This is a genomic window from Serratia sp. ME47, from assembly GCF_903970925.1.
Lineage (GTDB): Bacteria > Pseudomonadota > Gammaproteobacteria > Enterobacterales > Enterobacteriaceae > Serratia > Serratia ureilytica.
The window spans coordinates 57,672-114,655 of record NZ_CAJCKE010000012.1 but is presented as its reverse complement, the minus strand read 5'-3'; the positions used below and the strand labels follow the sequence as shown (position 1 = coordinate 114,655).

Annotated in this window: 51 protein-coding genes (2 of these 51 cut by a window edge); 18 read left to right on the top strand and 33 right to left on the bottom strand. The window is 60.4% G+C overall.

Annotation, left to right across the window (positions count from 1 at the left end; translation table 11 throughout):
* The 4 genes from H7A77_RS13910 to H7A77_RS13895 form a co-directional block, all read right to left on the bottom strand.
* A protein-coding gene (locus H7A77_RS13910; RefSeq protein WP_182074324.1) for a glycoside hydrolase family 1 protein crosses the window boundary here: on the bottom strand, positions 1–58 show its beginning. The gene continues 1,328 nt to the left of window position 1, outside the view; only the first 58 of its 1,386 coding nucleotides appear in the window; the start codon lies at positions 56–58; its stop codon lies off the left edge, out of view.
* A gap of 43 nt (positions 59–101) precedes the next feature.
* Positions 102–1,463 carry a PTS N,N'-diacetylchitobiose transporter subunit IIC gene (chbC, locus tag H7A77_RS13905; RefSeq protein WP_033641899.1) on the bottom strand — a complete coding sequence of 454 codons (1,362 nt, stop codon included), beginning with the start codon at positions 1,461–1,463 and terminating at the stop codon, positions 102–104.
* Between the two features lie 12 nt (positions 1,464–1,475).
* The gene (locus tag H7A77_RS13900) at positions 1,476–1,793 is read right to left on the bottom strand and encodes a PTS sugar transporter subunit IIB (protein ID WP_004932561.1); all 318 of its coding nucleotides are present in this window, start codon (positions 1,791–1,793) and stop codon (positions 1,476–1,478) included.
* A 417-nt stretch (positions 1,794–2,210) separates the two neighbouring features.
* A complete protein-coding gene (locus H7A77_RS13895; protein WP_182074323.1) occupies positions 2,211–3,104 on the bottom strand; it encodes a LysR family transcriptional regulator in 894 nt (297 codons plus the stop codon).
* Positions 3,105–3,210: 106 nt separating this feature from the next.
* On the opposite strand from H7A77_RS13895, the gene H7A77_RS13890 reads away from it, so the two are divergent.
* The 4 genes from H7A77_RS13890 (at position 3,211) to H7A77_RS13875 (ending at position 6,830) form a co-directional block, all read left to right on the top strand.
* Positions 3,211–4,011: an SDR family NAD(P)-dependent oxidoreductase gene (locus H7A77_RS13890; protein ID WP_060659939.1), complete on the top strand. Its 801-nt coding sequence runs from the start codon at positions 3,211–3,213 to the stop codon at positions 4,009–4,011.
* A gap of 12 nt (positions 4,012–4,023) precedes the next feature.
* On the top strand, positions 4,024–4,995 hold the full coding sequence (locus tag H7A77_RS13885; protein WP_033651640.1) for an aldo/keto reductase: 972 nt from the start codon (positions 4,024–4,026) through the stop codon (positions 4,993–4,995).
* A gap of 30 nt (positions 4,996–5,025) precedes the next feature.
* Positions 5,026–6,018, top strand: coding sequence for a hypothetical protein (locus tag H7A77_RS13880; RefSeq protein ID WP_255443874.1), 993 nt, complete (start codon positions 5,026–5,028; stop codon positions 6,016–6,018).
* Positions 6,019–6,212: 194 nt separating this feature from the next.
* Positions 6,213–6,830: a Fic family protein gene (locus H7A77_RS13875; protein ID WP_089191196.1), complete on the top strand. Its 618-nt coding sequence runs from the start codon at positions 6,213–6,215 to the stop codon at positions 6,828–6,830.
* Here H7A77_RS13875 and H7A77_RS13870 read toward each other — a convergent pair.
* Positions 6,827–6,994, bottom strand: coding sequence for a hypothetical protein (locus H7A77_RS13870; RefSeq protein ID WP_162882342.1), 168 nt, complete (start codon positions 6,992–6,994; stop codon positions 6,827–6,829). The two genes, H7A77_RS13875 and H7A77_RS13870, sit on opposite strands and share 4 nt — an antisense overlap.
* A 394-nt stretch (positions 6,995–7,388) precedes the next feature.
* Between H7A77_RS13870 and mutS the strand changes: the two genes are divergently transcribed.
* Positions 7,389–9,944, top strand: coding sequence for a DNA mismatch repair protein MutS (gene mutS / locus H7A77_RS13865; RefSeq protein ID WP_182074322.1), 2,556 nt, complete (start codon positions 7,389–7,391; stop codon positions 9,942–9,944).
* Between the two features lie 79 nt (positions 9,945–10,023).
* Here mutS and rpoS read toward each other — a convergent pair whose 3' ends face one another.
* The 8 genes from rpoS to ftsB form a co-directional block, all read right to left on the bottom strand.
* Positions 10,024–11,022, bottom strand: a complete 999-nt coding sequence (rpoS, locus tag H7A77_RS13860; protein ID WP_019455119.1) for an RNA polymerase sigma factor RpoS — start codon at positions 11,020–11,022, stop codon at positions 10,024–10,026.
* 54 nt (positions 11,023–11,076) lie between these two features.
* Positions 11,077–12,072 carry a murein hydrolase activator NlpD gene (gene nlpD / locus H7A77_RS13855; protein WP_182074321.1) on the bottom strand — a complete coding sequence of 332 codons (996 nt, stop codon included), beginning with the start codon at positions 12,070–12,072 and terminating at the stop codon, positions 11,077–11,079.
* Between the two features lie 325 nt (positions 12,073–12,397).
* Positions 12,398–13,024, bottom strand: coding sequence for a protein-L-isoaspartate(D-aspartate) O-methyltransferase (locus tag H7A77_RS13850; RefSeq protein ID WP_004932585.1), 627 nt, complete (start codon positions 13,022–13,024; stop codon positions 12,398–12,400).
* Positions 13,018–13,779 (bottom strand): 5'/3'-nucleotidase SurE, encoded by a 762-nt coding sequence (gene surE / locus H7A77_RS13845; RefSeq protein WP_182074320.1) that lies wholly within the window; start codon positions 13,777–13,779, stop codon positions 13,018–13,020. Before surE ends, H7A77_RS13850 begins: the two co-directional genes overlap by 7 nt.
* On the bottom strand, positions 13,760–14,806 hold the full coding sequence (truD, locus tag H7A77_RS13840) for a tRNA pseudouridine(13) synthase TruD (protein ID WP_042783705.1): 1,047 nt from the start codon (positions 14,804–14,806) through the stop codon (positions 13,760–13,762). The genes surE and truD overlap by 20 nt, the downstream gene beginning before the upstream one ends.
* Before the next feature lie 4 nt (positions 14,807–14,810).
* Positions 14,811–15,284 carry a 2-C-methyl-D-erythritol 2,4-cyclodiphosphate synthase gene (gene ispF, locus H7A77_RS13835; protein WP_004932594.1) on the bottom strand — a complete coding sequence of 158 codons (474 nt, stop codon included), beginning with the start codon at positions 15,282–15,284 and terminating at the stop codon, positions 14,811–14,813.
* A 10-nt stretch (positions 15,285–15,294) separates the two neighbouring features.
* Positions 15,295–16,002, bottom strand: a complete 708-nt coding sequence (gene ispD / locus H7A77_RS13830; RefSeq protein ID WP_004932598.1) for a 2-C-methyl-D-erythritol 4-phosphate cytidylyltransferase — start codon at positions 16,000–16,002, stop codon at positions 15,295–15,297.
* A 3-nt stretch (positions 16,003–16,005) separates the two neighbouring features.
* Positions 16,006–16,326, bottom strand: coding sequence for a cell division protein FtsB (gene ftsB / locus H7A77_RS13825; protein ID WP_016929043.1), 321 nt, complete (start codon positions 16,324–16,326; stop codon positions 16,006–16,008).
* A 403-nt stretch (positions 16,327–16,729) separates the two neighbouring features.
* Between ftsB and H7A77_RS13820 the strand changes: the two genes are divergently transcribed.
* From H7A77_RS13820 to H7A77_RS13810, 3 genes are all read left to right on the top strand, one after another.
* Entirely contained in the window at positions 16,730–17,500 is a 771-nt protein-coding gene (locus H7A77_RS13820; protein ID WP_047572629.1) for a basic amino acid ABC transporter substrate-binding protein, read from the top strand.
* Between the two features lie 114 nt (positions 17,501–17,614).
* Positions 17,615–18,334 carry an amino acid ABC transporter permease gene (locus H7A77_RS13815; protein ID WP_042706788.1) on the top strand — a complete coding sequence of 240 codons (720 nt, stop codon included), beginning with the start codon at positions 17,615–17,617 and terminating at the stop codon, positions 18,332–18,334.
* Positions 18,318–19,040, top strand: a complete 723-nt coding sequence (locus H7A77_RS13810; protein WP_042783703.1) for an amino acid ABC transporter ATP-binding protein — start codon at positions 18,318–18,320, stop codon at positions 19,038–19,040. Before H7A77_RS13815 ends, H7A77_RS13810 begins: the two co-directional genes overlap by 17 nt.
* Before the next feature lie 52 nt (positions 19,041–19,092).
* Here the strand turns inward: H7A77_RS13810 and H7A77_RS13805 are convergent, their stop codons facing one another.
* The 5 genes from H7A77_RS13805 to cysG all read right to left on the bottom strand — a co-directional run bounded on the left by H7A77_RS13805 (position 19,093) and on the right by cysG (position 23,932).
* Positions 19,093–19,419: a DUF3561 family protein gene (locus tag H7A77_RS13805; RefSeq protein ID WP_033641885.1), complete on the bottom strand. Its 327-nt coding sequence runs from the start codon at positions 19,417–19,419 to the stop codon at positions 19,093–19,095.
* A gap of 84 nt (positions 19,420–19,503) precedes the next feature.
* The gene (cysC, locus tag H7A77_RS13800; protein ID WP_182074319.1) at positions 19,504–20,193 is read right to left on the bottom strand and encodes an adenylyl-sulfate kinase; all 690 of its coding nucleotides are present in this window, start codon (positions 20,191–20,193) and stop codon (positions 19,504–19,506) included.
* Positions 20,132–21,559 carry a sulfate adenylyltransferase subunit CysN gene (cysN, locus tag H7A77_RS13795; protein ID WP_182074318.1) on the bottom strand — a complete coding sequence of 476 codons (1,428 nt, stop codon included), beginning with the start codon at positions 21,557–21,559 and terminating at the stop codon, positions 20,132–20,134. The genes cysC and cysN overlap by 62 nt, the downstream gene beginning before the upstream one ends.
* Before the next feature lie 11 nt (positions 21,560–21,570).
* Positions 21,571–22,479 carry a sulfate adenylyltransferase subunit CysD gene (gene cysD / locus H7A77_RS13790; RefSeq protein WP_033641883.1) on the bottom strand — a complete coding sequence of 303 codons (909 nt, stop codon included), beginning with the start codon at positions 22,477–22,479 and terminating at the stop codon, positions 21,571–21,573.
* Positions 22,480–22,501: 22 nt separating this feature from the next.
* A complete protein-coding gene (cysG, locus tag H7A77_RS13785; RefSeq protein WP_182074317.1) occupies positions 22,502–23,932 on the bottom strand; it encodes a siroheme synthase CysG in 1,431 nt (476 codons plus the stop codon).
* A gap of 261 nt (positions 23,933–24,193) precedes the next feature.
* On the opposite strand from cysG, the gene H7A77_RS13780 reads away from it, so the two are divergent.
* Entirely contained in the window at positions 24,194–25,264 is a 1,071-nt protein-coding gene (locus tag H7A77_RS13780) for an aminopeptidase (RefSeq protein ID WP_117188543.1), read from the top strand.
* A gap of 55 nt (positions 25,265–25,319) precedes the next feature.
* On the opposite strand, the gene H7A77_RS13775 is transcribed toward H7A77_RS13780, so the two are convergent.
* The 3 genes from H7A77_RS13775 to cysJ all read right to left on the bottom strand — a co-directional run bounded on the left by H7A77_RS13775 (position 25,320) and on the right by cysJ (position 29,630).
* The gene (locus H7A77_RS13775) at positions 25,320–26,054 is read right to left on the bottom strand and encodes a phosphoadenylyl-sulfate reductase (protein ID WP_033641881.1); all 735 of its coding nucleotides are present in this window, start codon (positions 26,052–26,054) and stop codon (positions 25,320–25,322) included.
* Positions 26,055–26,115: 61 nt separating this feature from the next.
* Complete coding sequence (cysI, locus tag H7A77_RS13770; RefSeq protein WP_182074316.1) at positions 26,116–27,831, bottom strand: assimilatory sulfite reductase (NADPH) hemoprotein subunit; 1,716 nt, start codon at positions 27,829–27,831, stop codon at positions 26,116–26,118.
* Positions 27,831–29,630 (bottom strand): NADPH-dependent assimilatory sulfite reductase flavoprotein subunit, encoded by a 1,800-nt coding sequence (gene cysJ, locus H7A77_RS13765; RefSeq protein ID WP_147880079.1) that lies wholly within the window; start codon positions 29,628–29,630, stop codon positions 27,831–27,833. Before cysJ ends, cysI begins: the two co-directional genes overlap by 1 nt.
* Before the next feature lie 436 nt (positions 29,631–30,066).
* On the opposite strand from cysJ, the gene queD reads away from it, so the two are divergent.
* Positions 30,067–30,426, top strand: coding sequence for a 6-carboxytetrahydropterin synthase QueD (gene queD / locus H7A77_RS13760; protein ID WP_004932638.1), 360 nt, complete (start codon positions 30,067–30,069; stop codon positions 30,424–30,426).
* 26 nt (positions 30,427–30,452) lie between these two features.
* On the opposite strand, the gene H7A77_RS13755 is transcribed toward queD, so the two are convergent.
* Entirely contained in the window at positions 30,453–30,962 is a 510-nt protein-coding gene (locus tag H7A77_RS13755) for a GNAT family N-acetyltransferase (protein WP_049866645.1), read from the bottom strand.
* A 43-nt stretch (positions 30,963–31,005) separates the two neighbouring features.
* Positions 31,006–31,677, bottom strand: a complete 672-nt coding sequence (queE, locus tag H7A77_RS13750; protein ID WP_033641878.1) for a 7-carboxy-7-deazaguanine synthase QueE — start codon at positions 31,675–31,677, stop codon at positions 31,006–31,008.
* 327 nt (positions 31,678–32,004) lie between these two features.
* Here queE and H7A77_RS13745 point away from each other — a divergent pair, with 327 nt between their 5' ends.
* From H7A77_RS13745 to H7A77_RS13730, 4 genes are all read left to right on the top strand, one after another.
* Positions 32,005–33,345: an aromatic acid/H+ symport family MFS transporter gene (locus H7A77_RS13745; protein ID WP_182074315.1), complete on the top strand. Its 1,341-nt coding sequence runs from the start codon at positions 32,005–32,007 to the stop codon at positions 33,343–33,345.
* Positions 33,346–33,720: 375 nt separating this feature from the next.
* On the top strand, positions 33,721–35,412 hold the full coding sequence (hutU, locus tag H7A77_RS13740; protein WP_025159649.1) for a urocanate hydratase: 1,692 nt from the start codon (positions 33,721–33,723) through the stop codon (positions 35,410–35,412).
* On the top strand, positions 35,409–36,944 hold the full coding sequence (gene hutH, locus H7A77_RS13735; RefSeq protein WP_182074314.1) for a histidine ammonia-lyase: 1,536 nt from the start codon (positions 35,409–35,411) through the stop codon (positions 36,942–36,944). Before hutU ends, hutH begins: the two co-directional genes overlap by 4 nt.
* Positions 36,945–37,046: 102 nt before the next feature.
* Positions 37,047–38,441 carry an amino acid permease gene (locus tag H7A77_RS13730; RefSeq protein ID WP_182074313.1) on the top strand — a complete coding sequence of 465 codons (1,395 nt, stop codon included), beginning with the start codon at positions 37,047–37,049 and terminating at the stop codon, positions 38,439–38,441.
* Positions 38,442–38,556: 115 nt separating this feature from the next.
* Here H7A77_RS13730 and eno read toward each other — a convergent pair whose 3' ends face one another.
* The 6 genes from eno to rlmD form a co-directional block, all read right to left on the bottom strand.
* Positions 38,557–39,852, bottom strand: a complete 1,296-nt coding sequence (eno, locus tag H7A77_RS13725) for a phosphopyruvate hydratase (RefSeq protein WP_004932670.1) — start codon at positions 39,850–39,852, stop codon at positions 38,557–38,559.
* 81 nt (positions 39,853–39,933) lie between these two features.
* Positions 39,934–41,571 (bottom strand): glutamine hydrolyzing CTP synthase, encoded by a 1,638-nt coding sequence (gene pyrG, locus H7A77_RS13720; protein ID WP_004932674.1) that lies wholly within the window; start codon positions 41,569–41,571, stop codon positions 39,934–39,936.
* A gap of 393 nt (positions 41,572–41,964) precedes the next feature.
* A complete protein-coding gene (locus H7A77_RS13715) occupies positions 41,965–42,828 on the bottom strand; it encodes a hypothetical protein (protein ID WP_182074312.1) in 864 nt (287 codons plus the stop codon).
* Positions 42,829–42,898: 70 nt separating this feature from the next.
* Positions 42,899–43,693 (bottom strand): nucleoside triphosphate pyrophosphohydrolase, encoded by a 795-nt coding sequence (gene mazG, locus H7A77_RS13710; RefSeq protein WP_033651657.1) that lies wholly within the window; start codon positions 43,691–43,693, stop codon positions 42,899–42,901.
* Between the two features lie 99 nt (positions 43,694–43,792).
* Positions 43,793–46,024, bottom strand: a complete 2,232-nt coding sequence (gene relA, locus H7A77_RS13705) for a GTP diphosphokinase (RefSeq protein WP_147880083.1) — start codon at positions 46,022–46,024, stop codon at positions 43,793–43,795.
* A 9-nt stretch (positions 46,025–46,033) separates the two neighbouring features.
* On the bottom strand, positions 46,034–47,383 hold the full coding sequence (gene rlmD, locus H7A77_RS13700; protein WP_182074311.1) for a 23S rRNA (uracil(1939)-C(5))-methyltransferase RlmD: 1,350 nt from the start codon (positions 47,381–47,383) through the stop codon (positions 46,034–46,036).
* Between the two features lie 66 nt (positions 47,384–47,449).
* Here rlmD and barA point away from each other — a divergent pair, with 66 nt between their 5' ends.
* The gene (gene barA, locus H7A77_RS13695; RefSeq protein WP_033641870.1) at positions 47,450–50,176 is read left to right on the top strand and encodes a two-component sensor histidine kinase BarA; all 2,727 of its coding nucleotides are present in this window, start codon (positions 47,450–47,452) and stop codon (positions 50,174–50,176) included.
* Between the two features lie 68 nt (positions 50,177–50,244).
* Here barA and degP read toward each other — a convergent pair whose 3' ends face one another.
* Both degP and dgt read right to left on the bottom strand, forming a co-directional pair.
* Positions 50,245–51,687, bottom strand: coding sequence for a serine endoprotease DegP (degP, locus tag H7A77_RS13690; RefSeq protein WP_147838124.1), 1,443 nt, complete (start codon positions 51,685–51,687; stop codon positions 50,245–50,247).
* 181 nt (positions 51,688–51,868) lie between these two features.
* Complete coding sequence (dgt, locus tag H7A77_RS13685) at positions 51,869–53,386, bottom strand: dGTPase (protein WP_072626739.1); 1,518 nt, start codon at positions 53,384–53,386, stop codon at positions 51,869–51,871.
* 129 nt (positions 53,387–53,515) lie between these two features.
* Here dgt and mtnN point away from each other — a divergent pair, with 129 nt between their 5' ends.
* The 3 genes from mtnN to H7A77_RS13670 are packed head-to-tail and all read left to right on the top strand — an operon-like array spanning position 53,516 to position 55,639.
* Positions 53,516–54,217 (top strand): 5'-methylthioadenosine/S-adenosylhomocysteine nucleosidase, encoded by a 702-nt coding sequence (gene mtnN / locus H7A77_RS13680; protein WP_019455094.1) that lies wholly within the window; start codon positions 53,516–53,518, stop codon positions 54,215–54,217.
* A gap of 1 nt (position 54,218) precedes the next feature.
* Complete coding sequence (gene btuF / locus H7A77_RS13675; protein ID WP_046688235.1) at positions 54,219–55,025, top strand: vitamin B12 ABC transporter substrate-binding protein BtuF; 807 nt, start codon at positions 54,219–54,221, stop codon at positions 55,023–55,025.
* Complete coding sequence (locus tag H7A77_RS13670; RefSeq protein ID WP_033641866.1) at positions 55,025–55,639, top strand: TRIC cation channel family protein; 615 nt, start codon at positions 55,025–55,027, stop codon at positions 55,637–55,639. Before btuF ends, H7A77_RS13670 begins: the two co-directional genes overlap by 1 nt.
* 164 nt (positions 55,640–55,803) lie before the next feature.
* On the opposite strand, the gene erpA is transcribed toward H7A77_RS13670, so the two are convergent.
* Entirely contained in the window at positions 55,804–56,148 is a 345-nt protein-coding gene (gene erpA / locus H7A77_RS13665) for an iron-sulfur cluster insertion protein ErpA (RefSeq protein ID WP_033641865.1), read from the bottom strand.
* Positions 56,149–56,237: 89 nt separating this feature from the next.
* On the bottom strand, positions 56,238–56,984 hold the 3' portion of the coding sequence (gene clcA / locus H7A77_RS13660) for a H(+)/Cl(-) exchange transporter ClcA (RefSeq protein WP_033641864.1). The gene runs 693 nt beyond the window's last position; only the last 747 of its 1,440 coding nucleotides appear in the window; the start codon falls outside the window, past its right edge; its stop codon occupies positions 56,238–56,240.

The following is a 56,984-nucleotide window of genomic DNA, read 5'->3' as shown; positions in this document are numbered from 1 at the left end:
ACTGCGGCGCGGAGGTGGCGCTGCCCCACCAAAACCCGTCGGCAAATTGATATTCCATATTCGCGTCCCTCGCGGGGCGGCCGCGCCGCCCCGTTCCACAGTTAGAATTTCAGCGCCTTGGCGATGTCTTCTTCGCTTTCCGTCGCCGCGTCGATCTGGCTTTGCGCCTTGTTGGAAATCGCCACGAACGGCAGATAAATCACGGTGGCGACCGCCAGGTTGAACAAGCTCAGCAACAGGGCCATGATGCTGCCGTTGGTGTTGAAGAACGCTCCCAGGCCGACCGGCATGGTCCAAGGCGCGATGTTGGTGATCGGCGGGATCAGCCCGGAGTAGTAAGCCAGCGAGGTGATAAGGGTCAGCACCGGCTGAACCAGGATGAACGGAATGAACATCACCGGGTTCATGATCACCGGCAAACCGAACAGGATAGGTTCGTTGATCTGGAAAATGCCGGATGGCGTCGCCAGTTTGGCGACCTGGCGGTAATCTTCGCGGCGCGAGGCGATGAAGATGGCGATGATCAGGCCCAGCGTCGAACCGGTGCCGCCGAGGTAAATATAAGAGTCGACGAACGGTTTCGCCCACATGTGGAACTCTTTGCCGGCGGCCACCGCCGCCTCGACCGAACCGTATTTATTGTACAGCTCCACGTTTTCCAGCGCGAAAGGCGTCATGATGCCGCTGTCCAGCGCCGCCAGCGCCATGGAACCGTGTACCCCAAAGAACCACAGCAGCGAAGAGAAAAGCACGTATACCCAGCCCACCACGCTGCCCATCTTGGCCAGCGGCGCCGAAATGCCGTCCATGATGATCTGGTGGAAGTTGGTGCCCCAGTGCGCCAGCGCGAACGCCACCAGCCCCATGATGGAGAGGATGATGAAGCCGGGGATCAGCGCCGAGAAGGAGCGCGACACCGAAGCCGGCACGCTGTCCGGCAGGCTGATCACCCAGTTGCGCCGCACGATGAAGGCAAACATCTCAGCCACCGCCAGCCCGATCACCATACCGGAAATGATGTTGGCGCCGCCCAGCCAATTGGCGCCCACCGCATAGGCCTCGCCGACGTTGAACGGCGTGACGGTCATGAAGGCCGCCACCGCCAGCAGCGCCGAGGCCAGGGGATCGACCTTGCGCTCTTCGGCCAGCGCCATGCTGATAAAGAACGGCGTCATCAGGGACATGATCCCCAACGTACCGTTGTAAACGCTGCCGCCAATACTCTTCAGGCTATTGAGCGTCTCGATGGTGGAGGCGTCCAATCGCACGCCCAGCGAATAGAAGAACGATCCCTCGCCAAAGCTCAGGAACACGTTGTTGATCAACACGAACATCGCCCCGGTCAAGGTCAGCGGCATCAGGCGGATAAAGCCGTTTTTGATGGCGTTGACGTGGGGCTGCTTACCGATTTTTACGGCGAAAGGCAGGATAACCTTCTCGAGCGAGGCAATGAGGGTATTCACGGCGGCCTCCTGTTATTGATTGGCTTTCTTGATGGCGGCCACCGCGGCCTTCAGCACGCCCAGCCCATCGACCTTGCCGTACAGCAGCGGATCGATGACTTCAACAGGTTTATTGGGCAACTGTTTCTGCACTTCCGGCAGGGTGTAGGCGATCTGCGGCCCCAGCAGGATCAGATCCGCTTCAACCCCCTTCTCCGCGGCCAGCGCTTCCGGATAGGCGGCGATGATCACCGGCACTTCATATTTTTCGGCCTGCGCCTTCATTTTTGATACCAACAGGGAAGTGGACATTCCGGCAGAACAAAACAGATAGATTTTTTTCTTTTCCATACCAAGCACCTCAGATAATCAAAAAAACCCGGTGTTATTTGTATGCCAGATGCAATCACGATTGCTTCACGCACATTCCTTATGAAAATTTCCGTCACGTTGCCCTGGTTACAGACAGTATACGGAGCATGAAAAAAGGATCGGTAAGCCAGAAGGAGACAGAACCGTCTCTCATTGACCTGATGGATTGACCCTCTTCACATTTCGCACAAAAAAATAGTGTGACCGGGCTCTCAAACAACCGATAAAAACTCAGAATATTCGTAATAAATAATCAAATAACAATTATAAACAGCAAGTTATGAACTCGCTGGGAATTTAAGGGTTTATTTGCGTCTGAACAAACGGCGAGGGAATAAAAATAGTTCAAGCTTGATTCGCCTGCTGCCATCCGAACGCGATGGCAGGTGAAGAGGATTACGTGGGCAGACGCAGCAACTCAATCACCGTGGCCAACGCCACGGAATGGTTTCTGCGGTTGGGGTAATAGAGGTAAAAACCGGGAAACGGCGCGCACCAATCGGCCAGCACCCGCCGCAGCCGCCCGCTCGCCAGATATTCTTCCACCTCCTGCTCGATGGCGAAAGCGATGCCGACGTTCGCCAGCGCCGCCTGCACCATCATCCTGCCGTCATCGAGTATCAATGGGCTGTTAACCGCCACGGAAAATCGCTGCTCCCCCTGCTGAAAAGCCCATTTGTAGCGCTCGCCTGAAGAAGCTTTGCGCCAACCGATGCAGCGATGCTGCAGTAAATCCTGCGGGTGCGTCGGTTCACCGTGCCGTTGAAAGTAATCCGGCGTGGCGACGATGGCAAAACGCAGATCCGGCGTCAGGCGCACCGCGCGCATATCGTTGTGCAGATCCTCGCCGAGCCGGATGCCGGCGTCAAAGCCCTGCTCGACGATGTTGGCGAACCCCTCGTCCGCCACCACTTCCAGCGTAATGCCGGGATATTCGCTGGCTAGCCGTCCCAGATGCGGCACGATGGCGAGATCGATCGCCGAACGCGGCGCGTTGATACGCACCAGGCCACGTGGCACTTCGCGAAACGCATTCAGGCTCTCCAGCGCGGCGTCGATGTCGGTAAAAGCCGGCACCAGCTGCGCCAGCAGATGCTCTCCGGCCTCCGTCGGCGAGACGTTGCGGGTGGTGCGGTTCAGCAGGCGAATGCCCACCTGCGCTTCAAGTTCGCGCAGGGTGTGGGTCAGCGTCGGCGGCGTCACGCCCAATCGGGCGGCGGCGCGGCGGAAGCTGCGTTCACTGGCGATAGCCACGAAGGCTGCCAGGCCGGACAGTTCGGGTTTCTTCATGCTATTGATATAAATTATCTAATAGTGAGATGAATTTTTAGCGGATAGTTATCCGTCATCTAACAACATAGCATTGCGATCGAACCCATTACCAGGTATCGATGCGATGATTAATGCTACAGCTCCAACCCATGAAACGCCGCGCCGTCTGGCGGGCAAAGTCGTACTGGTGAGCGGCGGCGGCACCGGCATCGGCCGCGCCGCCGCGCTGGCCTATGCCCGCGAAGGCGCCAAGGTGGCGCTGGCCGGCCGGCGCGCGGCGGAGATCGAAGCCACGGCGCGCGATATCGCGCTGGCTGGCGGCGATGCCCTGCCCATCGTGACCGACGTCTCCCAAGAAGACGATATCCGCCGGCTGCTCGCCGCGGTGACCGCCCACTACGGCCGGCTCGACGTCGCTTTCAACAACGCCGGCATCATCGGCAACTTCGCCCCCATCACCGAACAGAGCAGCGAGGATTTTGACCGGGTGATTGCCATTAACCTCAGAGGCGTCTGGCTGGCGATGAAATACGAGATTGAAACCTTCCTGGCTCAGCGGTCGGGCGGCGTGATCATCAACACCTCCTCCTGGCTGACCCACGGCGCGCTGGCCGGCTCATCCAGCTACTCCGCCAGCAAAGGGGCGCTCGATGCGATGATCCGCGCGGTGGCGCTCGAATACAGCGGCCAGGGCATCCGCGTCAACAACATCAACCCCGGCATCATCGACACGCCGATGGCGCGCGGCAGCGTGGCCGACAGCGCGGCGTTCGCGCCCTTTATCGCCCATACGCCCGCCGGCCGCCTGGGCGAATCGGAAGACATCGGCGATGTGGCGCTGTGGTTGGCGACGGACGAGGCCCGCTTCATCACCGGCCAAAGCCTGCTGGTGGACGGCGGTTACACCATCGCCGGCATGCGCTGAGGAGACGATGCCATGAACTACGTTCGGCTTGGCGACAGCGGCCTGAAAGTGTCTCGTCTCTGCCTGGGCTGCATGACCTATGGCGATCCGGCCTGGCGCCCCTGGGTGCTGAAGGAAGATGAAGCGCGCCCCTTTATCCGCGAAGCGCTGGAAGCGGGCATCAATTTTTTCGATACCGCCAACATTTACTCCGGCGGAGAAAGCGAGCGCATTCTCGGCCGCGCCCTGAAGGCGTTCGCCCGCCGCGAAGACGTGGTGATCGCCACCAAGGCCTACTTTCCGATGGACGCGCAGCCGAACAGCCGAGGGCTGTCGCGCAAGCACCTGCTGCACAGCGTCGACGCCTCTTTGCAGCGGTTGGGGACGGATTACCTCGATCTGTTTGTGCTGCACCGCTTCGACACCGAAACGCCGATCGAAGAAACCGCCGACACCCTCGACGGCCTGGTGCGAGCGGGCAAGATCCGCTATCTCGGCGCCTCCTCGCTGCACGCCTGGCGCCTGATGAAAATGCTGGCCTTTCAACGTCAGCACCGCCTGGCGCCGTTTATTTCGCTGCAAAGCCAATACAACCTGGTGACGCGTGAAGATGAAGAGGAGCTGATCCCGCTGTGTCTGGAGGAGGGGCTCAGCCTGACGCCCTGGTCGCCACTGGCCCGCGGCGTGCTGGCCGGTTCCGGCAACGCCGGCACGCTGCGCGCCGCCACCGACGAACAGGCGCCCCGTTGGTACGGCGGCAGAAACGAAGTGGAACGCACCGTCGCGGCGGTAGCGGAGGTGGCGGCCGCGCGCGGCGTTCCACCGGCGCAGATCGCGCTGGCCTGGCTGCTGGCCAAACCCGGCGTGGCGTCGCCGCTGGTGGGCATGTCCAAGCCGCACCATCTGCAGGATGCGCTGGCGGCGCTCAATCTCAGCTTATCGCCGCAAGACGTGGCCGCGCTGGAGGCGCCGATGGCGCACGCTGCCCGCCCCGATCGCTGGTAGCCCCTTTTCCGTCCTTCCAGGAGAGAAGACATGTCATATGCGCTTACCGCGCGAGCAGCGTTGTTCACCCTCGCCGCCGCACTCCCCCTGACCACTCCGGCGCAGGCCGCCGCCAATACCCACTGCGCCGAAAGCAGCATGACGTTGCCGCCCGGCGCGCTTTATCCCAACGGCATCGCCCGCGCGGCGGACGGCACGCTGTATGTCGGCCTGATCACCAGCGGCAACGTGCTTCGCAAGCGGCCGGGTAAAGCGTGGGAAACCTTTTTCCCTGGCGCTGACACGGTGTTCGCCTCAAACGCGCTGCGGCTGGACGAACGGCGCGGGTTGCTGTGGGGCAATTCGCCGGACTTCCTTTCCGGCGGCAAATCGCGCGCCAACCGCATCTATGCGCTGAACGTCGCCGATGGCACGCTCAACCGCAGCCTGGCGCTGCCGACGGGGGAAATGGGCAACGATATCGTGCTCGGCGCAGACGGTACGGTGTACGTGACAGAAACCCGAGGCGGCGGCATCCTGCGCCTGCGGCCGGGCGAAGCGGCATTCAGTACGCTGTTTCAGGATGCGCGGTTGGCGGCTCCGAGCGGGCTGGGCGCCGCCGGGATCGTGCTGCTCGACGATCGGCTGATGGCTGTCGCCAATTTCGGCACCGGTAAGCTTTACACTCTCAGCTATGACGATCCAAAGCCGCAGCTGACGGAAATGCAGCTGCCGCGCCTGATTGAAAACCCGGACGGAATGGGATTGGCGCCAGACGGCGCATTGATCGTGCTGGAGAACGGGATCCAGAGCGGCCAAGGGCGGATCCTGCGGATCGCGTTGCCAAAAGCGACCGGCATGCATCGGATTGAGGTCTTGCGCGAAGGCATGGAGTCGCCGGTCAACCTGACTATCACCCCACAAGGCTGCGCCTTCGTCAGCGAGTCGCGCATCCGCCACCGCCTGCTGCCCGGCCATGAAACCGAAGTGCCCGACAGCTTCCGCATCTATCAACTGCCCTTGCCTCTCACCGCCGCGCAATAACCTCTACGCCGCCTCAGCGGGCGGCCACTCGCGTTGTATCGTTAACATCCAATAAATTGAAACTATTTACTTCGATGTCATTAATCATACTTATGATTAATCCTGACTTAACAACCTGATTTTAATTAAATTGTTCCGCCGCGTATCGCTGATTATACTTGCCTTATCTCCCGCCTCATTTACCGAGCGTAAGCATGAGCCGATACCATGTTTCCAGCAGCGAAGGCCAATATGAGAAAGAATCCGGCGAGCAAGTTCTAGCCAACAAGCTGGGTATTGCCGATAGCAATGAACTCGACGATGCCGAATTGGTATTGCTGGAACAGCTCTACCATTCCGTTTTCGAACAGCATTTTCCGTTAGGGAAAATCACAGTCGAGATGATCAAGGGCTGGCATCGCCGCTGGTTAGGCAATATCTATGCATGGGCTGGACAAGCAAGAACTGTCAATATCAGCAAAGGGGGCTTTATGTTTGCCCCTTCGACGCGATTGCCCAAACTACTGGACGATTTCGAGGTGGAATACCTGGCTCGTTACACACCTTGCTCAGCCATGAGCGAAGAACAGCTGATAGAAGCGATTGCAATAATCCATGTTGAACTGATACTCATACATCCCTTCAGAGAAGGGAATGGCCGTTTGTCACGGCTGTTGGCCGATGTGATGGCGGTTCAGGGCGGGCATAAACCGTTGGATTATCAAAGCTGGGAACAAAACAGAGCCCAATATATCTCAGCGATTCACTCAGGTATGAACATGAACTACGAACCGATGAAACACTGGGTCAGTCAAGCACTAAGAAGGTATTAGGCAAGGCGTAAATGAGCAAATTTTTTACGCGCTTCTTCTAAAGAAGCTTCAACTCTGGCTGAGGGTTGACCTGTTTCAACCGCCGTTGACGTCGCCACGGAACGCGCAATGTCCGTACGGGACGGCTTAGCATAACCCACCTGCACTTTTTTGCTGTTACTCATGACAACCTCTGTTCGCAAATTTGCTGAAGACATTATATCAAGGAATGTACAGGACTTCATTCCCTTGCCTCTCACTCCCGAGCAATAGCTTCACCACCACTCCGGGCGGCCACTTGCGTTGTTGCCCGCAGGCGAACAACAATCTCGCCGCGTTACAAACCCGCCTTGCGCAGCGCTTCCCATTTTTACCTGTGACAGCCGATTGCCCGCTGGGCTAGTATAAGCGTCTGTGCAAACCTCAGGTTTGAGCGCGCCGTTTGGCGTTTTGATGATTTGATTTGCGCCGCCCGCCAAGCGCTGAGTGGGGCGACGCCTGCTGAAACAATGTGATAGCGAATGACGACAATGAAAATCACAGTTCCCTTTACATTCAATGGATTGGAAAAATAATCGCATGAATAGCACCGATAAACTCGATTCGCACACGCCGATGATGCAGCAGTACCTGCGCCTCAAGGCCCAGCATCCTGAAATCCTGCTGTTCTACCGCATGGGCGACTTCTACGAGCTGTTTTACGACGACGCCAAGCGCGCTTCCCAACTGCTGGATATCTCGCTGACCAAACGCGGCGCCTCGGCGGGCGAGCCGATCCCGATGGCCGGCGTACCGCACCACGCGGTGGAGAACTACCTGGCCAAGCTGGTTCAACTCGGCGAATCCGTCGCCATCTGTGAACAGATCGGCGATCCGGCCACCAGTAAAGGGCCGGTCGAGCGCAAAGTGGTACGCATCGTCACCCCCGGCACCATCACCGACGAAGCGCTACTGCAAGAGCGCCAGGACAACCTGCTGGCGGCGATCTGGCAGGATGCGCGCGGCTTCGGTTACGCCACGCTGGACGTGAGCTCCGGCCGCTTCCGCGTCGCTGAACCGCAGGATCTAGAGACCATGGCCGCCGAGCTGCAGCGCACCAATCCGGCCGAGCTGCTCTACCCGGAAACCTTCGAACAAATGGCGCTGATCGAGCAGCGCCACGGCCTGCGCCGCCGTCCGCTGTGGGAATTCGAACTGGAGACCGCACGCCAACAACTCAACCTGCAGTTCGGCACCCGCGATTTGACCGGCTTCGGCGTCGAGCAGGCGCATCAGGCGCTGCGCGCCGCCGGCTGTCTGTTGCAGTACGTGAAAGATACCCAGCGCACTTCGCTGCCGCACATTCGCGGCATCACCATGGAGCGTCAGCAGGACGGCATCATCATGGACGCCGCCACCCGCCGCAACCTGGAGCTGACGCAGAGCCTGTCCGGCGGCAGCGACAACACGCTGGCGGCGATCCTCGATCGCACAGTCACGCCGATGGGCAGCCGCATGCTGAAACGCTGGCTGCACATGCCGACCCGAGACATCAAGGTGCTGACCGCCCGCCAGCAGGCGATCGGCGCATTGCAGGAACGGTTCGCCGATCTGCAGCCTTCGCTGCGCCAGGTGGGCGATCAGGAGCGAATTTTGGCGCGCCTGGCGCTGCGCACCGCGCGGCCACGCGATCTGGCCCGCATGCGTCATGCTTTCCAGCAACTGCCGGACATCCGCGCGGTGCTGCAAGATGTGGATACGCCGCATGTGCAGCAACTGCTATCTCAGGTAGGCCAGTTCGACGAGCTGCGCGAACTGCTGGAACGCGCGATCGTTGAATCGCCGCCGGTGCTGGTGCGCGACGGCGGCGTGATCGCCCCCGGTTACAACAGCGAGCTGGACGAGTGGCGCGCGCTGGCCGACGGCGCCAGCGACTACCTCGATCGGCTGGAGATCCGCGAGCGTGAAAAGCTGGGGCTGGATACGCTCAAAGTCGGCTTCAACGGCGTACACGGCTACTATATTCAGGTGAGCCGCGGCCAGAGCCACCTGGTGCCGATCCACTATGTACGTCGCCAGACGCTGAAAAACGCCGAGCGCTACATCATCCCGGAATTGAAAGAGTACGAAGACAAGGTACTCACCTCCAAGGGCAAAGCGCTGGCGATCGAGAAAAGCCTGTACGACGAGCTGTTCGATCTGCTGCTGCCGCACCTGGCGGAACTGCAGCAAAGCGCCGCCGCGCTGGCCGAGCTGGACGTGCTGGCCAACCTGGCCGAGCGCGCCGACACCCTGAACTACGCCTGCCCGGTCATGAGCGACCAGCCGGGGATCCGCATTACCGAAGGCCGCCACCCGGTGGTGGAACAGGTGCTGAGCGAACCGTTTATCTCCAACCCGCTCTCCCTGTCGCCACAGCGCCGCATGCTGATCATCACCGGCCCGAACATGGGCGGTAAAAGTACCTATATGCGGCAAACGGCGCTGATTGTGCTGATGGCGCACATCGGCAGCTACGTTCCGGCGGCCAAAGCCACCATCGGCCCGGTGGATCGCATCTTCACCCGCGTCGGCGCGGCGGACGATCTGGCTTCCGGCCGTTCCACCTTCATGGTGGAGATGACCGAAACCGCCAATATTCTTCACAACGCCACCGAGCACAGCCTGGTGTTGATGGATGAAATCGGCCGTGGCACCTCCACCTACGACGGCCTGTCGCTGGCCTGGGCCTGCGCCGAGAACCTGGCCAACCGCATCAAAGCGATGACGCTGTTCGCCACCCACTACTTCGAGCTGACGACGCTGCAGGAAAAAATGGAAGGCGTGGTCAATGTGCATCTGGACGCGCTTGAGCACGGCGACACCATCGCTTTTATGCACAGCGTGCAGGACGGTGCCGCCAGCAAAAGCTATGGCCTGGCGGTCGCCGCGCTAGCCGGCGTGCCGCGCGACGTCATCAAGCGCGCCCGCCAAAAGCTGCGCGAGCTGGAATCCATCTCCAGCCACACCGCGTCGGGCAGCGTTGATGCCACCCAGATGACGCTGTTGCAGGAAGAGACTTCGCCGGCAGTAGAAGCCCTGGAGGCGCTGGATCCGGATTCCCTGTCGCCGCGCCAGGCGCTGGAATGGATCTACCGGCTGAAAAATATGGTGTAGTCAGACGTCAAACGCGGGCATAAAAAAACGGTGAGCATCATGCTCACCGTTTTTATTTGATGCGGTTCAACAACCGGCGTTATTCGCGGAACAGTGCCTCAATGCTCAGGCCCTGCATCTGCAGAATCTCACGCAGGCGACGCAGACCTTCAACCTGAATCTGACGGACGCGTTCACGCGTCAGGCCAATCTCCCGGCCCACGTCTTCCAGCGTCGCCGCTTCATAGCCCAGCAGGCCGAAACGACGTGCCAACACTTCACGCTGTTTGGCGTTCAGTTCGAACAGCCATTTGACGATGCTTTGCTTCATATCGTCGTCTTGCGTGGTGTCTTCAGGCCCGTTGTCCTTCTCGTCGGCCAGAATGTCCAGCAGCGCTTTCTCCGAATCCCCGCCCAGCGGCGTATCCACCGAGGTGATGCGCTCATTCAGGCGCAGCATGCGGCTGACGTCATCCACCGGCTTGTCGAGTTGCTCGGCAATCTCTTCAGCGCTCGGTTCATGATCCAGTTTATGGGAAAGCTCGCGCGCGGTGCGCAGATAAACATTCAGTTCTTTGACGATATGGATAGGCAAACGAATGGTGCGGGTTTGGTTCATGATCGCCCGTTCAATCGTCTGACGGATCCACCAGGTTGCGTAAGTGGAGAAACGGAAACCGCGTTCCGGGTCGAATTTTTCCACCGCGCGGATCAGACCGAGGTTACCCTCTTCGATCAGATCCAGCAGCGCCAGACCGCGGTTGCTGTAGCGGCGGGCGATTTTCACCACCAGCCGCAGGTTGCTTTCAATCATGCGACGGCGGGACGGCACGTCACCGCGCAGAGCACGCCGCGCAAAATAGACCTCTTCCTCTGCGGTCAACAGAGGTGAATAACCGATCTCACCCAGATAGAGCTGCGTCGCATCCAATACGCGTTGCGTAACGCCTTGAGACAACAGCTCTTCTTCCGCTAAATCGTTCTCGCTGGCCTCTTCTTCTACCAGCGCTTTTTCATCAAACGACTCAGCCTCAGCTCCATTCTCGTCGAAATCCGCATCATCATGTAACTCGTTAACTTTCAGCGTATTTTGGCTCATATGCTGCTCCTACCCGTGATACCGCGAGCAGAATCTCAGCGTATTCTGCCCAATCTATCGCTGCGGAAGATAACGCAGCGGGTTTACGGATTTCCCCTTGTAACGAATTTCAAAATGCAAACGTACTGAACTGGTACCGGAGCTACCCATGGTGGCTATTTTTTGACCCGCCTTCACTTCTTGTTGTTCCCGGACCAGCATTGTGTCGTTATGAGCGTAGGCGCTCAGGTAATCATCATTATGTTTGATGATGATTAGATTACCGTAACCCCGTAAAGCGTTGCCTGCATACACTACGCGACCATCGGCGGTAGCGAAGATAGGCTGCCCACGGGAACCGGCGATATCGACGCCCTTATTCCCACCTTCTGATGAGGAAAAGTTATCAATAATCTTGCCGTCAGTCGGCCATCTCCAGGTACTGACCGGAGCGCTGTTGCTGACGGTGCTGCTCACTGGTGGAGCGGCTTCCGGTGCGGTAACAGGCGCAGTCGCGGTCCCAACCGCTGCGGCGCCCGCTGCAGGTAACATCTTACCTACATTCTGTTTACCCGAGTTTTCAGAATACGCGTTAGTTGATTGAGAATCAACCGTTGCCGTCTGGATCTGGGCGCTGGAAGGTGGCTTCGGAACACCGCCTTTGGTCGCGTCAGTCGTCGCCAGCATACCGCCGCCGCCATTGGCAGAACCATTACCAAGTTGAATGGTTTGGCCAACATTCAGGCTGTAAGGCTCGGGAATATTGTTGCGCTGCGCCAGGTCGCGGAAATCGTTGCCGGTGATCCAGGCGATGTAAAACAGCGTATCACCGCGCTTGACCGTATAGGTGTCGCCGCCGCTGTAGCTCCCTTTAGGGATAGCGTTATAACTGCGGTTATAGACAATGCGGCCCTCTGGGCTGGCCTGCTGCGCTCCGCCATTATTATTGCCGGATGGAACGGCGCCGCCGCCCACGCTGCTGATAGGGGCTGACGTCGAGGCCGTGTTTGTACAACCCGCCAACCACAAACTTACCATCGTACACACCGCAACCCGGCGTAACGTAATCATTGGGCTTCCCGTGCTCATGCTTCCCCCATGACAGCAATATCAGTGATATATCCAAAATACCCTTTACATCGTAGCCGAGCTTTTGCCACTTCCCAGTTTCTGCGATGTAAAGGCGCCGCCGGCCGATCCCTGAACGCCAGGTCATCTCCCGCCGGAGCATCAAAACGCGCGCCAATGCTAACCACATTGGCGTCACCGCACCATAAGACAACTACGTAGAAAGGCCAATTCTAGTGAAAATTAGCCTGATTGGAACGAGAAAACCTTATCCGCACGTGATGAAAGTGCAACAGATTTTTCAGACGGTCGAAAAATCAGACAATCGCTAGGCCAATTCGCCTTTCACCAGCGGCACAAAGCGCACCGCCTCTACCGCGTCGACCACGAAATCGTTGCCATGGCGCTGAATGCGTTTGAGGGTTTGGGCCTGCTCGCCCACCGGCAACACCAAAATGCCGCCGTCGTCCAACTGCTCAACCAGCGCCTGCGGGATCTCCGGCGGCGCGGCAGTGACGATGATCGCATCGAACGGGCCGCGCGACGCCCAGCCCTGCCAGCCGTCGCCGTGGCGAGTGGAAACATTATGAAGGTCGAGCTGCTTCAGGCGGCGCTTGGCCTGCCACTGCAGCCCCTTGATGCGCTCGACGGAACAAACGTGTTGCACCAGATGCGCCAGGATGGCGGTTTGATAACCGGAACCGGTGCCGATCTCAAGCACCCGTGAAGTAGGCTTCAGATTCAGCAGCTCGGTCATCCGCGCCACCATATAAGGCTGAGAAATAGTCTGGCCGGAACCGATCGGTAATGCAGTGTTTTCGTAGGCTTTATGATCCAGCGCTTCGTCGACAAAACGCTCGCGCGGCACCGCTTCGATCGCTCGCAGCAGCTTTTCGTCCCGGATCCCTTGCTGACGCAGCTGCGTCAGCAATGTTTGCATACGCTTGTTCACCATTCCCCGCTAACCTCTGCCTTGGTTAACCATGTTTTCACGACTTCCTGCGCCGCGTAGGCGGTCAGATCCACCTGTAGCGGCGTGATCGCCACATAGCCTTGTTCCACCGCCGCAAAGTCGGTATCCGGCCCGACATCAAATTTATCACCAGGCGGCCCGATCCAGTAGAGATTTTGTCCACGCGGATCCTGCTGGCAGAAGACCTTATCGGCGGGATGGCGGCTGCCACAGCGAGTGACGCGCAGGCCTTTGATCTCCGCCAGCGGCAAATCCGGCACGTTGATATTCAGGATTTTTCCGGTGCGTAACGGTTCACGCTGCAGCGCACGCAAGATGCGGCAGGTAATGGCCGCTGCAGTCGCGTAGTGTTGGTGACCGTTCAGCGACACCGCCAGCGCGGGCAGCCCCAGGTGCCGGCCCTCCATCGCCGCCGCGACGGTGCCGGAATAGATGACGTCATCACCTAAATTCGGTCCGGCGTTAATGCCGGAGACCACGATATCCGGCGCAGGGCGCATCAATGCGTTGACGCCAAGATAAACGCAGTCGGTCGGCGTCCCCTGCAGCACCGCGATATCGCCGTTGTCCAGCGTCTGCGTGCGCAGCGGCGACTCCAGCGTCAGGGCATTGGAAGAACCGCTGCGGTTACGATCCGGCGCCACGACCTGCACCTCGGCAAACTCCCGCAGCGCCGCCGCCAGCACCTGAATGCCTGGGGCGCTGACGCCGTCATCGTTACTCAGCAATATCCGCATCACTGTTATCCTGCTGCATGATTTCGCGAACCACGCTGGTAGCAAAGCTGCCTGCCGGCAGCCAGAAGCGCAGTTCCACGGTAACGTCATCCCACCAGTTCCACTGCAAATTTTGCGGCTGCAACAGCAGGGCCCGGCGAGCGGGTTCGACACGCTCGCGCTTTAAAAGCGTAAGCAATTCCGGTTGTTCCGCCAAGCATTGTTGTTCAAAAGCCAAGGCTTGGCCGGCGGTACCTGGCTCTCCGTCGCCCGGCAAGGAGGCCGTGATCGCCAGTTCGCCGGCATCCAGCCGCTGTTGCAACGTCTCCAGCTCATCGGCTTTGGCGACGAACCAGCTACCGCGGCCGCTCAACTGCAGGGCATCCCCTTCCAGCACGGTGCGCTGCAGGCCGTCGGCCAGGCGCCGGCCGGCTATCAGATTGAACAGCGCACTGCGGCTGGCGGAAAGGTAGAAGCTGCGCTTGCTGCGCTCTTTAACGCGGATTTCGTCGTTCGCCCAGCGGCGCGCCATCACCAGATTGTTGCCGCCGCGGCCGAAGCGTTGGCTGCCGAAATAGTTTGGCACGCCCTGCGCGGCGATAGCCTGCAGGCGGCGCTCAACGTCCTGACGATCGGAAATCTGGCGCAGCACCAGCGTAAAGTGGTTGCCCTTCAGATTGCCGATGCGCATTTTGCGCAGGTGGCGGGCGAACGAGAGCACCTCGCAGCCTTCCAGCGCAAACTGTGAGAAATCCGGCGTGTCTTTGCCCGGCATATGCAGGCAGAACCACTGTTCGGTCACCGCGTGGCGATCCTTCAAGCCCGCATAGCTGACGGAACGGGCGTGAATACCGGCGAAGCGCGCCAGATAGTCGGCCACGAACTGGGTATTGCAGCCGTTTTTACGGATGTTCACCAGCACATGCTCGCCTTCGCCGTCCGGCGCAAAGCCCAGGTCTTCCACCACCACGAAGTCTTCCGGATTGGCTTTCAACACCCCGGTGCTCTGTGGCCGGCCATGCAGCCAGGTCAGATTCGCCATATCCATGCGGTTATTCCTTGATCAGCAAGGCGACCGCTTCGCAGGCGATGCCCTCGCCGCGCCCGGTGAAGCCAAGCTGCTCGGTGGTCGTGGCCTTCACGTTGACGTCATCCATATGGCACTGCAGATCTTCCGCCAGGAAGACGCGCATCTGCGGGATGTGCGGCGCCATTTTCGGCGCCTGGGCAATAATCGTGATGTCGAGGTTGCCGAGGCGGTACCCTTTGGCGCGGATGCGCTTCCAGGCTTCGCGCAGCAGCTCGCGGCTGTCCGCGCCCTTGAAGGCCGGATCGGTATCGGGGAACAGCTTGCCGATATCGCCCAGCGCCGCCGCGCCCAGCAAGGCGTCGGTCGCGGCGTGCAGCGCAACGTCGCCGTCGGAGTGGGCCAACAAGCCTTTGTCGTAAGGGATGCGAACACCGCCGATCACCAACGGGCCTTCGCCGCCGAATTTATGTACGTCAAAACCGTGACCGATACGCATGGTGCGCTCCTTAATTGTCCAACTGAGTCAAATAGAACGCCGCCAGCGCCAAATCCTCCGGCCGCGTTACTTTAATGTTATCCGCCCGGCCGGCGATCAGCAGCGGATGATAACCGCAATGCTCCAGCGCCGAGGCTTCGTCGGTGACGTTCGCGCCTTCATCCAGCGCGCGCTGCAGGCACTGCTTGAGCAGCGGCAGCGGAAACAGCTGCGGCGTCAGCGCATGCCACAGATCCTGCCGTTCAACGGTGTGGGCGATGGTGTCGCGGCCAGGTTCGGCGCGCTTCATGGTGTCGCGCACCGGCGCGGCGAGAATACCGCCCACCTTGCTGTGTGCGGTGATCGCCAACAGGCGCTCGAGATCGTCGGCGTGCAGGCAGGGGCGCGCAGCGTCGTGCACCAGCACCCAGTCCGCATCACCCGCCAGTTTCAGCCCGGCCATCACCGAATCGGCGCGCTGTTTGCCGCCCTCGGTGACGGTCACCCGCGGATCCTGAGCGATGGGCAGCCGTTCGAACTGACGATCTTCCGGGCCGATCGCCACGATCACCCGTTCAATGCGCGGGTGGCGCAACAGGGCATGGATAGCGTGTTCGACGATGCTGTGCCGGCCGATGGTTAAATATTGCTTCGGGCATTCCGCCTGCATGCGGCTGCCGATACCGGCAGCGGGCAGGACGGCAATCACCGAGGGAAAGGTGCCTGCGGAGTGATTCATGCGTTATTTTTGTGCGTTATTTTGCGAGGAAGACGCCGCGTTGCGTCTGGATTGGTCAGGAACCAGACGATAGAAAGTCTCACCGGGCTTGATCATGCCCAGCTCATTACGCGCTCGCTCTTCGATCGCTTCCTGACCGCCGTTCAAATCATCGATTTCGGCAAACAGCTGATCGTTACGCGCTTTCAACTTCGCGTTGTTGCCCTGTTGGACCGCAACGTCTTCATTGACCCGCACGTAATCGTGAATACCATTTTTGCCCAGCCACAGTGAATACTGTAACCAACCGAGCAATGCCAGCAATAGCAGCGTAAGTTTTCCCATCTCCGCCCCCTGAAAAACCGACCAATCATCCCACAACTTCTCGTTGGACTCCACACTGAGAGCGGCATTTCAACGCCAAATTCAGAATACGGATGAAGGATTCCCGTGTTCAGCGCCTAATTCCGCTGCGAAAGCGGCAAAAAAAGCCGCTTTAGTCCGGCGCGCGCGCCGCGTTTTCCGCTGATACACACACTGCCCTTCCTCCATTATGCAGCAAGAATCACTGCACCATCGCATCCTGACCCGTCGCTTACGCCAAGGCAAAGCAAGAAGTGAATATTTAACACCATAGAAAGAATAATCCTCATGCAGTGGTTGCACTTTCATTCATTGAAGCTTATTTTTATGCACTCATAGTGCATAAATAATTCCAATATATAACCATTCATTATCGGGGATCGCGATGTTAAAACGTTTAGTTCTGATCGGCGCCTGCCTGGCCGCCACCTTCTCCACCGCCGTGTTGGCGGCTGAACCTACCTACGTCGTCGGCTCCGGCGGCACCTATCGGCCGTTCGAGTTTGAAAACAGCCAAAAGCAGCTGGAAGGTTTCGACATCGACATTATCAAAGCGGTAGCCAAGGCCGAAGGTTTCCAGATAAAACTGATCAATACGCCGTGGGAAGGGATCTTCGCCACGCTGAATTCCGGCGATCGCGATATCATCATCTCCGGCATCACCATCACCGATAAACGCAAACAAATGGTTGATTTTTCTGCGCCTTACTTCCCGGCTGAGCAGGCCATCGTGGTGCCGCAAGACTCGAAGGTAGACTCCATTGCCGCGTTGAAAGCGCTGAAGGTCGGCGTGGTGAACTCCAGCACCGGCGACATCGTGGTGTCCGACGCGCTGGGCAAAAACAGCACCGCCATCAAACGCTTCGACAATACCCCGCTGATGCTGCAAGAGCTGTATGAAGACGGCATCGGCGCAGCGGTCGGCGACGTCGGCGTGGCCAAGTTCTATATCAAAACCCACCCTGAGAAAGCCTTCAAGCTGGTGCCCGACGCCAAGTTCGAACGTCAGTATTTCGGCATCGCCGTCGCCAAAGGCAACGATGAGCTGCGCAACAAAATCAACGCCGGCCTGAAGAAAATCATCGCCGACGGCACCTACGCCAAGATCTACCAAGCCTGGTTCGACAGCAACGTACCGACGCTGCCGGCGGAATAATGCCCTGCCGCCGGCGCCCGCAAGGCCGTCGGCGCGCCACCGTTTCAGCATACCAAGAAGGAATACCCTTTGAACTTCCGCTGGGAGATCATCCAGGAATACGCGCCGCTGTTTATGGAAGGCGCCTGGATGACCATCAAATGCACCATTATCTGCGTGCTGCTGGGCACCACCTGGGGATTGATCCTCGGTCTGGGGCGCTTGGCGCAGGCGCCGCACGGCATCTGGAAACCCATCCTGCATTACGGCGTTCAGTGGCCGGTACGCATCTACATCAGCGCCTTTCGCGGCACCCCGCTGTTCGTGCAGATCATGGTGGTGCACTTTGCGCTGGTGCCGCTGTTCATCAACCCGCGCGACGGCCTGCTGGTCACCAGCGGCCTGATGAGCGTCGACTTCGCCCGCGCGCTGCGCGCCGACTACGGCGCCTTTCTCTCCTGCGTGGTGGCGATCACGCTCAACGCCGGCGCCTATGTGTCGGAGATCTTCCGCGCCGGGATCCAATCGATCGACCGCGGCCAGATGGAAGCATCCCGCTCGTTGGGCATGAGCTACGGCAAGACCATGCGACAGGTTATCTTGCCGCAAGCCTTCCGGCGCATGCTGCCGCCGCTGGGCAACAACGCCATCGCCATCGTCAAGGATTCGTCGCTGGCCTCCGCCATCGGCCTGGCGGATCTGGCCTATGCCGCCCGCACCGTCTCCGGCGCCTACGCCACCTATTGGGAGCCCTACCTGACCATTTCGCTGGTCTATTGGGTCATCACCTTCCTGCTCTCGCTGCTGGTGCAACACATGGAAAAGAGGTTCGGTAAAAGTGATTCGCGTACATAACCTGCAAAAACAGTTCGGTGAAAGCCACGTGCTGCGCGGCATTTCCTGCCGGATCGCCGCCAACGAAGTGGTGTGCGTCATCGGCCCCTCCGGCTCCGGTAAAAGCACCTTCCTGCGCTGCATCAACGCGCTGGAAACGCTCTCCGGCGGCGAGATAGAGGTGAATGGCTTCGCCGTCCACGATCAGAAAACCGACCTGAATAAGATGCGTGAAAGCGTGGGCATGGTGTTCCAGCGCTTTAACCTGTTCCCGCACATGACGGTGTTGGAAAACATCATCATGGCGCCGGTAAGCGTGAAAAAACTGCCGCGCGCCGAAGCCATCGCGCAAGCGGAACAGCTGCTGCGCAAGGTCGGCCTGCTCGACAAAATCGACGCCTATCCCAACAGCCTGTCCGGCGGCCAGCAGCAGCGGGTAGCGATCGCCCGCGCGCTGGCGATGGAGCCGAAAATCATGCTGTTCGACGAACCGACCTCCGCGCTCGATCCGGAGCTGGTGGGCGAAGTGTTGGCGGTGATGAAATCGCTGGCCCATGAGGGCATGACCATGGTGGTCGTCACGCATGAGATGGGCTTTGCCCGCGAGGTGGCCGACCGGGTACTGTTTATCGATCAGGGGATCATTCAGGAAGAGGGGCAGCCGCAGCAGATCTTCAGTCACCCGTCCAATCCGCGCACTCAGGCATTTTTGAGCAAAGTTTTGTAACCTTCGGCACGGCTTTGCAATCCTGCGGGCGCCGGCCTCGGCGCCCACTCTCTCACCACCCGGTCAGGAAGCTGAACACCAGCCAGAACAGGCACAGCACAACGGCGCCGGTCAGCAGCAGCGTCAAGATCAAACGGCCGCGCAGCAGCATGCTGAGAGTGATGCCGATCAGCACCGACAGCGGCATTAGCGCCAGGAAGAATGGCCAGGTATAAAGCAGGAAAAACAGCGTATTGGAACCGTAAACCAAAAACGGCAACGCGAACGCCAGCCAGTAGAAAACAAAGCCGCTGACGCCGCCCAGGAAAGAATAAGAAGGCTCCTCTTTCTCCTGTTTTGACTGCTTGGAGTCGATCAAGATAGGCGTGACATTTTGCATAGTGATCCCTGGTTATTCGGCTCGCTCTGCGGCGGCTTAGAGTAAAAAGCGCATGGCGAAAAACGCCACACGCTTTTTTTGAATTCAGGGTTTGATAATAGCCTGACCACGCAACACGTCTAACAATTGCGCAATCAAATTTGTTACCAATTGTTGGCCATCAAGGTGGATTTTCGGCTGCTGCGGCGCCTCGTAAACCGCGTCGATGCCGGTGAAATTGCGCAGCTCGCCAGCGCGCGCTTTCTTATACAATCCCTTCGGATCGCGCGCCTCGCAGATCGCCAACGGCGTATCGACAAACACCTCGATAAAGCGATCGTCGCCGAGCATCTCACGCACCATCTGCCGTTCGGCGCGGTGCGGCGAAATGAATGCGGTCAGCACCACCAGCCCGGCGTCCACCATCAGCTTGGCCACTTCCCCCACCCGGCGAATGTTCTCGCGCCGATCCTCGTCGGAGAAGCCGAGATCGCGGCACAGGCCGTGGCGCACATTATCGCCGTCCAGCAGGTAGGTGCTGACGCCGAGCCCATGCAGCGCCTGCTCCAGCGCGCCGGCGACGGTGGATTTGCCCGAGCCGGACAGCCCGGTAAACCACAGCACCGCGCCGCGATGGCCGTTGCGCGCTTCGCGATCCGCGCGCGTCACCGCGTGCGGATGCCAAACCACATTTTCGTCGTCCGGCCCGGTCGCCCTCAGTTCAACGGCCACCTTATCGGCCACCGAGCAGATCGCGCGCGCCCCAGTGCGGGAAGTGCTTGCGCACCAGCGCATTCAGCTCCAGCTCGAAGGCGCTGAATTCGCCGCGCGCCGCCGATGCGGCCTGCAGCGTTTTACGCACCAGACCGGCGCCAACCGTCACGTTGCTCATGCGATCGATCAAGATCAGCCCGCCGGTGTCGTGATTGCTCTGGTAGCTGTCCAGCACCAGCGGTTCGTCGAAGGTCAGCTCCACCAATCCGATGCCGTTGAGCGGCAACGTGTCGGCCGGATGCTGCGCCAGCGTATTGATCTCCACCTGATGGCGGATGCTCTCCACGCGTGCGCGGGTCTTTTTACCGGCGATCTTGATGTCGTAGCTCTGGCCCGGCACCAGCGGCTGCTCGGCCATCCATACCACGTCTACCAGCGCGCTCTGCGCCGCCTGCAGACTTTCGCCGGCGTCGACCAGCAGATCGCCCCGGCTGATGTCCACTTCATCCTTCAGCACCAGCGTAATCGCTTCGCCCGGCACCGCTTCTTGCAGATCGCCGTCAAAAGTCACGATGCGCGCCACGCTGGACTCCACGCCGGAAGGCAGCACTTTGATGCGTTGCCCCACCCGCACCACGCCGGCGGACAGCGTGCCGGCATAACCGCGAAAATCGAGGTTCGGGCGGTTGACGTACTGCACCGGGAAGCGCAGCGGCTGGTTTTCTCGCTCGCTGACCACGTCAACGCTCTCCAGCACTTCCAGCAGCGTCGGGCCGCTGTACCACGGCATATGGGCGCTTTCGCTCGCCACGTTGTCGCCGTCCAACGCCGACAGCGGCACGAACTTGATGTCCAGATCGCCTGGCAGCTGCTGGGCGAAGGTCAGGTAATCCTGTTTGAACTGCTCGAACACCGCTTCCTGATAGTCCACCAGATCCATTTTGTTTACCGCGACCACCAGATGGCGAATGCCCAGCAAGGTAGCGATAAAGCTGTGGCGGCGAGTCTGATCCAGCACCCCTTTACGCGCGTCGATCAGCAGGATCGCCAGATCGCAGGTAGAGGCACCGGTGGCCATGTTGCGGGTGTACTGCTCATGCCCCGGGGTATCGGCGATGATAAACTTGCGTTTTTCGGTCGAGAAGTAGCGATAGGCCACATCGATGGTGATGCCCTGCTCGCGCTCGGCCTGCAGACCGTCCACCAGCAGCGCCAGATCGAGCTTCTCGCCCTGGGTGCCGATGCGTTTGCTGTCGCTGTGCAGCGTCGACAGCTGATCCTCGTAGATCTGGCGGGTATCGTGCAGCAGGCGACCGATCAGGGTGCTTTTGCCGTCGTCGACGCTGCCGCAGGTCAGAAAGCGCAGCAGGCTCTTGTGCTGCTGCGCGTGCAGATAAGACTCGACGCCGCCCTGGTCAGCGATTTGTTGTGCAATTGCGTTATTCATCCGGCGGCTCCTTAGAAATACCCTTGACGCTTTTTCAGCTCCATCGAGCCGGACTGATCGCGATCGATCATCCGCCCCTGGCGTTCACTGGTGGTGGAGACCAGCATTTCTTCGATGATCTCCGGCAGGGTTTGCGCCTGCGAGTCCACCGCGCCGGTCAGCGGCCAGCACCCCAGGGTGCGGAAACGCACCATGCGCTGGCTGATCACTTCACCCGGCTGCAGATCGATGCGATCGTCGTCCACCATCATCAGCATGCCGTCGCGCTCCACCACCGGGCGCGGTTTCGCCAGATACAGCGGCACGATGTCGATGTTTTCCAGGAAGATATACTGCCAGATATCCAGCTCGGTCCAGTTCGACAGCGGGAAGACGCGGATGCTCTCCCCTTTGTTGATCTGGCCGTTGTAGTTGTGCCACAGCTCCGGCCGCTGGTTTTTCGGATCCCAGCGGTGGAAGCGATCGCGGAACGAATAGATGCGCTCTTTGGCGCGCGATTTCTCCTCGTCGCGCCGCGCACCGCCGAAGGCGGCGTCGAAACCGTACTTGTTCAACGCCTGCTTCAGGCCCTCGGTTTTCATGATGTCGGTATGCTTGGCGCTGCCGTGCACGAACGGGTTGATGCCCATCGCCACCCCTTCAGGGTTTTTATGCACCAGCAGCTCGAAGCCGTACTCCTTCGCGGTGCGATCGCGGAATTCGTACATTTCGCGGAATTTCCAGCCGGTATCGACGTGCAGCAGCGGGAATGGCAGCGTGCCGGGGAAGAACGCCTTACGCGCCAGATGCAGCATCACGGAAGAGTCTTTGCCGATGGAATACAGCATCACCGGGTTGGCGAATTCAGCGGCGACTTCACGGATGATATGGATACTCTCCGCCTCCAATTGCCGCAAATGAGTGAGTCGTTTTTCGTCCATAACAGGTCCTTAAAAGCCTTGCCTATGCCAAATTCACGACGGCCGGGCGCGCGGCCCCTTCCGTCTGCGATTGATGCCCGAACCAGGCGATTTGGTGGTGCAGTTCCACCACTTCGCCGATCACCAGCAGCGCCGGCAACGGCGCCCGTTGGGCCAGATATTCCAGTTGTTCCAGCGTGCCGATCTGCACCTGCTGATCGGCGTGCGTGCCGCGGCTGATCACCGCCACCGGCGTCGCGGCGTCGCGACCGTGGGCGATCAGGCGCTGGCTGATGTCCGCCGCCTTCATGGTGCCCATGTAGATAGCCAGCGTCTGCCGCGCCCGGGCCAGATCGGCCCAGTCCAGGCCATCTCCGTCGGGGCGGCAGTGGCCGGTGATAAAGGTCACGCTCTGCGCGTGGTCGCGGTGCGTCAGCGGAATGCCTGCGTAGGCGGTCGCCCCCGCGGCGGCCGTGACGCCCGGCACCACCTGGAACGGAATGCCGGCGGCGGCGGCCACCTGCAGCTCTTCGCCGCCGCGGCCAAAGATGAACGGATCGCCGCCCTTGAGGCGCACCACGCGTTTGCCCTGCTGCGCCAGCTCCACCAGCAGCCGGTTGGTCTCTTCCTGGATCACCGAGTGCGCGCCGGCGCGCTTGCCCACGCAGATGCGCTCGGCGTCGCGGCGCACCAGATCGAGGATTTCGCCGCTGACCAGATGGTCATACAGCACCACGTCCGCCTGCTGCATCACCTGCAGCCCGCGCAGGGTCAACAGCCCCACGTCGCCCGGCCCGGCGCCCACCAGCGCTATCTCGCCCTGGGCGCCCTCATCGCCTGCGGCGAAGCGGTGTAAATCCTGCTCCAGCTGGCGTTCCGCCTGCGCCGTCTGGCCGTTGGCCACCAGCGTGGCGAAACGGCCGCCGAAGGTGTTTTCCCAGAAACGGCGACGTTCGCCGATCGAAGCCAACCGCTGTTTGACCTGGCCGCGCCAGCGGCCCGCCACCTGCGCCATCTGCCCCAAACTGGCGGGCAGCAACGCCTCCAGCTTTTCGCGCAGCAACCGCGCCAGCACCGGCGCCTGGCCGCTGGACGATACGGCGACCACCAGCGGCGAGCGATCGATGATCGACGGGAAGATGAACGAACAGCGCGGCTGATCGTCCACCACGTTGGCCAGCACCCGGCGTTTATCCGCCTCGGCGAACACCGCGGCGTTCAGCGCATTGTCGTCCGTGGCGGCGATCGCCAGAAACACGTCGTCCAGCTGCTGCGGATCAAAGGTTTTCCCCAGCCAGAGCACCCGCCCTTGCTGACGTTGTTGTTCCAGTTCCGGTGAGAGCGACTGCGCAACTATCCGTATTTCAGCCCCGGCGCGCTGAAGCAGGGAGACTTTGCGCGCCGCCACGTCCCCACCGCCAACGACCAGCACCGGACGTTGTTTCAGGTCGGCGAATATTGGTAGATAGTCCACAACAGCCTTTTCATATAACAGAAAGATAGTGTGACTATACGGGCTGAGATTTAGCCTCTGAAATGACGAAAAGGAATGATTAGTTCCTTTATGGAATATAGGCCGCAGCGCAGGAGGCAAACCATGCTCATCGCGACGGCGATTTGCGCGTTCGCGCGAAAATTAAGAGACAGGGAAATTGTGTAATGCCGCCCGTCGTCTCATACTGGGCGCCGAAGAAAAATGATCGGCAGCGCCGATAGCAAAGAAGGATTTTTCGGTATGTTTTCCCGTTTTTACCTGAAGACCAGCCTGCTGGCCCTCGCACTCGGCGGCGTCTTCAGCGTGTGTGCCGCACAGCCCGTAAAAGACGCGCCAATGGGCCGTTTCGCCGCCGAACAGACCCGCCACATCGCCACTTACTTCCCCGGCCGCATGGCGGGCAGCCCGGCAGAATTGCTCACCGCCGACTATCTCAAGCAGCAGTTCGGCAAGATGGGTTACCAAAGCGATATTCGCAGCGTCAATACGCGCTATCTCTACACCAGCAAAGACGGCAAGAAGAACTGGAATAACGTCACCGCCAGCTCGGTGATCGCCGCCCGCAACGGCAACAGCCCGAAACAGGTCGTGGTCGTCGCCCACTTCGACACCTATACGCCGCAGAGCGACGAGGATCTGGATAACAATCTCGGCGGCCTGACGCTGCAGGGCGTCGACGACAACGCCTCCGGCATCGGCGTAATGCTGGAGCTGGCGGAACGCCTGAAGGATATCCCCACCGCCTACGGCCTGCGCTTCGTCGCCACCAGCGCTGAAGAGATCGGTTCGCTGGGCGCGCAGAACTACCTGCAGCGCATGAGCGCGGAAGAGAAAAGCAACACCGTGCTGGTGATCAACCTCGACAGCCTGATCACCGGCGATCGTCTGTACTTCAACGCCGGGCGCAACACGCCGCCGCAGATAGCGAAGCGCTCCCGCGATCGCGCACTGGATATCGCCCACCGCTACGGCATCGCCGCCGCCACCAACCCAGGCAACGCGCAGCATCCGCAAGGCACCGGCTGCTGTTCCGATCAAGAGGTGTTCGACGCCGCAGGCATCCCGGTATTGTCAGTGGAGGCCACCAACTGGTCGCTGGGCGACAAGGACGGTTACCAGCAGCGCGCCGTCAGCCCGCACTTCCCGCAGGGCATCACCTGGCACCGCCCGCAGTACGACAACCTGCAATATCTGGATCGCTACCTGCCGGGGCGGATCGACAAACGCAGCCGCGACAGCGTGCAGATCCTGCTGCCCTTGATCAAAGAGCTGGCGCAGGCGCACCCGCCGAAAGCGCAGAAGAAAAAGTAGCCCGTAAAAAAACAGGGCCCAGCATTGCTGAGCCCTGTGATGTCATTCGCGTCGTTTAGCCTTCGTGCAGACCGCACTCGCGCTTCAGGCCAAAGAAGCGCGTCTCTTCCTCGCTCATGCCCGGCTCCCACTTTTGGGTGGTGTGGGTATCGCCTACCGACAGGTAGCCCTGCTCCCACAACGGGTGGTAGCTCAGCCCGTGTTCGGTCAAATACTGGTAAATCTTGCGGTTGTCCCAGTCGATGATCGGCAGGATCTTGAACACCCCACGCTGCACCGCCAGCACCGGCAGATTGGCGCGGCTGCCGGACTGTTCGCGCCGCAGGCCGGCGAACCAGCTCTGCGCGCCCAGCGTCTCCAGCGCGCGGTTCATCGGCTCGACCTTGTTGATCTGGTTGTATTTTTCAATGCCTTCCACGCCCTGCTCCCACAGTTTGCCGTAGCGCGCCTCTTGCCAGGCGGGAGACTGTTCGGCGCGGAACACCTGCAGATTCAGCTTCAGCTGGTCGGTCAGTTGATCGATAAAGCGGTAGGTTTCCGGGAACAGGTAACCGGTGTCGGTCAGGATCACCGGGATATCCGGCCGGATGCGCGTCACCAGGTGCAGACATACCGCCGCCTGAATGCCGAAACTGGATGAGAGTACGAACTCGCCGGGCAGATGCTCCAGCGCCCATTCGACGCGCTGTTCGGCGCTGAGGCTCTCCAGCTGGCCGTTGACCACCGCCAATGCCAGCGCCTGCCCGGATTTGGGCAACGCGTTCAGCGCCGCCAGATCGAATTCAGCCATGTTGTCTCTCCTGATACTTGAAATTACCTGTGCGGCCCCTCTGCCCAGGGGCCGCCCGGCCTCACTCCCAGAAATCTCGCGCCGGATCCAGCACCGGTTTGACGATGCCCGCGCGCACGGTGAAGTCGCCGAAACCCTCGCCGGCGTTACGCTCCTTCGCCCAGCGCCCCACCAACAGGTCGATCTCGCTCAGGATCTCGTCTTCGTTGATGTTTTCGCGGTACATGCGCGGAATGCGCGTGCCTTCGCGGTTGCCGCCCAAATGCAGGTTATAGCGGCCGACCGCCTTGCCCACCAGCCCCAGCTCCGCCAGCAGCGCGCGGCCACAGCCGTTCGGGCAGCCGGTGATGCGCAGCACGATATGCTCGTCGTCCACCCCGTGCCGATGCATGATCCCTTCCACCTTGGTGACAAACTGCGGCAGGAAACGCTCGGCCTCCGCCATCGCCAGCGGGCAGGTCGGGAACGACACGCAGGCCATCGAGTTTTTGCGTTGCTCGCTGATCTCGTCGTCGATCAGGCCATGATCGCGCGCCAAGGCTTCGATCTTCGCCTTTTCGCTTTCCGGCACGCCGGCGATGATCACGTTTTGGTTCGCCGTCAGGCGGAAGTCGCCTTTATGGATCTTGGCGATCTCCGCCATACCGGTCTTCAGCGGGCGCCCCGGATAGTCCAGCAGGCGGCCGTTCTCAATAAACAGCGTCAGGTGCCACTGATCGTCGATGCCCTTCACCCAACCGATGCGATCGCCGCGGCCGGTGAATTCATACGGCCGAATCGGCGCGAAGGTGATGCCGGCGCGCTTTTCCACTTCGGCGCGGAAAACGTCCACCCCGACGCGCTCCAGCGTGTATTTGGTTTTGGCGTTCTTGCGATCGGTGCGGTTGCCCCAGTCGCGCTGTGTGGTCACCACCGCTTCAGCCACCGCCAGCGTATGCTCGAGCGGAATGTAGCCGAACTCGCTGGCCTGACGCGCGTAGGTTTTCTTGTTGCCGTGCTCAATGGACAGCCCGCCGCCCACCAGCAGGTTGAAGCCCACCAGCTTGCCGTTTTCGGCGATCGCCACGAAGTTCATGTCGTTGGCGTGCAGATCGACGTCGTTCTGCGGCGGGATCACCACCGTGGTTTTGAATTTGCGCGGCAGGTAGGTCGGCCCCAGAATCGGCTCTTCGTCGGTAGTGGCCACCTTCTCCTGATCCAGCCACACCTCTGCGTAGGCGCGGGTGCGCGGCAGCAGGTGTTCGGAGATCTTCTTCGCCCACTCGTAGGCTTCCTGATGCAGCTCGGACTCCACCGGGTTGGAGGTGCACAGCACATTGCGGTTCACGTCGTTGGCGGTCGCCAGCGCGTCCAGCCCCAGGCGATTCAGCAACTGGTGCACCGGTTTGACGTTGCCTTTCAGGATGCCGTGAAACTGGAACGTCTGGCGGTTGGTGATGCGAATGCTGCCGTACAGCGTGCTCTCCTGCGCGAACTTGTCGATGCCCAGCCACTGCTGCGGGCTGATGACGCCGCCCGGCAGGCGGCAGCGCAGCATCATGGCGTGACGCGGCTCCAGCTTCTGCTCGGCGCGTTCGGCGCGAATGTCACGATCATCCTGCTGGTACATGCCGTGAAAACGGATCAGCAGGAAGTTGTCGCCGTTGAAGCCGCCGGTCAGGCCGTCGTTCAAATCTTCGGCGATGGTGCCGCGCAGGAAGTTGCTCTCCTTCTTCATGCGCTCCGCATCGGCCAGTTTGCCTTCGACCACCAAAGGCCCGGGGTGTTTATCACTCATCAGTAAACATCTCGCTGATAACGGCGCTCAAGGCGCAGCTCACTTAAAAATTCATCCGCCTGCTCGGTATCCATGCCACCGTGCTCGGCCACCAGTTCCAGTAATGTGTGTTCCACGTCTTTCGCCATGCGATTGGCATCGCCGCAGACGTAAATGTGCGCGCCTTCCTGAATCCAGCGCCACACTTCCGCGCCCTGTTCGCGCAGTTTGTCTTGTACGTATATTTTATGTTGCTGGTCGCGGGACCAGGCCAGATCGATGCGGGTCAGCAGGCCGTCTTTCACGTAGCGCTGCCATTCAACCTGGTACAGGAAATCTTCGGTAAAGTGCGGGTTGCCGAAGAACAGCCAGTTTTTGCCGCCGGCGCCGTCGGCGTCGCGCTGCTGCATAAAGGCGCGGAACGGCGCGATGCCGGTGCCCGGGCCGATCATGATCACCGGCGTTTCCGGGTTGGCCGGCAGACGGAAGTTGTCGTTGTGCTCGATAAACACCCGCACGTCGCCGTCCTCCTCCAGGCGGTCCGCCAGGAAACCGGAGGCGCCGCCGCTGCGAGCGCGCCCGTCGATGTCGTAACGCACGACGCCCACGGTGATGTGCACTTCGTTCTCATTTTCCGCCTGTGAAGAGGCGATGGAGTACAGGCGCGGCGTCAGCGGACGCAGCAGCCCGACCAGCTGTTCGGCGCTCAGATCCGCCGGCGCCTGGCGCACCATGTCGACGATCGGCGTGTTGTGCGCATACTGCTGCAGCGCGGCTTTATCCGCCAACAGACCGATCAGCTTTTCGTCGCGCGACAGCGCGGCGTATTTATCGACGATCGGCGTGGTGTTCTGCGTCAGTTCGAAATGGCTGCGCAGCGCCTGCGCCAGCGGCAGGGTTTGCCCTTCCACCTCCACCGGTTCGTCGCCTTTCAGCCACAATAGCTGCACCAATTCGTCCACCAGCGCCGGATCGTTGTCGAACCATACGCCGAGCGCATCGCCAGGCTGGTAGCGCAGGCCCGAATCGCCCAAATCGATCTCAATATGGCGCACGTCTTTATCGGACGCGCGGCCGGTAATTTTCTGCTTGACCGCCAGTTGGGCGGTGAGCGGTTGTTCCTTGCTGTACGGGCTGCTGTCGATCAGGTCGATCGCGCCGCTGGCCAACGCGCCCGGCGCGGCGCTTTCCGCCGGCGCGCGCGCCTTCAGCACCGACACCACCTGTTTGCGCCAGGCGGCGGCCAGTTCCTGATACTCCACGTCGGCATCCACGCGCTCCACCAGGCGCTCGGCGCCCAGTTCGGCCAACTTGGCGTCGAAATCTTTACCGGACTGACAGAAATTCTCATAAGAGGTGTCGCCCAGCCCGAACACCGCAAACGCGGTGTCACTCAGCTTCGGCGCCTTTTTCGAGAACAGGTATTTATGCAGCGCCACCGCTTCTTCCGCCGGCTCGCCTTCCCCTTGCGTGGAGGCGACGATCACCAGCAGGCGCTCTTGCGCTATCTGCTTGAACTTGTAATCGCCGGCGCTGATCAGCGTGGCGTTCAGATTGGCGGCCAGCAAATCGTCGCGCAGCTGCTCCGCCAGGCGGCGCGCATTGCCGGTCTGCGAAGCGGAAATGATGGTGATGCCGGCGGCGGCAGGGGCGGCGGGCGCAATGGCCACGGCTCCTGGCTGTTGATTGACCATGCCCCAAAAATAACCGGACAGCCACGCCAGCTGCGTCGGCGAATAGTCGCCGATCGTCGCCTGCAGGCGTGCCAGCTGTTCGGGCGTCAGCGGGAGCAAAGATGTTGGAGGAGCCTGAGTCGTCATTGCTGTACTTATTTCCTATACTTAGCGCCTTTCCTGCCAGGCGCGCGCCAGTGTCAGTCGCTGTCTCTTCGCTGCGTCGGGCGTGCGGAAAAGATCAGGAGAGTTTGTAAGGTTACCGAGCAGAATAGCAACGATTAAATAAGGGATAGCAATAAATCATAACCAAAATGACTAAGCTGTTTTTCTGGTAAGGGATAACGCTTAAACCGTTAAACAAAGTTTTTTATCCAGATGAAAATAAAGCACTTTTTTTCATCATTTTTTCACCGTTCAACATTTCGGCTCATAACCCCAGCCGATAGGTGCCGCAGACACCAAACAAAAAAAGTGTTAACCGGATGCGTTTGCCGTGGCGGTAGACCATAACGGTATAAATGGCAAGCAGACGCGCTTTCCGGTACTATGCGGCGGTTTTTGAGTCAATGAGGCCGTAATAATGGCAACCACGCTGTTTAAAGATTTTCAGTTTGAAGCCGCACACCGTTTGCCGCATGTGCCGGAGGGCCACAAATGCGGCCGTCTGCATGGGCATTCGTTTATGGTGCGTCTGGAAGTGACCGGTGAAGTGGATCCCCACACCGGTTGGGTGATGGATTTCGCCGAGCTCAAGGCTGTGTTTTCCCCGATCTGGGAGCGGCTGGATCACCATTATCTGAACGATATTCCAGGATTGGAAAATCCCACCAGCGAAGTGCTCGCCGCCTGGATTTGGCAGCAGCTCAAGCCCCAGTTACCGGAACTGACTGCGGTGATGGTGAAAGAGACCTGTACAGCGGGATGCGTATATAAAGGTTGATGCCGTGAGGGTATGTGCAGATACCCTCACACTACCTCGCCTTGCAGATCCAGGCGCCGCGCCGTCCAGGGCCTTTCCGACAGACTCAGCGCCATTCCCCCTCGATAGACAAACGTTTTGCTCTCGCCGTCCTCAATGAACGCCGTCTCGTTTTCCATCGCCCGATAGCCGGCGCCGGTATAGTACTTTTCGCTTACCGCAAACAGTATGGAATACGCGATCCCTTTACTGCGCAAATAGTCATGCGCCTTCACCAGCATGTTTGCGGCCACGCCGCGGCGCCGATGCGTGTGTGCCACGGCCACCAGCCCGATGATGCCGATCACCTCGGCCTCACCGTCAATCAACACCGGCCGCTCATGCACCGCCAGTTGGCCGACGATCGCCTCGCCTTCCGTGGCGGTCACCAGGCAAGCCGGCACCTGCCGCCGATAAAATCCGTCGGTTATCTCGGGGAAAGCGTCGGACAACAACGAACGAATCGACCGCAATTCCGCTTCCGTCACCGCCTCGAATGCACGCGATACAATTTTCACCGTAACTCCCGTCCCGTTCGAAGGCCTGCGGCCAATAAAAAACTCAGGCGATATTCAGATATTTGTGGGTCTGCATCGACAGCCGCCAATTGCGCGCAATGCAGGTTTCGATGCACAGGCGGGTCGCCTCTTCTTTCTGGCTGATCGGCTGCAGCGCGATAATGCGCGCCTTATCGTCCTGCAGCGTCGCCAGCAGCGCATCCAGCGCCTCGATATCGCGCTCGCGCGCCACCGGATGCTTCACCTCGTCGGCGCGCCGCAGCGCCTGATCCAGCACCTTCATGCCGCCGCGCATATTCACCTTGGGCGAAACCGTCACCCAGGTGTTGGCGGAGCAGCGAATTTCGTGGGTGCCGCTGGTTTCAATCTGGCAACGGTAGCCGTGCTGTTCGAACAGCTCGGTCAACGGCGCCAGATCGTAGATGCAGGGTTCACCGCCGGTGATCACCACATGGCGCGCGGTGTAACCTTGTTGGCGCATCACCGCCAACAGCTGCTCGGCGCCGGCATTGCCCCAGGCGTCGCTCTCTTCTGTTTTGACCAGGATCCGTTGCAGGTCGACTTCCCGATGGGCTTCCTTTTCCCAGGTATGTTTGGTGTCGCACCAGCTGCACCCTACCGGGCAGCCCTGCAGGCGGATGAAAATGGCCGGAACGCCGGTGAAAAAGCCTTCGCCCTGCAAGGTTTGGAACATCTCGTTGATCGGGTACTGCATCGGTTTCTCAATCTGGAAAAGTAAAAAGCGATTATCGCAGATTCCGGCCCGGCGACCAAACGGCCAAAATTGTATTAAATTTTATCCTCCGCGCCGCCGTCAGCATATCTCACCGCCAAGGGCGTTCATTTAATTTGTGAACCGGTCTTTGGCCTTTCATCGGCGGTGCAACCTGCTCCACAGAAAACAACACGCAGTTAACAAATAAGATAATTATATTTGACATAAAGCGCCGACGCGCAGATGTATATACAAGCAAACACAAGCCGAGCGCCAGTTTCGGCCACGTTCCATCCATCACGACTACATCTGCGTTTAGAGGGTGCCATGACTCATTCCACCAGCGAGTTAAACATTCAACAGGCCATCGACGACAGCAAGTTTTCGCTGTTTCACTGGACACTGATCATTCTCGGATTTCTGATCCTCGCCATCGACGGTTTCGATACCGCCGCCATGGGCTATATCGCCCCCTCGGTCGCCAAAGACTGGGGCATCGTGAAGCAGGATCTGGGGCCGGTGCTGAGCGCTGCGCTGCTGGGGCTGTCGCTCGGCGCGCTGATCGCCGGGCCGATCTCCGACCGCATCGGCCGCAAGCGCGTGCTGGTGTTTTCCTGCCTGTTCTTCGGCCTGTCGAGCCTGGCCACCGCCTACGCCGGTTCGCTCAACAGCCTGACGCTGTGGCGCTTCCTCACCGGTCTCGGGCTGGGGGCGGCGATGCCCAACGCCATTACCTTGATCTCCGAATACGCGCCGCAGCGCTGCCGTTCGCTGGCGATCAACACCATGTACTGCGGTTTTCCGCTGGGCGCGGCCGGCGGCGGCGCCATTTCATCGTGGCTGATCCCGAACTACGGCTGGCACAGCGTGCTGCTGCTCGGCGCCATCGCGCCGCTGGTATTGACTGTCCTGCTGATCCTGCTGCTGCCGGAGTCGGTTAAATATATGGTTAACCGCGGCCAGGATGCGGCGAAGATCAAGCGCATCGCGCAGCGCTTCGTTAGCCGGAGCCTCGACGGCGTGACGCGTTTTTATCTGTACGAAGAGAAGCTGGCGCAGACCAAGACCAGCGTCGGCCTGCTGTTCAGCCGCCCTTACCTGCTCGGCACGCTGATGCTGTGGCTGACCTACTTTATGGGGCTGGTGATCTACTACGTGTTGCTGAGCTGGATGCCAATCCTGATGCAGGGATTGGGCTATCAGTTGGAGCAATCGGCGATGCTCACCTCGCTGTTCACCTTCGGCGGCACGCTGGGCATCCTGGTGGCCGGCTGGTTGATGGACCGCTGGAATGCGCACAAAGTGGTCTCGAGCGGCTTTGTCGTCACCGCCCTGCTGATCGTGGCGATGGCCACCGAGGATAAACAGATCGTGCTGCTGGGCGCCTTCATCTTCCTGATGGGCGTCACCATGAACGGCGCGCAGTCCGGGCTGCAAACGCTGGCGGCGACCTTCTACCCGACCCACAGCCGCGCCACCGGCATCGCCTGGATGCAGGGCATCGGCCGCTTCGGCGGCGTCGCCGGCACCATGATGGGCGCCCAACTGCTGGCGATGCAGTGGGAAGTGCAGAGCATCCTGATGTTCCTGTGCGTGCCGGCGCTGATCGCCGCCATCGCCACGGTGTGCAAGATGAGCCGCAAGCCGATGCTGCAACCGGCCGCCTGACCTTTGCAAGCCCGCCCACGGCGGGCTTTCTTCCCGCGGTGATAGGGCTTTTTTATCCTCCGCCGTCAACTGTAATCAGACTGTAAAAATATTGTGACTAGCCGCCCAAAAATGAGTCAACTTTAATTCATTTTTGCCGAACAGCTCACTTTTCTCCGGCTTTCCGTACCTGAGACCGGCGATAAAAAATCGCATATCAACCTGATATAAAAAGAAAATAACTTTTTCTTATGCCACTTTTCAGCGGCAACTGGTCAGTGTTGCATATGCTTGTACATACAAGTATATGTTAATAAGCCCTACGCATTGTTATGCCGTGGTACTCATCCCCACCGCGGCATGGAATCTGCACCGATACTGTTTGAGGAAACTGCTGTGACTACAAATAACAAAGTTCGCAATGTCGATGTACGCGCGCCTCGCGGCACACAATTAAACGCAAAAAGCTGGCTGACCGAAGCGCCGTTACGCATGCTGATGAACAACCTCGATCCTGAAGTTGCGGAGAACCCACACGAGCTGGTGGTGTACGGCGGCATCGGCCGCGCCGCGCGCGACTGGGATTGCTACGACAAGATCGTCGAAACCCTGAAAACGCTGGAAGAAGACGAAACCCTGCTGGTGCAGTCCGGCAAACCGGTCGGCGTCTTCAAAACCCACAGCAACGCGCCGCGCGTGCTGATCGCCAACTCCAACCTGGTGCCGCACTGGGCAACCTGGGAACACTTCAACGAGCTGGACGCCAAAGGCCTGGCGATGTACGGCCAGATGACCGCCGGCAGCTGGATCTACATCGGCAGCCAGGGCATCGTTCAGGGCACCTATGAAACCTTCGTCGAAGCGGGCCGCCAGCACTACGACGGCAGCCTGCAGGGGCGCTGGGTGCTGACCGCCGGTCTGGGCGGCATGGGCGGCGCGCAGCCGCTGGCCGCGACGCTGGCGGGCGCCTGCTCGCTGAACATCGAATGTCAGCAGAGCCGCATCGATTTCCGTCTGAAAACCCGCTACGTCGATGAGCAGGCCAAAGATCTGGACGACGCGCTGGCCCGCATCAAGAAATACACCTCAGAAGGCAAAGCCATCTCCATCGCTCTGTGCGGCAACGCGGCGGAAATCCTGCCTGAGCTGGTGCGCCGCGGCGTGCGCCCGGACATGGTCACCGACCAGACCAGCGCCCACGATCCGCTGAACGGCTACCTGCCGAAGGGCTGGAGCTGGGAAGAGTATCGCCAGCGCGCGCAAACCGAGCCAGCCAAAGTGGTCGCCGCCGCCAAGCAATCGATGGCCGATCACGTCAAAGCCATGCTGGCGTTCCAGCAGATGGGCGTGCCGACCTTCGACTACGGCAACAACATTCGCCAGATGGCGAAAGAAACCGGCGTCGACAACGCCTTCGACTTCCCGGGCTTCGTGCCGGCCTACATCCGTCCGCTGTTCTGCCGCGGCATCGGGCCGTTCCGCTGGGCGGCGCTGTCCGGCGATCCGCAGGACATCTACAAAACCGACGCCATGGTGAAAGAGCTGATCCCGGATGACGAGCACCTGCACCGCTGGCTGGACATGGCGCGCGAGCGCATCAGCTTCCAGGGCCTGCCGGCGCGCATCTGCTGGGTTGGCCTCGGCCAGCGCGCCAAGCTGGGCCTGGCGTTCAACGAGATGGTGCGCCGCGGCGAACTGTCCGCTCCGATCGTCATCGGCCGCGACCATCTGGATTCCGGCTCCGTTTCCAGCCCGAACCGTGAAACCGAAGCGATGAAAGACGGCTCCGATGCCGTTTCCGACTGGCCGCTGCTGAACGCGCTGCTGAATACCGCCAGCGGCGCCACCTGGGTTTCCCTGCACCACGGCGGCGGCGTCGGCATGGGCTTCTCCCAACACTCCGGCATGGTGATCGTCTGCGACGGCACCGACGAAGCCGCCGAGCGCATTGCCCGCGTCCTGCACAATGACCCGGCTACCGGGGTCATGCGTCACGCCGACGCCGGTTACGATATCGCTATCGACTGCGCCCGCGAGCAAGGCCTGAACCTGCCGATGGTTGCCGCGACCCAAGGAGAAAAAGCATGAAAGCGCTGACTATTCGCCCAGGCAAACTGACGCTGGCCCAGCTACGCGACGTGTATCAACACCCGGTGACGCTGACGCTGGACGACAACGCCTACGGCCCTATCCAGCAGAGCGTGGCCTGCGTGGAACGCATCGTTGAAGAAAACCGCACCACTTACGGCATCAACACCGGGTTTGGCCTGCTGGCTTCGACCCGCATCGCCCGCGACGATTTGGAAAACCTGCAGCGTTCGATCGTGCTGTCACACGCCGCCGGCGTGGGCGAGCCCACCGACGACAATCTGGTGCGCCTGATCATGGTGCTGAAAATCAACAGCCTGTCTCGCGGCTTCTCCGGCATCCGTCTGGAAGTCATCCAGGCGCTGATCGCGCTGGTCAACGCCGAAGTTTATCCGCATATCCCGCTGAAGGGCTCGGTCGGCGCCTCCGGCGACCTGGCGCCGCTGGCGCACATGAGCCTGGTGCTGCTGGGCGAAGGCCAGGCGCGTCATCAGGGCCAATGGCTGCCGGCGACCGAAGCGCTGGCCAAGGCCGGTCTGAAACCGCTGACGCTGGCGGCGAAAGAGGGCCTGGCGCTGCTGAACGGCACTCAGGTTTCCGCCGCCTTCGCGCTGCGCGGCCTGTTCGACGCGGAAGACCTGTTCGCCGCCGCGACCGTGGCGGGCAGCCTGACGGTGGAAGCGGCGCTGGGCTCCCGCAGCCCGTTCGATGCGCGTATCCATGAGGTGCGCGGCCAGCGCGGCCAGATCGACGCCGCCCTCGCCTACCGCCACCTGCTCGGCGCGCGCAGCGAAGTCTCCGACTCGCACCGCAACTGCGAAAAAGTGCAGGATCCTTACTCCCTGCGCTGCCAGCCGCAGGTGATGGGCGCCTGCCTGACGCAGATCCGCCAGGCCGCCGAGGTGCTGGAAATCGAAGCCAACGCCGTCTCCGATAACCCGCTGGTGTTCGCCGAACAGGGCGACGTGCTGTCCGGCGGCAACTTCCACGCCGAACCGCTAGCGATGGCCGCCGATAACCTGGCGCTGGCGTTTGCCGAAATCGGTTCGCTGTCCGAACGCCGCATCTCGCTGATGATGGACAAACACATGTCGCAACTGCCGCCGTTCCTGGTGGAAAACGGCGGCGTGAACTCCGGCTTCATGATCGCTCAGGTCACCGCCGCGGCGCTGGCCAGCGAAAACAAAGCGCTGGCGCATCCGTCGAGCGTCGACAGCATCCCGACCTCCGCCAACCAGGAAGACCACGTCTCCATGGCGCCGGCCGCCGGTCGCCGCCTGTGGAGCATGGCGGACAACGTGCGCGGCATTCTGGCGGTCGAATGGCTGGCCGCCTGCCAGGGCCTGGATTTCCGCAACGGCCTGAAGACCTCGGAAGGTCTGGAGCAGGCGCGCCGTCTGCTGCGCGAGCATGTCAGTTTCTACGACAAGGATCGTTTCTTCGCCCCCGACATTGAAGCCGCCAGCCAACTCTTGGCGGCCGGTCACCTGACATCGCTGCTGCCTGCGGCGCTGCTGCCTAGCCAGGCATAATCATCACACACTGAATCACGCAGTTTGTTCTGCCCCGCCGGGTGCGTTCCACCCGGTGCGGGCAGCGCGTGCCTGTTCGGCAAACACTTAACGGGAAACAACATGCGTAACGAAACGACACAACTCAGACGCGGACTAAACGCGCGGCATATCCGTTTCATGGCTCTCGGCTCGGCGATCGGCACCGGCCTGTTCTACGGCTCCGCCGGCGCCATCCAACTGGCCGGCCCGGCGGTGCTGCTGGCCTATCTGGTGGGCGGCGCGGCGGTATTCATGGTGATGCGCGCGCTGGGTGAAATGGCGGTGCATCAGCCGGTTTCCGGCTCGTTCGGCCACTACGCCAGCCACTATCTCGGCCCGCTGGCCGGGTTCCTCACCGGCTGGACCTACACCTTCGAAATGGTGATCGTCGCCCTGGCGGACGTCACCGCCTTCGGCATCTATATGGGGCTGTGGTTCCCGGACGTCGCTCAGTGGGTTTGGGTGCTCAGCATCATCCTGTTTATCGGCGCGCTCAACCTGTGCAGTGTCAAGGTCTTCGGCGAGCTGGAGTTCTGGCTGTCGCTGGTCAAGGTCGCCGCCATCGTGGCGATGATCGTCGGCGGTGCAGCGGTAATGCTGTTCGGTTTCGGGCAAACCCAGCACGCCACCGGCATCAGCAACCTGTGGCAACACGGCGGCTTTATGCCTAACGGCATCGGCGGCGTGGTCGCGTCATTGGCGGTGGTGATGTTCGCCTTCGGCGGCATCGAGATCATCGGCATTACCGCCAGCGAGGCGAAAGACCCCGCCAAAGTGCTGCCGAAGGCGATCAACGCCGTGCCGGTGCGCATCCTGCTGTTTTACGTGCTGACGCTGACGGTGCTGATGGCTATCTATCCGTGGAACAGCATCGGCCAGAACGGCAGCCCGTTCGTTGAGATCTTCAGCAACCTCGGCATCAGCTCCGCCGCCAACGTGCTGAACGTGGTAGTGATCACCGCCGCCATTTCGGCCATCAACAGCGATATCTTCGGCGCCGGCCGCATGATGTACGGCATGGCGCAGGACGGCCAGGCGCCGCGCAGCTTCACCAAACTGACCGCCAGCGGCGTGCCATGGATGACGGTGCTGGTGATGTCGGTCGCCCTGCTGTTGGCGGTGGTGCTCAACTACCTGATCCCGGAGAAGGTCTTCATGATCATCGCTTCGATCGCCACCTTCGCCACCGTCTGGGTGTGGCTGATGATCCTGCTGTCGCAGATCGTCATGCGCCGCACGCTGTCGCTGGAAGAAACGCGCCAGTTGAGCTTCCCGGTGCCGTGGTGGCCAGTGGCGCCGGCATTGGCGACCGCCTTTATGGCATTTGTCATCGGCCTGCTCGGCTACTTCGAAGAGAGCCGCATCGCGCTGTACGTCGGGCTGGTGTGGATCGCTTTACTCACCGTGGCTTACTGGCTGTGGGTGCGCAAGAAAGGCGGCGGCTCGCCGGTGAGCGCGGCAACGCAGCAGATGTAACGCTCGCTTCTGATAAAACCCGCTGCGGCGGGTTTTTATTGCGCTTTTGGCCAAACGCCGGCCATAAAAAAACCCGCCGCAGCGGGTTTTTATTTAACAACCGAATCGGTCGAACTTACTGGCCTTTAACTTCTTTCAGGCCGTTGAACGGCGCACGGTCACCCAGCGCTTCTTCGATACGGATCAGTTGGTTGTACTTGGCAACGCGGTCAGAACGGCTCATGGAACCGGTTTTGATCTGGCCAGCTGCAGTACCTACCGCCAGGTCGGCGATGGTTGCGTCTTCGGTTTCACCGGAACGGTGAGAGATCACCGCGGTGTAGCCGGCGTCTTTCGCCATCTTGATAGCCGCCAGCGTTTCGGTCAGAGAACCGATCTGGTTGAATTTGATCAGGATGGAGTTAGCGATGCCTTTCTCGATGCCTTCTTTCAGGATCTTGGTGTTGGTCACGAACAGGTCGTCGCCCACCAGCTGAATTTTGTCGCCCAGCACTTTGGTCTGGTAAGCGAAGCCCGCCCAGTCAGATTCATCCAGGCCGTCTTCGATAGACACGATTGGGTACTGTTTGGTCAGCTCTTCCAGGAAGTGAGTGAACTCTTCGGAAGTGAAGGCTTTGTTGCCTTCGCCGGCCAGCACGTATTTACCGTCTTTGTAGAATTCGGAAGCCGCGCAGTCCATCGCCAGAGTGACGTCTTTGCCCAGCTCGTAGCCCGCCGCTTTTACCGCTTCAGCGATAACCGCCAGCGCTTCGGCGTTGGAGCCCAGGTTTGGCGCATAGCCGCCTTCGTCGCCCACGGCGGTGTTCATGCCTTTGGCTTTCAGAACTTTCGCCAGGTGGTGGAACACTTCGGAACCGATGCGCACCGCTTCTTTCAGGGTCTTCGCGCCAACCGGCTGAATCATGAATTCCTGAATGTCGACGTTGTTGTCAGCGTGCTCGCCGCCGTTGATGATGTTCATCATCGGCAGTGGCATGGAGAATTTGCCTGGGGTGCCGTTCAGTTCAGCGATGTGCTCGTACAGCGGCATGCCTTTAGAGGCTGCGGCCGCTTTCGCTGCTGCCAGGGAAACCGCCAGAATGGCGTTGGCGCCGAAGTTGGATTTGTTTTCGGTGCCGTCCAGCTCGATCATGATCTTGTCGATGTTCGCCTGGTCTTTGGCATCTTTACCCAGTACTGCCTGAGCAATCGGACCGTTTACTGCAGCAACGGCTTTCAGTACGCCTTTACCCAGGAAACGAGACTTGTCACCGTCACGCAGTTCCAGCGCTTCGCGGGAACCGGTAGAAGCACCTGACGGCGCAGCAGCCAGGCCGACGAAACCGCCTTCCAGATGAACTTCGGCTTCAACAGTCGGGTTACCGCGGGAGTCGATGATTTCACGACCGATGACTTTAACGATTTTGGACATTAGGTTTTCCTCAGTACAAGTTAAACTAAAACTCCAGACAAACAGCGCGCGGTTCTCACCGCGCGCCGCCTACCAAATATTTTATTTCACCTGGCGCTTCTGATGCTCGCCTGCGGCTTTCACGAAGCCGGCGAACAGCGGATGCCCATCACGCGGCGTCGATGTAAATTCCGGGTGGAATTGACAGGCCACAAACCACGGGTGATTCGGCAGTTCAATGATCTCGACCAGCTTGTTGTCGGCGGAACGACCGGCGACACGCAGCCCTGCGGCTTCGATCTGCTTCAACAGCATGTTGTTAACTTCGTAACGGTGACGATGACGCTCGACAATGGTCGGTTCGCCGTACAGCTGACGCACCAGGCTGTTGTCGCTCAGGTTGCACTGTTGGCCACCTACGCGCATCGTACCGCCCAAATCGCTTTCTTCGCTGCGCACTTCGACGTTGCCGTCTTCATCGCGCCATTCGGTGATCAACGCCACCACCGGGTACTTACAGTCTGGCATAAACTCGGTGGAGTTGGCGTTCTCCATCCCCGCCACGTTTCGAGCGAACTCCATCAACGCCACCTGCATGCCCAGGCAAATGCCCAGGTAAGGAATGTTGTTCTCGCGCGCATAGCGTGCGGTCATCACTTTGCCTTCCACGCCGCGGTAGCCGAAGCCGCCCGGGATCAGGATCGCGTCCAGCCCTTTCAGCACTTCCACGCCGCGGGTTTCCACGTCCTGCGAGTCGATCAGCTTGATGTTCACGGTCAGACGGTTTTTCAGCCCGCCGTGCTTCAGCGCTTCGATCACCGACTTGTAGGCGTCCGGCAACTCAACGTATTTGCCGACCATACCGATGGTCACTTCGCCGCCCGGATTGGCTTCTTCGTAGATCACCTGTTCCCATTCGGCCAGGTTGGCTTCCGGCGCGTTCAGGCTGAATCGTTTACAAATATAATCGTCCAGCCCCTGAGATTTCAATAGGCCTGGGATTTTATAAATAGAATCAACGTCTTTCAGAGAGATAACTGCTTTTTCCGGCACGTTGCAGAAAAGCGCGATTTTCGCGCGTTCGTTAGCAGGAACCGCGCGGTCGGAACGGCAAATCAGCACATCAGGCTGAATACCGATGGAAAGCAGCTCTTTTACGGAATGCTGGGTCGGCTTGGTTTTCACTTCGCCCGCCGCCGCCATGTACGGCACCAGCGTCAGGTGCATGTACAGGGTGTGCTCGCGGCCCACTTCCACCGCCATCTGACGGATGGCTTCGAGGAACGGCAGCGATTCGATATCGCCGACGGTGCCGCCGATTTCCACCAGCACCACATCGTGGCCTTCGCCGCCTTCGATGATGCGTTCTTTGATCGCGTTGGTGATGTGCGGAATGACCTGCACGGTCGCGCCCAGATAGTCGCCGCGGCGTTCTTTACGCAGCACGTCGGAGTAGATGCGGCCGGTGGTGAAGTTGTTGCGACGCGACATTTTGGTGCGGATGAAGCGCTCGTAGTGACCCAAATCCAGATCGGTTTCTGCGCCGTCTTCGGTGACGAAAACTTCCCCATGCTGAATCGGGCTCATGGTGCCCGGATCCACGTTGATGTACGGGTCCAGTTTCATGATGGTAACGTTGAGGCCACGGGCTTCAAGAATAGCCGCCAGAGAGGCTGCGGCAATGCCTTTACCCAGAGAGGATACGACCCCGCCGGTCACAAAAATATAATTAGTTGTCATGCTGAACCTGAGAGTTTAGGTTTAAAGACGATGGAAGAACCAGGACGGGAAAGTAGTATACCCGAACCTCTCCTGACCTACAAACGATCGTTTTGCTGTCCATCATCTCGGCCGCCCTCCCGTGTTCATCAGGGTTTACTCCGCCGGCGCGCCCAAAACCCTCCAGGAAATACAAAGGGTTAGCGGAGAAAATTTCTTTTTACCGCCCCTCTCGAGCGATAAAACACCTTAGATTTCAGTTTGTTGGCCTTTTGCTGCCGACGGCAGCCCTGCGCCTGTGACCTGACCGTAAGCTTAACCGTTTCAGCTTGAGTGAACCTTGTCGTCGATCAACATTGTAGCGGCGGTTCAGCTTCCCTAAACCCGATTAGCCTGGGAGCGAGGCGCATCGGGTTAACGACTGATGTAGAGCCTGCGCTCAGGCATATCAATAATCACACGATGACCCCGCATAAAGCCCATCCCCAGCAGACCATCAAAACCCAGCGCCTCAGACGTTGGGCCTTCGGTAACGATGGCCAAATCGTTGTGATGCCGGCCCCGGCGATCGGTCAAGGTGAATCTGGTCACTCGGCAATCCAGGTTCTCGGCCTCAGGCTCAATGGAACGACAGCCGGAAAACAAGAGGCCAGCCGGCAAGCCTGCGGCAAACAAAAGAGAATGGCTGGCGCCGGTATCAACAATCAGGCGCAACGGTTTATTGCCAACGAAGGCCGTCACGCTCAGCCCCTCATCGGTCTGTTCGAATGGATATGAAGCCCATATTGCAATGTCTGAAGGCAGATGAGTCAACATTTGCAAGCGGTCGTTTTCGAAATCCATCAGCACCTTTCGATCGCGGAACAACCCAAGCCCCATCACTTCACTTACCGGCAGCTCGTTTCCCAGGCTGAGTCCCCAGGGCTTAAAACTCACCGCTTCGACGTCGTTAAACGGGATATTGCCAATGAACAGCCGACTAATCCGCCAGGCAGGCACCTGATTTTCACCGCCAGAGAGATCTCTCAACCGCCGAGGCGCCAGCCGCACCGCCTTCAGACTCGGTTGCTCTACCAGACGCTCCAGATCGTGTTGATAAAGGTGTATCCCTTCTGAGCTGCCGGTATCCAGCATGAGCGTGTGTAACCGGTTATCGATCTGCACATCGACTAATGGCAGCCTGCGTTCATCATACCGCAACCGCCCAACATCAGCAGGAGGAGACGCCATGCTGAAACCGGGGAAAAAACATGCTAAAAGCATTAGCCTCTTGATCATGACGCCACCTTCCTTTGTCTGCGCGGAACGTCCTTCATGTTCACCCGGCGCCATGAACGCCGGAAGCGCATCAGATTTCAGATTTCTTCACCTGTTGCCAGGCATCTTCCATCTGCTCCAGCGTGGCGTCTTCCAAGCGTAGCCCGCGTTGCTTGACGATCGCCTCCACCTCGCGGAAGCGGCGTTCGAACTTGCGGTTGGCCGCCTGCAATGCGTTCTCGGCCTTGTGGCCCAAATGGCGCGAGAGGTTCACCGTGGCGAACAGCAGATCGCCGATCTCCTCTTCCAGCTTGCTCTCATCGACCACCGCCTGGCGGGCTTCGTGCATCACTTCGTCGATCTCTTCATACACTTTGTCCAGCACCGGGCCCAGCGTGTTCCAGTCGAAGCCGACCGAGGCGCAGCGTTTTTGGATCTTGTGCGCCTTCATCAACGCCGGCAACGCCTGCGGAATGTCGTCCAGCACCGAGTGCAGCGCTTTTTCGGCGCGCTCGCCGGCCTTGAGCTGCTCCCAGCGCGCCGCCACGGCTTCGCTGTCTCCGCCCTCGGCGTCGCCGAAGATGTGCGGATGACGGCGCTCCAGCTTGTCGCTGATGGCAGTACACACCTCATCAAAATCGAACAGCCCCTGTTCCTGCCCCATCTGAGCGTAGAACACTACCTGAAACAGCAAGTCGCCCAGTTCGTCGCGCAGATCGGCGTAGTCCTGCCGTTCGATGGCGTCCAGCACTTCGTAAGTCTCTTCCAGCGTGTAGGGCGCGATGGTGGCGAAGGTTTGCTTACGGTCCCATGAGCAACCGTTCTGCGGGTCGCGCAGCGTTTTCATGATGTTCAGCAGGCGCTGCAACGAAGTGGATTGGGTCATAAAAAATCTCTGAGAAAATGGGGGCGCACGGACATGTCCGCCGGAACTGATGGAGTTCGGGCCGCATCGACCTCGGATGCGGCCCGAAAGGCGCAGGAGTTAGTTGCCGTGCAGACGCTTGGCGTCTATCACGTCCGGCAGCTGGTTCAGCTTCGCCAGCACCCGGCCCAGCACCTGCTGGTTATAAATTTCGATGTCCATATCGATGGTGGCCAACTGCTTCTTGGTATCACTGCGGCTGGCGACGCCCAGCACGTTGACCTTTTCGTTGGCCAGAATGGTGGTGATATCGCGCAGCAGCCCGCTGCGATCGTTGGCCATCACGCGCACCACCAGCGAATAACCGCTGGAGTAGCTTTCGCCCCACACCGCATCGACGATGCGCTCCGGCGCATGCGATTGCAAATCGGCCAGCTGATCGCAGTCCGCACGGTGGATCGAGATGCCGCGCCCCTGGGTGATAAAGCCGACGATGTCGTCGCCCGGGATCGGCTGGCAGCAGCGGGCGATGTGGTGCATCAGGTTGCCCACGCCCTCCACCACCACGCGGCCGTTATCCTTGTTGCGGGCCGGCGGCGGCGCTTTCTGCAGCACCAGCTGGCGCAGCGCCTCGCGATCCTGCTCTTCGGCGCTCGGCTTGTTGAACTTGCCCTGCAGGAAATTCACCATCTGGTTCAGGCGAATGTCCCCGCCGCCGATCGCCGCCAGCACCTCGTCCAGCGAGTTCATGTTGTAGCGCGGGATCAGCAGCTTCTCGGCCTCTTTCAGGCTGATGCCGAGGTGTTCCAGCTCGTTGTCCAACATCTGGCGGCCGGCGAGAATGTTCTTGTCGCGATCCTGCTTGCGGAACCAGTTGTGGATCTTCGAGCGCCCGCGGCTGGTGGTCACGTAGCCCAGGTTCGGGTTCAGCCAGTCGCGGCTCGGGTTCGGCTGTTTCTGGGTGATGATCTCAATCTGATCGCCCATCTTCAGTTGATAGGTAAACGGCACGATGCGGCCGCCGATCTTGGCGCCGATGCAGCGGTGACCAACGTCGCTGTGAATGTGGTAGGCGAAATCGAGCGGCGTGGAGCCGGCCGGCAGATCGACCACGTCGCCTTTCGGGGTAAAGACATAGACCCGATCGTCGAACACCTGGCTGCGCACTTCGTCGAGCATCTCGCCGGAGTCCGCCATCTCTTCCTGCCAGGCGATCAGCTTACGCAGCCAGGCGATGCGCTCTTCATAGCCGGAGCGCACGGTAACCCCCGCGCCCTCTTTGTACTTCCAGTGCGCGGCCACCCCCAGTTCGGCGTCTTCGTGCATTTGCCGGGTGCGGATCTGAATCTCGACGGTTTTGCCGCGCGGCCCCAGCACCACGGTGTGGATCGACTGGTAGCCGTTGGGTTTGGGGTTGGCGACGTAGTCGTCGAACTCATCCGGCAGATGGCGGAAGTGGGTATGCACGATGCCCAATGCCGCATAGCAATCCTGCAGACGCTCCGCCACGATGCGCACCGCGCGCACGTCGAACAGTTCGTCGAACGCCAGGTGCTTTTTCTGCATCTTGCGCCAGATGCTGTAGATGTGTTTCGGCCGGCCGTAGATCTCCACCCGAATGCCTTCTTTGGCCATCTCGGCGCGCAGCCCGGCGACGAAATCGTCGATGAACTGTTCGCGATCGATGCGGCGCTCATGCAGCAGCTTGGCGATGCGCTTGTATTCTTCCGGGTGCAGGTAGCGGAAGCAGAAATCCTCCAGCTCCCACTTCAGCTGGCCGATGCCGAGCCGGTTAGCCAACGGCGCATAGATGTTGGAACACTCTTTCGCCGCCAGCACGCGTTCGTCTTCCGGCGCGTCTTTCACCTCGCGCAGGTGGGCGATGCGCTCCGCCAGCTTGATGACGACGCAGCGGAAATCCTCCACCATCGCCAGCAGCATGCGGCGCACGTTGTCGACCTGTTCGGAGGCCATCGAATCGTTTTGGGTGGCTTTCAGTTGGCGAATGGCGTCCATGTCCCGCACGCCATGCACCAGGGCGACGATACCCTTGCCGAACGTTTCCGTCAGGATCTCTTCCTGCACAATGCCGGCATCCACCAGCGGAAACAGCAGCGCGGCGCGCATGCTGTCGTTGTCCATGCTCAGCGTCGAGAGGATTTCCACCATCTCCAGGCCGCGCCACAACAGCAGCGAGGCGTCGGGATGGTTTTGGGTCTGCTGCTCACAATAACGCCAGGTTGCGGCCAATCGCTCACATGACTGCGGGTTGGGTAGCCCCAAGCCGGCGATCCACTCATCGAGAGCGAACTCACCCGCCGTATTCAGATGTGCACTTCTTACCGCAACCATAACTTCTCCCTACTTTGCAGCGACCTCTGGCGCGCGCTCGTTGATAAACAGCGCCATTGATTCAAGATGCCCCGTGTGCGGAAACATATCCAACATCCGCACGCGCGCAAGACGATAACCGGCGTTCAACAGCACGTTGCTGTCGCGAGCCAGCGTGGTGGGGTTACAGGAAACATACACCACCCGCGCCGGCGCCAGTTTTACAATGTGTGACATCACCCCGGCCGCACCGGCGCGGGCGGGATCCAGCATCACCTTATCAAACCCTTGTGCTGCCCAAGGTTGCCGCTCAACGTCGTCCTCCAGATTCTCATGGAAGAACGACGCATTATTCAGCTTATTCTTATGTGCATTATATTGCCCATTCGCTACCAGCGTGGCAACACCTTCGATGCCCACCACCGCAGCGGCGCGGCGCGCCAGCGGCAGGGTGAAATTCCCCATGCCGCAGAACAGGTCCAGCACCCGATCATTGGGTTGAATGTCGAGCCATTCAAGGGCCTGCGCCACCATTTGTTGGTTTACGGCGTCATTGACCTGAATAAAGTCGCGCGGACTGAAGTCTAAGCGTAGCCCGTCAACCTGATAATACGGCGTTTCACCGCACAGTTTTTCCACCCGATCGCTGTCCGGCGCCAGATAAACGGCGACCTTTTCCCGCTCGCCAAACGCCAACAGCGCCTGGCGATCCGCCTCTTTCAGGGCATCGAGATGGCGCAGCACCAGCAGCGGGCCGTTATCCGCCAGCACCAGCTCCACATGCCCCAGCCGCCGCACCGCCTGCAGCCCGCTCAGGCAGGCGCGCACTGGCGCCAGCAGCTGTTCCAGCTCCGGGCGCAGCACCGGGCAGTGCTCCACCGCCACCAGCTCGCTGGAGGCCGCCTGTCGAAACCCCATCATCAGGCGCTGCAGCTTCGGCTGCCACGCCAGGCTCAGGCGGGCGCGGCGGCGATAGCCGTATTCCGGGCCGGCGAGCACCGGTTCCTGTTGCGGGGTTACTCCGGTTTCGCGGGCGATCATGCGCACCAGCGCCGCCGCCTTGCTCTGCTGTTGCAGCGCCTCATCCGCATGTTGTTGCTGGCAGCCGCCGCACACGCCGAAATGCGGGCAGCGCGGCTCCACCCGCTGCGGGCTGCGGCTCAGCAGGCGCTTGAGCTTGCCTTTGGCGAACTGGCGCTTGTCTTCGGTCAGCTGGATTTCCGCCTGCTCGCCCGGCAATACGCCCGGCACGAACACCGCTTTGCCGTCGTGGCGCGCCACGCCCTGGCCGAAAGGATCGAGATCGCTCACCGTCACGGTGAAGATTTGTGAGCTCTGCCGGGTCGTCACGCGGCGTTTGGGAGAGTAGAATTGCGCCATATTTGTCGATTGTGTGCTGGTTCATTAAGCTAGTGTCAGCTGTCAATTCTCCCACATTGGAATCCCATGACCAAATACAGCCTGCGTGCGCGCATGATGATCCTGATTCTGGCCCCGACCTTGCTGATTGGTTTGCTGCTCAGCACCTTCTTCGTGGTGCACCGCTATAACGAGCTGCAGGAGCAATTGGTCGACGCCGGCGCCAGCATCATCGAGCCGCTGGCGGTAGCCAGCGAGTACGGCATGACGTTCCGCAGCCGCGAATCGGTCAGGCAACTGGTCAGCCTGCTGCACCGCCGCCATTCGGACATCGTGCGCTCGATCACCGTGTTCGATGCGCAGAACAACCTGTTCGTCACCTCCAATTATCACCACAACTTCGCCCAGCTGCAGTTGCCGAAAGGCGTGCCGTTGCCCACCGAACTGATGCTCACCCGGCGCGGCGATTCGCTGATCCTGCGCACGCCGATCCTGTCGGAAAATCAGTATCCGGATGAAACCGCCGACGGCGGCAGCCACCCCGACAACAACCTGGGCTATGTGGCGATCGAGCTGGATCTGCAGTCGGTGCGGCTGCAGCAGTATAAAGAGGTGTTCGTCTCAACCCTGCTGCTGCTGCTGTGCATGTGCATCGCCATCCTGTTCGCTTACCGCCTGATGCGCGACGTGACCGGCCCGATCCGCAACATGGTGAACACCGTCGATCGCATCCGCCGCGGCCAGCTCGACAGCCGCGTGGAGGGCTACATGCTCGGCGAGCTGCACATGCTGAAGAACGGCATCAACTCGATGGCGATGTCGCTCACCGCCTATCACGAAGAGATGCAGCAGAACATCGATCAAGCCACGTCTGACCTGCGTGAAACTCTGGAGCAGATGGAGATCCAGAACGTCGAACTGGATCTGGCGAAAAAACGCGCGCAGGAGGCGGCGCGCATCAAGTCCGAATTCCTGGCCAACATGTCTCACGAGCTGCGTACCCCGCTCAACGGCGTGATCGGTTTTACCCGCCAGATGCTGAAAACCGATCTGAGCGCGACCCAGACCGACTATTTGCAGACCATCGAGCGCTCGGCCAACAACCTGCTGACCATCATCAATGACGTGCTGGACTTCTCCAAGCTGGAGGCCGGCAAACTGGTGCTGGAGCATATTCCGTTCGCCCTGCGCGAAACGCTGGACGAAGTGGTGGTGCTGCTGGCCCCCAGCGCACATGACAAAGGGTTGGAGCTGACGCTGGATGTGCACAACGACGTGCCGGAGCAGGTGATCGGCGACTCGCTGCGCCTGCAGCAAATCATCACCAACCTGCTGGGCAACGCCATCAAGTTCACCGAAACCGGCAATATCGATATTCGCGTCGAGCTGCGCAAACAGCTGGAGCGCCGGGTGGAAGTGGAAGTGCAGATCCACGACACCGGCATCGGCATCTCCGAACGCCAGCAGTCGCAGCTGTTCCAGGCGTTCCGTCAGGCGGACGCCAGCATCTCCCGCCGCCACGGCGGCACCGGGCTGGGGTTGGTGATCACGCAAAAGCTGGTGAAGGAGATGGGCGGCGACATCTGCTTCCACAGCCAGCTGAATCGCGGCTCGACCTTCTGGTTCCACATCACGCTGGATCTGAACGAGGGCATGCTGTCGCTGGCGCCGAACCTGCCGGATCTGAACGGCAAAACGCTCGCCTACATCGAGTCCAACCCGACGGCGGCACAGGCGACGCTCAACATGCTTAGCGTCACGCAGCTGGTGATCACCCACTCGCCGACGCTGGGCCAGCTGCCGTCAGGCCATTACGATTTCCTGCTGGCCGGCGTGCCGATCCCGTTCCGCGACAACATGGCGCAGCATCAGGACAAATTGTTGGCCTCGCTGAAGCTGGCCGATCGGGTCATTCTGGCGCTGCCGTGCCAGGCGCAGATCGACGCCGAGCTGCTTAAGCAACAAGGCGCGCTCGGCTGCCTGATCAAGCCTATCACCAGCACGCGTCTGTTCCCGCTGCTGAGAATGGAAACGCCCGATCGGCTCGCCGCCCCGCCTGAGCGCAAACGTCTGCCGCTGACGGTGATGGCGGTCGACGACAACCCGGCCAACCTGAAGCTGATCGGCACGCTGCTGGGCGAACAGGTGGAAAAAACGCTGCTGTGCGAGAGCGGTGAGGAAGCGCTGGCGCTGGCGCGCAACAACGTGCTGGATCTGATCCTGATGGACATTCAAATGCCGAAGATGGACGGCATTCACGCCAGCGAACTGATCCGCCAACTGCCGCACCACAACTCCACGCCGATCGTCGCCGTCACTGCCCATGCCGCCAGCGGCGAACGCGAGCATCTGCTGCAGGCGGGGATGGACGACTACCTGGCCAAGCCGATCGACGAGAAAATGCTGACCCGCGTGCTGTCGCGCTACCACAGCGGCGACGTGGAAAGCGCCGTCGCCGACGATGCCCCGCTGTCGCTCGACTGGCCGCTGGCGCTGCGCCAGGCGGCCAATAAGCCGGATCTGGCGCGCGATCTGCTGCAAATGCTGCTCGATTTCCTGCCGCAGGTGCGCGAACGGGTGCAGGCGCTGCTCGAGGGGCAACACGACGACGAGATCCTCGACCTGGTCCATAAGCTGCACGGCAGCTGCAGCTACAGCGGCGTGCCGCGCCTCAAGCAGCTGTGTTTCTACCTCGAGCGGCAGCTGCGCCAGGGCATCACCAACGACGAGCTGGAGCCGGAGTGGCTGGAGCTGTTGGATGAGATTGAACTGGTGATCCACGCGGCGCGCGCGCATCTGGCGCAACCGGCCTGAATCCTCATGCCATAATGCAAAAAGGCACGCCGTAGCGTGCCTTTGTTGCTTTTAGCGCCTGACGTTTATCACTGCGCCAGCAGGTACAGCTGGCTATCGCCGCGCTGAATATTCAACGCCAGCACCGACGGTTTGCTGTCGAGGATTTTACGCAGCTCGCCCAGGTTCTGGATCGGCTGTTGGTTCACGCCCAGGATCACGTCGCCCTTTTTCAGGCCGATGCGTGCGGCGGCGCTGCCGGCTTTCACGCTGTCGACCTTGACGCCTTTCACGTTGCCGACCTGGGTATTGCTCAGCTCGGCGCCTTCAATGCCGGTGTAGATATTGCCCGAGGCCACCTGGGTCTGCGCGCTTTGCTCCAGCGTGACGTCAATCGTTACCGGCTTGCCGTCGCGAATAATGCCCAGCGACATCTTGCTGCCGACCGGCAACGTGCCGATCTCCGCCCGGAACGAGGCGAAGCTGGAGATGGCCTTGCCGTTCATGGTGACGATCACGTCACCGGCCTTGATGCCCGCCTTCGCGGCGGAAGATTTCGGCATTACCTGGCTGACGAAGGCGCCGCGCTGCGCGTCGACCTTCATCGCCTTGGCCAGCTCCGAGTTCAGCTCGGTGCCCATGATGCCCAGCTCGCCGCGTTTCACCTGGCCATACTCGACCATTTGCGCCGTCAGGTTTTTCACCATATTGCTCGGAATGGCGAAGCCGATGCCGATGTTGCCGCCGTCCGGCGCCAGGATCGCGGTGTTGATGCCGATCAGCTCGCCGTTCAGGTTAACCAGCGCGCCGCCGGAATTGCCGCGGTTGATTGCCGCATCGGTCTGAATAAAGTTTTCGTAGTTTTCGATGTTCAGGCCGCTGCGCCCCAGGGCGGACACGATGCCCGAGGTGGCGGTTTCACCCAGCCCGTACGGGTTGCCGATCGCCACGGTGTAATCGCCGACGCGCAGCTGATCGGAGTCCGCCATCTTGATCGCCGTCAGGTTCTTGAAATCTTTCAGCTGGATCAGGGCGATGTCGGAACGCGGATCCTTGCCGATCACTTTGGCGTCGAAACGGCGGCCGTCGCTCAGTTGCACCTGGATCTTGTTGGCGTTGTCCACCACGTGATTGTTGGTCACCACATAGCCCTTGGCGGCATCGATAACCACCCCAGCGCCCAGCGCCTGGAATTTCTGCTGTGTGCCCTGCGGCTGCTGGCCATCCGATCCGGGCTGTTCAGCGCCCTGACACATCGGCGAGCCCTGGAACGGTGAACCGTCCTGGCAGAACGGCGAATCTTCACCGAAGAACTGTTGGAACTGTTGCGGCATGCGCGGCGTATTGACCGTGGTGCTGCCCTCAACGTTAATGCTCACGACGGAAGGCATCACCTTCTCCAGCATCGGCGCCAGGCTCGGCAACTGCTGGGTGCTGGAAGACGCGGTTTCAGCGGCGCTGGCCGTAACCGGGCCCATCGCCATACCGATGCTGAATGCCAGTGCGCTCAGAACTAATGCGGTTTTTTTCATCTGTGTGTCTCTTATAAAGTCGTTCAAAAAAGAATGGCTGTCTTGCGTGCTTATTCAGAGTTAATTAATAGCCCGAAGTTCCGGCACAGATGATTGGCAATAGTAAACAAATATTGTTCGTCTTTACAAAACTCGAGACAGCCAACCGGTTGGAATTGCTGATAATTATTCCTCCGCTTAATTATTCCGCCGCCATTAATCGACGATATTCATCATAGGCATAAAGGTCGGTCATTCCGCTGATATAGTCCTGCAATAAACGCGCGCGGAAATAATATTCCCGAATGGTTTGCTGCTCCGGCGATAAATGCTGCAGCCCTTCTACCGCTTCCACATAAGCCAGCCGATGCTTGGTGGACAGCTTGTGGAACAGGCGCGTTTCGATCGGGTAAGCGCGATGGCTGTCCTCGCGCACCAACCGGCTGAAGTCCGCCAGCGACATCGCCAGCAGCGGGCTGTAAATGTCCAGCAGGCCGCTGATCACCCGGTAGCCTTGCAGCTCGAGCTGCTCGACCTCCGGGTGGTTGAACACGTGCTTGAACGCCACATTTTTAAATATTTTCAGCAGCTGATAGGCCGGGCTGGAATCTTCCAGCAGCGCCTGATTGAAACTGCCCTGATAAACCGCGTCAAGATTGTCGATAAAGCGCTGCGCCGCGTGCGGCACCAGCCGCGCCACGGTAAACACCCGCAGATACATGAAGAACTGATCTTCCGCGCTGCGCCGCGCGCCGCCGCGGTCGATCTTGCGAAACGCGCTGGCGACGGTCTTGTCGAACAGATCGCCCGGCGCCACCTCGCCCCACTCCTGAATCAGGTGCTGATACAGCTGCTCGACGGTGAAAATGCTCTTCTCCACCGCGTCTTCCAGATCGGCCACGCAGTACGAGATATCGTCGGCGGCCTCCATGATGTAGGTCAGCGGAAAACGATCGAACTCGCCCATGTGCAGCTCGCGCCGCAGCCTATCGACAAAGGCTTCTTCCGCCAGATAATAGCCGGGCTTTTTCATCAAATAGCTGTGGCTGGCGGGGATGCCGCCCGCCCAATAAGCCGGGCGGGTGTATTTCAAAATGCAGCCGACCTGCGCGTAGGTCAGATTGAGTTTCAGCAGGCTGTACACCATGCGGATCGCCTGGGCGTTGCCCTCGAAATGGCTGAGATCCTGACGGATCCGGCTGCGCAGCCGGTTCAGATCGCTCTCCCCTTCATGCAGCCGCAGCGACGCGACCTGGCAGCGATCGTGACTGCCCGGCTCGCTGCCGCAGCTGGCAGGATCGAGCCGCTGGGCGAACCAGTCGTTGATCGCCGACTCGCCGAAGTGACCGAACGGCGGATTGCCGATATCGTGCATCAGACAGGCCATTTCCACGATGCTTTCAAACGGATCGAGCAGCCGGGTCAGGCCGAATTCATCGATCTTACCCGCCTGTTTGAAGCGGTTGAGGATCTCTTTGGCGATATGGCGCCCGACCTGCTGCACCTCCATCGAGTGCGTCAGGCGGCTGCGCACCGCCGCGTTGCGCTCCAGCGGAAACACCTGGGTTTTTTGCTGCAAACGGCGAATGGCGGCCGAGTTGACGATGCGCCCGCGATCGCTCTCGAACTGCCGCACGATGTCGTACTCTTCCTCGGCCTCGATCGGTTTGCTGAAAGGCCGTTGGAAGCTGATTTTTTGCTTGAAGTCGATCCCGGACATCTGTTTCTCCGCCGTTGCGCCCTGCCCCCGTGATAACAATTCCCGGCGGCGGATGCAACGCATTATCTCTGATACACAGCCATGATAGACTATGCCGCAATTCTCACGGCCAATCAGCGAGTGTTATTTATGAAAGTAGGCATCATCGGCGCAATGGAGCAGGAAGTCACCCTGCTGCGCGATCAAATCGAAAACCGTCAAACCATCCAGCGCGCGGGCTGCGAAATCTACACCGGCCAGATCGGCGGCGTTGAAGTGGCCCTGCTGAAATCCGGCATCGGCAAAGTCTCCGCAGCCATGGGCACCACCCTGCTGCTGGAGCACTGCAGCCCGGACGTGGTGATCAATACCGGCTCCGCCGGCGGCCTGGCCAGCACGCTGCGCGTGGGCGACATCGTGGTGTCGGAAGAAGTGCGCTACCACGACGCCGACGTCACCGCCTTCGGCTACGAGCCGGGCCAGATGGCCGGCTGCCCGGCGGCGTTCGTCGCCGACGACGCACTGATCGCGCTGGCGGAAAGCTGCATCAAACAGCTGGATCTGCACGCGGTGCGCGGCCTGATCTGCAGCGGTGACGCCTTCATCAACGGCGCCGAGCCGCTGGCGCGCATCCGCGCCACCTTCCCGCGCGTCGCCGCCGTGGAAATGGAAGCCGCGGCGATCGCCCACGTCTGCCATCTGTTCGGCACGCCGTTCGTGGTGGTGCGCGCCATTTCCGACGTCGCCGACAGCGAGTCGCACATGAGCTTTGACGAGTTCCTGGTGGTAGCGGCCAAGCAGTCTACGCTGATGGTCAACGCCATGCTGCAAACCCTGGCCAAGCGCGGTTGATGTGAGGCTGCGCTTCACCTCGGCGCTCTGGCTGCTGGCGTTCTGGCTAGCCCTGCCGGCCGGGGCCGCCCAGCGAGTGATCAGCCTGGCACCCAACGCCACCGAACTCGCCTATGCCGCCGGCATGGGCGAGGTGCTGGTGGCGGCGAGCGCCTATTCCGATTATCCGCCGCAGGCCGCCAGGCTGGAGCAGGTGGCCTCCTGGCAGGGCATCAACCTGGAGCGGGTGCTCGCGCTCAAGCCGGATCTGATCCTCGCCTGGCGCGGCGGCAATCCGCAGCGCGTGCTGGATCAGCTCGCCGCATTCGGCATCCCGATCTTCTATGCGGACGCCGATAATCTCGAAGGGATCGCCGGCTTGCTGGATAAGCTGGCGCAATACAGCCCGCACCCGGACCAGGCGCATCAGGCCGCCGCCGGCCTTCGCCGCCAGTTCGCCGCTCTCAGGCAACAGTACGCCGATAACCCTCCGCGACGCGTGTTGCTGCAGTTCGGCACCCAGCCGCTGTTCACCAGCTCCGGCGCCACGCTGCAGAGCCAGGTGTTGGCGCTGTGCGGCGCGCAGAACGTCTTCGCCGACAGCCGCACGCCTTGGCCGCAGATCAGCCGCGAGCAGGTGCTGGCGCGCCAACCCCAGGCCATCGTCATCACCGGCGGCGCGAAAGAGGCCGCCAATGTGAAAGCCTTCTGGGCGCCGCAGCTGCAGGTGCCGGTGATCGCGCTGAATGAAGACTGGTTCAATCGCGGCGGGCCACGGCTGCTGTTGGCGGCGCAGCAACTGTGCCGCCAGCTGGCGGAGATCCGCTGATGCTGGTGTTCTGGTTGGATATTCTCGGTACGGCGGTGTTCGCCGTCTCCGGCGTGCTGCTAGCCGGCAAACTGCGCATGGATCCGTTCGGCGTGTTGGTGTTGGGCGTGGTTACCGCGGTCGGCGGCGGCACCATCCGCGATATGGCGCTTGCCAACGGCCCGGTGTTCTGGGTCAAGGATCCCACCGATCTGGTGGTGGCGATGATCACCTGCGTATTGACGCTGCTGCTGGTGCGCCAGCCGCGCCGCCTGCCGAAATGGGTGCTGCCGGTGCTCGATGCCGTCGGGCTGGCGGTGTTCGTCGGCATCGGCGTCAACAAGGCTTTCGCGGCCGGTACCGGCCCGCTGGTGGCGATCTGCATGGGGGTGATCACCGGCGTCGGCGGCGGCATTATCCGCGACGTGCTGGCGCGCGAGATCCCGATGATCCTGCGCACCGAAATTTACGCCACCGCCTGTATCATCGGCGGCATCGCGCACGCCACGGCGTTTTACACCTTCAACATGCCGCTGCAACAAGCCATGATGCTGGGCATGGTCATCACGCTGGCCATTCGGCTGGCGGCCATCCGCTGGCACCTCAAGCTGCCCGCCTTTATTCTCGAACGCTGAGCCGCCGCCCTGCGGGGCGAATGCAGCCACGCGACGGCACAGCCGAATATCATCCACAACCCACCGGCCCAGGAGAACGGCGTGGCAGTGATCCTCGTGGAGTGGTAGGCATAAAAAAACCCGCCGGCTGGAAAGCAAGCGGGTTGATATTCTGACAGGCAAACTCAGATGCTGAACGACGAACCGCAACCGCAGGTGGTTTTGGCATTCGGGTTGGTCACCACGAAGCGCGATCCTTCCAGCCCTTCGGTGTAGTCCACCGAACCGCCAACCAGATACTGCAGGCTCATCGGATCGACCACCAGCGCCACGCCCTGCTTCTCGATGGTCATGTCGCCATCGTTGACCTTGTCGTCAAAAGTGAAACCGTACTGGAATCCGCTGCAGCCGCCGCCGGTAATGTAAACCCGCAACTTCAGGTTCGGATTTTCTTCGTCAGCAATCAGGTACTTGACCTTGTTTGCTGCTGCCTCGGTAAATTGCAGGGGCAGTGCCGTTTCATCACTCATACTCTTTACTCCCAACATTGTTCAGCATCAGATCGCGACCAAGGCTGCCTGATTAATATTAACGATTATCCGATACCTGAGTGTTGCGTTCAAGTATTCACCGCATTTGTTGTATTTTCTTTACTTGTTTTCTCCGCCGCTTCCCGCGCCAACTGCGCCTCCTGCCGTTGCAGGGTGCGCGCCAGGATCGACGAATACAGCGGCTTGCCGCCGAGCAGCTGCGCCACCACCGTAGCGCCGAGGCAGGTGATGATCATCGGTAAAATCAGCTGGTAGTTGTCGGTCATTTCCAGCACCAACACGATACCGGTCAGCGGGGCGCGCACCGTGGCGGCGAACAACGCCCCCATGCCGGCGATGGCGAAAGTGCCCGCCTCGATGCCGTACTGCGGGAACAAATGCGCCCCCGCCAGCCCGAAGGCGGTGCCGAACAGCGTGCCCAGCGCCAGCATCGGCGCAAAGATGCCGCCCGGCGCGCCGGAACCGAAGCACAGCAGCGTGGTGAAGATGCGGGTAATGAAAATGAACATCAACATGCCGACGCTGTAATTGCCCGCCGCGGCGATCGGGATCAGCCCAAAGCCGCCGCCCGCCGCCTCCGGCTGGATCAGCCCCAGAATGCCGCACACGCCGCCGAGCAGCCCGCCCATCAGCAGCACATTGCGCATTCTGCCGCCGTGCAGGCGCGCGAACATGTCCTGAGTGCGAAAGATCAGCGCGTTGAATCCCACACCCACCGCGCCGAATATCGCGCCCAGCACCAGATAGAGCCACAAGGTGTTGATGGGCGCCGAGGCGAGTTTGCCGACCGCGATCACCGAGCCTTGGCCGTTGAA

What these genes read in the sequence shown, in the direction of transcription:
- H7A77_RS13900 (WP_004932561.1), bottom strand. Translation starts at nt 1,793, where the DNA reads ATGGAAAAGAAAAAAATCTATCTGTTTTGTTCTGCCGGAATGTCCACT.
- H7A77_RS13895 (WP_182074323.1), bottom strand. Translation starts at nt 3,104, where the DNA reads ATGAAGAAACCCGAACTGTCCGGCCTGGCAGCCTTCGTGGCTATCGCC.
- H7A77_RS13890 (WP_060659939.1), top strand. Translation starts at nt 3,211, where the DNA reads ATGATTAATGCTACAGCTCCAACCCATGAAACGCCGCGCCGTCTGGCG.
- H7A77_RS13885 (WP_033651640.1), top strand. Translation starts at nt 4,024, where the DNA reads ATGAACTACGTTCGGCTTGGCGACAGCGGCCTGAAAGTGTCTCGTCTC.
- H7A77_RS13880 (WP_255443874.1), top strand. Translation starts at nt 5,026, where the DNA reads ATGTCATATGCGCTTACCGCGCGAGCAGCGTTGTTCACCCTCGCCGCC.
- H7A77_RS13875 (WP_089191196.1), top strand. Translation starts at nt 6,213, where the DNA reads ATGAGCCGATACCATGTTTCCAGCAGCGAAGGCCAATATGAGAAAGAA.
- H7A77_RS13870 (WP_162882342.1), bottom strand. Translation starts at nt 6,994, where the DNA reads ATGAGTAACAGCAAAAAAGTGCAGGTGGGTTATGCTAAGCCGTCCCGT.
- mutS (WP_182074322.1), top strand. Translation starts at nt 7,389, where the DNA reads ATGAATAGCACCGATAAACTCGATTCGCACACGCCGATGATGCAGCAG.
- rpoS (WP_019455119.1), bottom strand. Translation starts at nt 11,022, where the DNA reads ATGAGCCAAAATACGCTGAAAGTTAACGAGTTACATGATGATGCGGAT.
- nlpD (WP_182074321.1), bottom strand. Translation starts at nt 12,072, where the DNA reads ATGATTACGTTACGCCGGGTTGCGGTGTGTACGATGGTAAGTTTGTGG.
- H7A77_RS13850 (WP_004932585.1), bottom strand. Translation starts at nt 13,024, where the DNA reads ATGGTGAACAAGCGTATGCAAACATTGCTGACGCAGCTGCGTCAGCAA.
- surE (WP_182074320.1), bottom strand. Translation starts at nt 13,779, where the DNA reads ATGCGGATATTGCTGAGTAACGATGACGGCGTCAGCGCCCCAGGCATT.
- truD (WP_042783705.1), bottom strand. Translation starts at nt 14,806, where the DNA reads ATGGATATGGCGAATCTGACCTGGCTGCATGGCCGGCCACAGAGCACC.
- ispF (WP_004932594.1), bottom strand. Translation starts at nt 15,284, where the DNA reads ATGCGTATCGGTCACGGTTTTGACGTACATAAATTCGGCGGCGAAGGC.
- ispD (WP_004932598.1), bottom strand. Translation starts at nt 16,002, where the DNA reads ATGAATCACTCCGCAGGCACCTTTCCCTCGGTGATTGCCGTCCTGCCC.
- ftsB (WP_016929043.1), bottom strand. Translation starts at nt 16,326, where the DNA reads ATGGGAAAACTTACGCTGCTATTGCTGGCATTGCTCGGTTGGTTACAG.
- H7A77_RS13820 (WP_047572629.1), top strand. Translation starts at nt 16,730, where the DNA reads ATGTTAAAACGTTTAGTTCTGATCGGCGCCTGCCTGGCCGCCACCTTC.
- H7A77_RS13815 (WP_042706788.1), top strand. Translation starts at nt 17,615, where the DNA reads ATGGAAGGCGCCTGGATGACCATCAAATGCACCATTATCTGCGTGCTG.
- H7A77_RS13805 (WP_033641885.1), bottom strand. Translation starts at nt 19,419, where the DNA reads ATGCAAAATGTCACGCCTATCTTGATCGACTCCAAGCAGTCAAAACAG.
- cysC (WP_182074319.1), bottom strand. Translation starts at nt 20,193, where the DNA reads ATGCGCTGGTGCGCAAGCACTTCCCGCACTGGGGCGCGCGCGATCTGC.
- cysN (WP_182074318.1), bottom strand. Translation starts at nt 21,559, where the DNA reads ATGAATAACGCAATTGCACAACAAATCGCTGACCAGGGCGGCGTCGAG.
- cysD (WP_033641883.1), bottom strand. Translation starts at nt 22,479, where the DNA reads ATGGACGAAAAACGACTCACTCATTTGCGGCAATTGGAGGCGGAGAGT.
- H7A77_RS13780 (WP_117188543.1), top strand. Translation starts at nt 24,194, where the DNA reads ATGTTTTCCCGTTTTTACCTGAAGACCAGCCTGCTGGCCCTCGCACTC.
- H7A77_RS13775 (WP_033641881.1), bottom strand. Translation starts at nt 26,054, where the DNA reads ATGGCTGAATTCGATCTGGCGGCGCTGAACGCGTTGCCCAAATCCGGG.
- cysI (WP_182074316.1), bottom strand. Translation starts at nt 27,831, where the DNA reads ATGAGTGATAAACACCCCGGGCCTTTGGTGGTCGAAGGCAAACTGGCC.
- cysJ (WP_147880079.1), bottom strand. Translation starts at nt 29,630, where the DNA reads ATGACGACTCAGGCTCCTCCAACATCTTTGCTCCCGCTGACGCCCGAA.
- queD (WP_004932638.1), top strand. Translation starts at nt 30,067, where the DNA reads ATGGCAACCACGCTGTTTAAAGATTTTCAGTTTGAAGCCGCACACCGT.
- queE (WP_033641878.1), bottom strand. Translation starts at nt 31,677, where the DNA reads ATGCAGTACCCGATCAACGAGATGTTCCAAACCTTGCAGGGCGAAGGC.
- H7A77_RS13745 (WP_182074315.1), top strand. Translation starts at nt 32,005, where the DNA reads ATGACTCATTCCACCAGCGAGTTAAACATTCAACAGGCCATCGACGAC.
- hutH (WP_182074314.1), top strand. Translation starts at nt 35,409, where the DNA reads ATGAAAGCGCTGACTATTCGCCCAGGCAAACTGACGCTGGCCCAGCTA.
- H7A77_RS13730 (WP_182074313.1), top strand. Translation starts at nt 37,047, where the DNA reads ATGCGTAACGAAACGACACAACTCAGACGCGGACTAAACGCGCGGCAT.
- eno (WP_004932670.1), bottom strand. Translation starts at nt 39,852, where the DNA reads ATGTCCAAAATCGTTAAAGTCATCGGTCGTGAAATCATCGACTCCCGC.
- pyrG (WP_004932674.1), bottom strand. Translation starts at nt 41,571, where the DNA reads ATGACAACTAATTATATTTTTGTGACCGGCGGGGTCGTATCCTCTCTG.
- H7A77_RS13715 (WP_182074312.1), bottom strand. Translation starts at nt 42,828, where the DNA reads ATGATCAAGAGGCTAATGCTTTTAGCATGTTTTTTCCCCGGTTTCAGC.
- mazG (WP_033651657.1), bottom strand. Translation starts at nt 43,693, where the DNA reads ATGACCCAATCCACTTCGTTGCAGCGCCTGCTGAACATCATGAAAACG.
- relA (WP_147880083.1), bottom strand. Translation starts at nt 46,024, where the DNA reads ATGGTTGCGGTAAGAAGTGCACATCTGAATACGGCGGGTGAGTTCGCT.
- rlmD (WP_182074311.1), bottom strand. Translation starts at nt 47,383, where the DNA reads ATGGCGCAATTCTACTCTCCCAAACGCCGCGTGACGACCCGGCAGAGC.
- barA (WP_033641870.1), top strand. Translation starts at nt 47,450, where the DNA reads ATGACCAAATACAGCCTGCGTGCGCGCATGATGATCCTGATTCTGGCC.
- degP (WP_147838124.1), bottom strand. Translation starts at nt 51,687, where the DNA reads ATGAAAAAAACCGCATTAGTTCTGAGCGCACTGGCATTCAGCATCGGT.
- dgt (WP_072626739.1), bottom strand. Translation starts at nt 53,386, where the DNA reads ATGTCCGGGATCGACTTCAAGCAAAAAATCAGCTTCCAACGGCCTTTC.
- mtnN (WP_019455094.1), top strand. Translation starts at nt 53,516, where the DNA reads ATGAAAGTAGGCATCATCGGCGCAATGGAGCAGGAAGTCACCCTGCTG.
- H7A77_RS13670 (WP_033641866.1), top strand. Translation starts at nt 55,025, where the DNA reads ATGCTGGTGTTCTGGTTGGATATTCTCGGTACGGCGGTGTTCGCCGTC.
- erpA (WP_033641865.1), bottom strand. Translation starts at nt 56,148, where the DNA reads ATGAGTGATGAAACGGCACTGCCCCTGCAATTTACCGAGGCAGCAGCA.